Source organism: Nocardia albiluteola, from assembly GCF_018860155.1.
GTDB classification, from domain to species: Bacteria; Actinomycetota; Actinomycetes; order Mycobacteriales; family Mycobacteriaceae; genus Nocardia; species Nocardia albiluteola.
This window is the reverse complement of sequence record NZ_JAHKNI010000011.1, coordinates 110656-166577: the sequence shown is the minus strand read 5'-3', so window position 1 is coordinate 166577 and position 55922 is coordinate 110656. Positions and strand designations below refer to the sequence as shown.

Sequence of the window (55922 nt, the reverse complement as noted above, 5' to 3'; positions counted from 1 at the left end):
CGGGGAATGCGATCTTCGAAAAGGTCTGTGACCTGGGAGTGCGCCATCAGGGACTCGAACCCCGAACCCGCTGATTAAGAGTCAGCTGCTCTGCCAATTGAGCTAATGGCGCTTGTGCAGTATTCCGTTCCGGGGCCCGTCGGCTCCGTTGCGGTGCGGGGAAAACCATAACAGGCGCGCGGTTGGAAAGTGAAATCGCCTGGTCAGGAGGGTGGGGTGGGGGGTTGGGGGGAGCGGGACCAGTCGGCTATGAGGGTGCGGAAATCGGCCAGGGCGCCTCGCCATTGGGTGTCGCCGCGCCAGATGGCGTGCCAGCGGCGGGTGAGGTCGATATCCGCGAGCGGGACTTCGACCAGTCGGCCATCGCGTAGTTCCTGGCTCACCACCAGTTCGCTCAGGACGGCGCCGAGTTCGCCTGCGGCGGCGGCGATCTTGACCGCGGCGTTGGTTTCCAGTTCCAGTGCGGGATCGGCCATCGGCGCGCCGACGGCGAGCTCGAGCGTCTCCCGGGTGCCGGAGCCCTGCTGGCGGGTGACCAGCGGCAGTTGCGCCAATTCGCCTGCGGGGAGCGGGATTCGGCGGCGTGCCAGGCGGTGTGCCGGGCCGACGACGAGTACCAGGCGGTCCTGGGCGACCGGCTGACTGGACAGGTCGGTCGGCAACTGGGGAGTCTCGACGAATCCGAGGTCGATCTCGCGGCCGCGGACCGCGTCGATGACCATGGCCGAGCTGCCCACCAGAAAGTGGACCGGCGTGCCCGGTGTGCGCTGCCGGAATTCGGCGAGCCAGCGCGGCACGAGGTATTCCGCGACGGTCTGACTGGCGCCGATACGGATCTTGCTCGTGGCCTGTTCGCTCAGCGTCGACGCCCCGGTCAGCAGCGCATCGGCGGCCTCGACCACCCGGCGGCTCCACTCGGTCACCATGCGCCCGTGCGCGGTGAGCACCGCGCCGTGGCTGCGCCGGTCGAGCAACTCCAGGCGCAGGCGCGATTCCAGTACCTTGATGCGCTTGCTGGCGGCGGGCTGGCTGATCCGCTCGGCCCGGGCGGCGGCGGAAATGCTGCCGAGGTCGGCTATGAGAACCAGCACGCGCAGCGCCTCGAGATCGAGATCCAGCCTGGGTAACGCAATCATCAACCACCTCCGGCCCTCGATGCTACCTATAACCGAGGGTTATGGATCCAGTGGAAATCGCTCTCTACCGGCGGTCGGCCGTGGATAACAGGCTGGATGGCATGAGTCGGATCGCGGATACCGTGCAGGTTACTTCGGAGGAGACGACCCGGCGGGGGCCCACGGCCCTGCTCGCGCGGCGGGTGCCGGGATTCGCGCTCGCGGTGCTGATCGCGGTCGTCGCGATGGTGATCGGCCGCCTGATTCCGGTCGTGGGAGCGCCGGTGACCGGCGTGGTGATCGGCGCGGCGGTGGCGGCGATCCGCGCGCCGGGCCGGATGCTGCGGCCGGGAATCGAGCTGGCGTCGAAAAAGGTGCTGCAACTCGCGGTGGTGACGCTGGGCACCCAGCTCTCGCTGGCGCAGGTAGTCCACACCGGTTTCGCCTCACTGCCCGTGATGGTCGGTACCCTGGCCGCCTGCCTGGTGGCCGCGTACTTCGTGGGACGCTGGCTCGGCGTGGTGGGTGATCTTCGCACGCTCATCGGCGTCGGCACCGGCATCTGCGGCGCCTCCGCGATTGCCGCGGTGACCCCGGTGATCGGTGCGGTCGGGGCCGACGTGGCCTATGCGGTGTCGACGATATTCCTGTTCAATATCGCTGCGGTACTGAGCTTTCCGGCGCTGGGGCACCTGCTCGGACTGGGGCAGCACGCCTTCGGGCTGCTCGCGGGCACGGCCGTCAACGACATGTCGTCGGTGGTCGCGGCCGCGAGCACCTACGGCGGGGTCGCGGCGAACTATGCGGTGGTGGTCAAGCTCACCCGGACGCTGTTCATCATTCCGATCTGCTTGGGGCTGGCCGCCTGGGTCGCGCGGCGGCGTTCGCGCTCGGGTGCGGACGCACCGGCGCGACGGACGCGGATCATTCGCCTGGTGCCCTGGTTTCTCGTGGCGTTCCTGGCGGCGGCGGCGCTGAACTCCGCCGGCCTGCTCGGCGCGGGGGTGCGGCACGGCATGGTCGAGGCATCGATGTGGTTGATCACGATCGCGCTGTCGGCGATCGGCCTGTCCACGGACGTGCGGGGGCTGCGCACTGCGGGCGCGCGGCCGCTGGTGCTCGGGGCGGTGCTGTGGGTCGTGGTCACGCTCACCAGCCTGGGCATGCAGTACCTGTTCATGGGCTCGATGCACAGTTGAAACCGGGCCGGTCGGTCGGCTTTTCGTCGTGTTTGCGGGTACTCGGAGGTTCCAGCTGGCACAATTAGCGCCGCGTAGTCTCAGCCGGATCCCTGCGGGTGTGGTGGTGAGAGCGCATCCGGGGCTGCCCCGGAGGCGCCCGAGTGCGGAACGGGGTTGCATATGCGCACAGTTCGGCAGTGGGGTGCGGCACTGGCCGTGCTGACCGCGGGGGCGTTGGTGGCGGGGTGCGGAGCGCCGGCGCAACCGGTCGGGGGGATGCCCGATTCGCCATCGATCTTCCAGATGCTCACCCCCGGGGTGGTCGCGCCGTTCGCCGACAGGGCGGTCGGAGTGCCGGTGGCCGATCCGCTGCAGGTGCGAGTCGAGAACGGCCGATTCACCGAGGTGTCCCTGATCAACCCTGACGGCATCCCGGTGTCCGGGCGCATCGCACCGGACGGCCGCTCCTGGCAGATCACCGAATCGCTGGGCTTCGGCCGCACCTACCACCTGCGGGCGGCCGCGCTGGGCATCGGCGGCCCGGCCTCGGCCGACATGACGTTCACCACCATGCAACCGGACAAGCGCACCCACCCGTGGCTGCTGCCGGGGGAGAACGAGGTGGTGGGTATCGGGCAGCCGGTGGCCGTGCAGTTCGACGAGAACATCCCGAACCGGCGCGCGGTCCAGAACGCGATCAAGGTGACCACGGTGCCGCCGGTGGAGGGCGCGTTCTACTGGGTGAATCCGCGTGAGGTGCGATGGCGCCCCGAGCATTTCTGGGCACCGGGCACCCGGGTCACCGTCGATGTGAACACCTACGGGCGCGACCTGGGCGGCGGACTGATCGGCGACAGCGAGATCCATTCCGGGTTCACCGTCGGTGACGTCCAGGTCTTCACCGCCGACGACAACACCAAGATGGTGACCGTCGAACAGAACGGCCAGGTGGTGCGCTCCATGGCGACGTCGATGGGCAAGAACTCCGCACCCACCGACAACGGCATCTACATCCTCAGCGACCGCTTCGACCATATGATCATGGACTCCTCGACCTACGGCGTCGCCGCCACCAGCCCCGGCGGATACCGCTCCCGGGTCGACTGGGCCACTCGCATGTCCTACAGCGGGATCTTCATGCACTCCGCGCCGTGGTCGGTCTGGGCGCAGGGCTCGGTCGACACCAGCCACGGGTGTTTGAACCTGAGTCCCGCGGATGCGCGATGGGTGTACGAGAACGCCAAGCGCGGGGATATCGCGATCGTGAAAAATACTGTGGGAGGGACGCTTTCGGGCGTCGACGGGCTGGGGGACTGGAATATGCCGTGGCCGCAATGGAAGGCGGGCAACGCGGACATCCATCGCTGAGCCGTATCCCCGCGGACCATCCTGGATCGTCGGCGACCGCGCTCGGCCGACCGCGAGGCACGGAACGAATCGTGAAGCGCAAGTATGGGGTTTGTCGAGCGTCTTGGTGTCGCATGATGGTTTCGTGAGATCACCAACGCAGCGATGGAACAGGTTCATCGAACACGTGCAATCGGCCTCCGCGGCGCTGCCGGCCGAGACGAGGAAGTCGATATTCGGCACCGCGGCAGGCCACGAGGGGACCGTTCCCGAAGACCTCGGCCCGTTCGTCGATACCGTGGCTCGCCATGCCTACCGAGTCACCGACGACCAGGTCGCGGGCTTGCGCGCGGCGGGGCGCTCGGACGACGAGATCTTCGAGGCGACGGTGGTCGCGGCGGCCGGCGCCGCCGACCGGCGGTTGCGGGCCGCGCTGCGCGCGATGCAGGGGCGCCGATGAGGATCGAAGCCCTCGAGCGGGGCCACGATCTGGCGGGTCGCTGGACGCTGCGCACCATGCGCGCCCTCGGCCGGATGGAGGTGCCCGATGTCATCAAGGTCATGTTCTACCGGCATCGATACTTCGGCACGCCGTTCAGCGACCTGCTGCAGGATCTCATGCGCGGGCCCTCGGAGTGGACGATCGGCGAGCGAGAGTTGTTCGCCACCTTCACCTCTGCCCGCAACCAGTGCGAATTCTGCCGGACCTGCCATCAGGTGGTCGCCGAGAGCTATCAGCCTCGAGAACTGGTGATCCGCGCGCTAGAGCGGCCCGCCGATTCGGGCCAGCGCCCCGAAGTCGTTGCGGTACTGGACTTCCTGGAGAAGCTGGCGGAATCACCGGATGATGTCGAGCCCGATGATGTCGATCGGGTCCGGCGGGCCGGAGTGACCGATACGGCGCTCGAGCAGGCCATTCGAATCAGCGCGGCCTTCCACGTCATCAACAGGATCATGGACACCGTGGGCGGCATTCCGCCGCGAGGTCGTCAATTGCCAATGACCCGCTGGGTCCTGCGTCGCCTGGGGTACACCACGTTTCCGACCGTGAAGTACCTGTCGTTCGCCCGGTGATGCTCAGCTCTCTCGGTCGCGCCGGGCACTAGCCGTGCGGATCGCCGACGGGCAACGGTCTGCCCAACCGGCGGTTGGTCATCGCCAACTGCCAGTCGGTGCTGGTCGCGAGATTGTGAAGCTGGTCCGGGGTGAGGCGGCCGCACGGGTGGTTCCAGTGCAGGGCGATGATGTCACCGGGGGTGGCGTCCGGTATCGCGTCGTAGTCGGCCGCCGGGAGATGGCGGATCTCGGGGGTGGACAGCGTCAGGCGGTGGCCGTCCCAGTGCAGTGGGCGGATGCGGACGGTGAGTTCGGGGCCGTCGCGGGCGACGACCAGTGCGGGAGAGATGCGGCAGCTGTCGAGCACGTGTATGGCGGTCTCGTCCGCGCCGCGGCCCAGGAGCCTGGTCCACGGGTACACCCCGAAGACGTGGAACCCGTGGTCGGGCGCTGCCTCCTCGGTCAGTTCCGCGGTCAGGTGCGTCCAATAGTGTCCTGCGACGGGGCCGATCACGGCCAGCAGCTCGCGCAGGAACGTCGCGCGATCCAGCGCCGCGCCGACTCCTCCTCCGTGCCAGTACGATTCGACGAGCCTGCCGTCCAGCGGATCGGAAATTCCACACAGCCTTCCCATCACCCGCAGGTAGGGCCACACTCCGGTGAATTGTCTTGCCGCGGCGCGGATCTCCTCGGGGGAGCCGGCGCGCAGGGCGAGCGTGCCGGGCGGGCCGCAGTAGCCGAGCGCGTTGGGGGCGTAGGCATATCGGGCGAACATCGAGATACCGGCCTCGTGTGTGCGAGCCGGGGACGATGCGGCGGGCGGTGCGATGGACGACCTCCTTATTTCTAATTCTGGTGGTGAGTCAGCAGATTCGCGGTAGCTGCTCGCCGATCGGCAGGTCCACCACGCGAGTGCCGCCCAGCGCGGTCCGGGCCACGACCATGCCCGGATGGTCGGCCACGCACGTGCCGATCCGTTCAGCGTGCGCGCCCAGCGGATGATCGCGCATGGCGGCGAGCACGCGGTCGGCGTCCCGGTCCGGGACGAAGGCGATCAGCTTGCCCTCGTTCGCGACGTAGAGCGGATCCAGGCCCAACAGCCCGCACGCGTCGCGGACGCCCGGCGGGATCGGAATCCTGGTCTCGTCCAGCCTCACCCCGGCGCCCGCCGCCCGGGCGATCTCATTGAGGCTCGCCGCGACGCCGCCGCGCGTGGGGTCGCGCAGCACATGGATATCCGCGCCGGTGGCCAGCATCGCGGCAACCAGCCCGTGCAGGGCCGCGGTGTCGCTGCACACCGTGGTCTCGAATTCGATGCCCTCGCGCCGGCTCAGCACCGCGACGCCGTGCAGTCCGATCTCGCCGCTGACCAGCACCGCGTCGCCGGGGCACGCGCGCTGGGGACGAATGTCCACGCTCTCGTCCAGCACCCCGATGCCCGCGGTGTTCACGTAGACGCCGTCACCGTGCCCGGCGTCGACGACCTTGGTATCGCCGGTGACCAGGGTGACACCCGCGGTCAGGGCGGCCGTGCCCATGGCGGTGGCGACGCGGGCGATCTCGGACAGCGGCGTGCCCTCCTCGAGGATGAACGCGGTCGAGAGCACCAGCGGACGGGCGCCGGACATCGCCAGATCGTTGACGGTGCCGTTGACCGCCAGATCGCCGATGGACCCGCCGGGGAAGTTCATCGGCTTGACGACGAACGAGTCCGTGCTGAACGCCAGCCGGGTGTCGCCGATCGCGACCACCGCCGAATCACCCAGTTCCGACTGGGCGGCCGGGCCGAACGCGGGCAGGAACAGGTGCTCGATGAGCTCGCCGGACATCGCTCCGCCGCCGCCGTGCCCCATGACGATGTTCGGCGAATCCCGCAGCGGCATGGGGCAGACCCAGTTCTCCATGTCGATGGCGGGAGTTTCGGTTTCAGGCATGAGCCACCTCCGCCGGGAGATCCAGGCGCCGGTACAGGTAGTAGGCGGCGCACGCGCCCTCGGAGGACACCATGGTGGCGCCCAGCGGATTTCGCGGCGTGCACTGCTTGCCGAAGGCGGCGCACTCGTTGGGCTTGATCAACCCCTGCAGCACCTCGCCCGACCGGCAGATCGCGGATTCGGAGGTATGCAGATCCTCGACCGCGAAACGGTCCTCGGCGTCGTATTCGCGATAGCGCGGCGAGAGCTTCCAGCCGCTGGCCGGGATGACGCCGATGCCGCGCCAGGCGCGGTCGGTCACCTCGAAGACGTCGGCCAGCATCGCCTTCGCCGCCGGATTGCCCTCGGGCGCAACGACACGCGGGTAGGCGTTGTCCATCTCGTGCTTGCCGGATTCGAGCTGGATCACCGTGCGGCGGATGCCCTCGAGGATGTCCAGTGGCTCGAATCCGGTGACCACCACCGGAACCCGGTACTTCTCGGCGAGCGGGGGATATTCCTGGGTGCCCATGACGGTGCACACGTGCCCCGCCGCGAGGAAGCCCTGCACCCGGCAGGTCGGCGACTCCATGATCGCCGCGATGGCGGGCGGCACGAGCACGTGCGAGACCAGCAGCGAGAAGTTGCGTATGCCAAGGCGTTTGGCCTGGTACACGGTCATGGCGTTGGCCGGTGCGGTGGTTTCGAAGCCGATGCCGAAGAACACCACCTCGCGGTCGGGTTCGGTGCGGGCGATCTCGAGCGCGTCCAGGGGCGAGTAGACCACCCGGACGTCCCCGCCCTCGCTCTTGATCCGGAACAGGTCCTTCGAGCTGCCGGGGACCCGGAGCATGTCGCCGAACGAGCAGAAGGTGACGTTCGGCCGCGCCGCGATCTCGAGGGCCTTGTCGATCATCTCGAGCGGCGTGACGCACACCGGGCAGCCGGGGCCGTGGATCATCTCGATCTGATCGGGAAGCAGCTGATCGATGCCGTGCCTGATGATCGAATGGGTCTGTCCACCACAGACTTCCATGATGGACCAGCGTTTGGTGGTGACCTTGCGGATCCGATCGAGCAGGCCCGCGGCCAGCTCCGGATTGCTGAATTCGTCGAGATACTTCACGATCGGACCTCCGGATTCTCGGGTGGTTGTGTGGCGCGGGGATCGTCCAGGCCCGCCTGTGCCGCGGCGCGCGCGAAGCCGTCGCCGAACTCCTCGTTCAGCACGCCCAGATGTTCGAACTCGGCGAGGGTGCGCAGGGCGGACTGCTCGTCGAGGCGCTGGAGCGCGAAGCCGACATGGACGATGACGTAATCGCCGGGCGCAATGTCGGGGATGTACTGCACGCACACGTCCTTGTGCACACCGCCGAAGTCGACGACGGACATCATCGTGCCGTCGCGCTCGTGCAGGCTGAGTACCTTTCCCGGGACCGCTAGACACATGTCGTACTCCTTCCGCTCAGCTCGCCCCGGCGGCGAGCAGCTGACCGAACGCGAGGCCGCCGTCGTTGGGCGGCAGTCGGTGATGGCTCAGGACGGTGAAGCCGTTGTCGTGCAACAACCTCCGCGTGGCGCTCAGCAGCAGCGCATTCTGGAACACGCCACCGGCCAGGGCCACGGTCGTGTCCGGCGGCGCGGCGCGCACCGCGATGTCGAGCACGAGGTGCGCCACCGCGTCGTGGAATCGGGCCCCGATCGCGGCGGGCGAAATCCCCTGCCGCGCATCGGCGATGACCGCCGCAAGCACCGGCGCCGGATCAATCTCCGCGTTCTCGAGATCCTCCGGCAGCCCGAATCGATAACGGGCGCCATCGGATTCAGCCGCCCGGGACAGGCCCTCCAGCTCGATCGCGGCCTGCGCCTCATAATCGACGGTGTGCCGCACCCCGGCCAGGGAGGCGACCGTGTCGAACAACCGGCCCATGCTCGAGGTGGGAACACAGCCGAATCCGGTCTCTAGTTGTCGTGCCAGTACCGTGCGTTCCGCCGGCGAGCAGGCCCGCACCGCGGCGATATCGTCGGACCATTCGATTCCGGCGGCCCACAGGTGCGCCAGCGCCATCCGGTACGGCCGGCGCACGGCGGCGTCGCCACCGGCCAGCGGTACGTATCGCAGATGCGCCAGGCGGCGGAACCCCTTGTACCCCGCGAGCAGCACCTCACCGCCCCAGATCGCGCCGTCGGGGCCGAAACCCGTGCCGTCGAAGGCGAATCCGAGCACCGAGACGTCAAGGTCGAGGCCGTGCTCGCCCATCACCGCGCAGATGTGGGCGTGGTGGTGCTGCACCAGGTGTACCGGGAGCGCACCGGCATGGCGGCGGGCCCACTCGGTCGAGCGGTAGCGCGGATGCGCGTCCGCGGCGAACTGCACGGGATGCACCGCGGTGAGTTCCTCGAGGTGGTGTTCGGTCTCGGTGAAGGCGCGCAGGGTGGCCAGGTCGTCCATGTCGCCGACGTGCTGGCTCAGCCAGGCGTAGCGGCCCTGCGCCACCGCGCAGGTGTTCTTGAGGTCCGCTCCGACGGCAAGGGTCGCCGGAATCGCCATGGGCAGTGTGAGAGGTAGGGGGGCGTAGCCGCGCGAGCGGCGGACCGGCAGCTCGAGCCCGTCCACCACGCGTATCACCGAATCGTCGCAGGGCACCAGGATGCGGCGGTCGTGGGACAGGATGGCGTCGGCCAGCCCGCTCAGCCGGTCCCGGGCGTCGGCATCGTCGTAGCAGATCGGTTCGCCACCAAGGTTTCCCGAGGTCATCACCAGTGTCTGTGGACCGGGCGAATCGCCCGGCAGGCCGAACAGCAGCAGATGGATCGGCGTATAGGCCAGCAGCACACCGAGATCGGGATTGCGCGGCGCGACGGCCTCGGCAGGGTAGGCGGTGTCGCGCCGGGGGAGCAGGACGATCGGGCGGGCGGATCCGGTCAGCAGCGCGGCTGCAGTATCGTCCACCTCGACGATCTCCCGCGCGGCATCGAGGCCCGGCACCATTACGGCGAAGGGCTTGTCGCCGCGGCGCTTTCGCCGGCGCAGCTCGGTGACGGCGGCGGAATTTCCGGCATCACAGGCCAGGTGATAGCCACCGATACCCTTGACCGCGAGAATTCCACCGCGGCGCAGCAGGTCCCGTGCGGCCGCAATCGGGTCGACGGCGAGCACGGCATCCGGCTTGCGTGGACCGGCCGAGCTCGAGTCGGATATGCCTGCCCTGGAATCATCTGAAGCCGTGCCGTCCGTAGTGGGCTCGCGCTGTTCGGCAGCACCTATCTCCGAATAGCTCAGTGTGGGACCGCAATCGGGGCAGGCGATCGGCTGGGCGTGAAAGCGCCGGTCGCTCGGATCGGCGTATTCGCGGGCGCAGGCCGCGCACATGGGGAACTCCGCCATCGAGGTGCCGGACCGGTCGTAGGGCAGCGTGGCGATGATGGTGAACCGGGGGCCGCAGTTGGTGCAGTTGACGAAGGGATGCCGATAGCGGCGGTTCGCCGGATCGCGCAGCTCGGCCTCGCAGTCGGCGCACAGGGCCACGTCGGGGGAGGCCAGGGTACGCCCGCCGCCGCGGGTGGTCTCGGCGATGTGGAATCCGGTGCCGCCGCGGACCGGGATCTCGGCCTGCTCGACCGATTCGATGACCGCGAGCGGAGGCGGCCGGTTTCGCAGCCGCCGCGCGAATTCGTCGAGATCCGCTGGCGCACCCTCGATCTCGATGAATACCCCGGAGCTGTCGTTGGATACCCGGCCGGACAGGGCGAGCTCAGCGGCGGTGGTGTAGACGAAGGGCCGCATGCCCACGCCCTGGACCACGCCGCGGACGGTCAGGCGGCGGCGGATCCGGCCGGTGCTCACGGCTCCTCCCCGGAGCCGAGCAGCCGCAGTCCGGCCATCGCGGCGGCCGCGCCGTCCGCGTCGGTCTTCTCCACCGCCAGGCCCATGTGGATGATCACCCAGTCGCCGGGCCGTGCCGGATTCTCCTCCAGCAGACCGATATTCACCCGCCTCCGCTCACCGGAGACGTCGACCAGAGCGACCTGGTCGTGGTAGCCGTCGAGGATCTCCACGACCCGGCCCGGAATTCCGAGGCACATCGCTCACACCTCCTGTCGATCCAGCAGATCGGCCAGCACCGTTTCGATCGCGGCCACGGCGGGCGCGACCGCCGCCGCGACGGGGCCGCTGAGCCCGATGCCCTCGGCCACCGTTTCGACCTGGCAGCCCACGATCACGGTCGGCGGGACGACCCCGCCCAGCGTGCGCACGGCGGCGAAGACGGCCTCGGGATCCATCGCGTGCGCGTCGAGACCGCCTGCGCGGCCGCCGCTGTCGGAGTTCGAACCGCTGTCCGTGCGGCTCGCCCCGGGTTCGGCGCGCAGGATCTCGATGGTTCCCGGCGTGCCCCGGCGGGGCAGCGCGTCCACCAGTACCAGCGCATCCCAGCCGTCGAGCAGGTCGTAGGCCAGGTGCATGCCGCGGATCCCGTAGTCGCGCACGCACACATCCGGTCCGGGGTCCGCGCGCAACCGCCGGACCACCTCGGATCCGAATCCGTCGTCGCCGAGAAAGATGTTGCCGATCCCGGCGACCAGCACGCGGCCGCTCATCCGCGTCACATGTGCCGAATCTTCAGGTAGCGCCGGAGATCCGGGATCGAGCGGATGCCGGCGGCTGCCACCGTCAGCACGATCACTGCGACGACGACGGTCGCGATAATTCCTACGGTTTCCATGGCGGAGTGTTCCTTTCGTGGGTTCTCAGTACTGCGGGTGCGGGGCGTCCAGCGGCTCGATCTCGTCGGGGGCGAAATACAGGTAGCGGCCGTACCATTCGTGCAGATCCGCGGCGGGATCGTCCTCGACGACCACGCCGATGTGCACCTCTCCGTCGACGTCCTCGTGCACGGTGACCACCCGCGCGGTCCGTCCGGCGTAGAACAGGTCGTGCGCGTCGGCGCGCCGGGCCGGGTGCAGGCGTACCCGGCTGTCCTTGTGCACCAGCACACCGGCGATCGGCACGGCATCGGAGTCGGGTGCAACGGCGTTGTCGGCGAGCGGATCCCACCAATCGATGCCGTCGGGGACGGAGGGCAGCACCCGGGGACCACCCGCGGCGGGATCGCGCAGCACGCCATGCAGCTGCCGCATCTGCTCAGCAGTCATGGCCTCGCAACGGTCGATGATCTGCGCCGCACGCGGGTCGGTCGCCCGGGCCTGACGCTTCTCCTCGTCAGTCAGCGTCATCACGCGCAGGGTGAGGATCTCGTCGATCTCGGTCGAGTCGAACAGGGGAATCTCGCTCTGCTCGGCGATCTCCGGGTGGTCGTAGAGAATGATCGGCGAAATCAGCAGCAGCGCATGGGATCCAGCCGGGCCCGCGAGCACCGGGAAGCACCGATGCTGCGCGCAGGCCGCCGCTGCCGCGGCGGCGGCAGGTGGGGGGTCCAGCAGGGATACGAAAGCGCCGTCGGTGATCTCGGCGATCAGGTGCGCACCGATGAAGGAGTGCGCGATGGCATCGTCCCGGTCCGCGGCGGCCGGCCCGGTGTTCCGGGCGACGACGGTGCAACGCCGCATGCCGTCCACATCGTCGACGGTGAGCTCGAGCCGCCCTGCAAGTGACCTCCGCTCCCGCACTATTCGGCCGACGGGGTCGCCTGCCGGGATCTCCTCGGTCTCGCGGCCGCCGTCGACTTGCAAGTCGAAGGCGTTGTTGCACACTGCGATCGGACCGAGGACGATCTCCTGCTCGATCGCCTCGTCCCAGCTGAGCCACGATTGCCCGCCCACCGACATCTCGGTGACGGCCTGCCCGGCCGGGTCGATGATCGTGCGCCGCTGCAGCTGCAGGAATCGCACGGCCAGTGTGAGAGTGGCCGCGGGCTCCGCCTCGACGAGGAACTGTGCCGAGAGCCCGGAACCCTCGCCCAGGCCCGCCTCCTCGGCCCCGGGCGGGCCGAGCACCCCGAACTGCCAGCGGGACTGATTCTTTCGCGCGCTCGCCCGATACGGGTAGAGCAGATATCCCTCGTACAGGACGGCATCGGCCACCGCGCGAGCCCCGGCCCACGCGCCCTGCCCGTATCCGGCCGCGCTCACGGTCGTTCCTCCTGGTGAGCGGCCAGCAATGCGGCCACGGTCTCGTCGTAGCCGAGCAGGCCGTGCTGGGCCTTGAAGGCGGTGAGCTGCTCGAGCGTTTCGCGCGAGAGCCGCAGCCATCCGGTATTCGGGAAGTGCGCGGCCATCAGGTCCTGCCACACCGCGACGGGCATGTCGAACGGGTCGTTGCGATCCCAGGGCACCTGCTGGACGGTGAATCCGCCGGCGCCCCTGCTGAATACCGTCCCGCTGAACAGGAATACGAGCGGCGCGGTGCCGGTCCGCAGCGCATGCATGTACTTGGAACCGGCCACCTCGAGGTCGTAGGTGCACGGCATCGGCAGGTCGATCTCGGCGCCGCCGTCGAAGCCGGGAACCATGGTGGCGCAGTGCATCCAAAGGAACGTGCGCTGGGTATCGTGCCAGCGCTCGCGCGGGCCGAACAGGTCCAGCAGGCCCGCGCCCTCCTCGTCGGAATAGGCCCTGCGGCGCGGTTCGATCCGGACCTGGGCACGTAATGCGATGGCGTGCACCGGCTCGTCGGTGACCGCGGCGATGCCCACTCGCGCGGAGAGCATCGGCGTCACCGCGTAAGGCTCGGGCCGGATCTCCAGCACCGCGAAGGTGACCGCGTCACTCATAGTCGCCCCTGCCCGGCCGGGCACGGGCCGCGGTGGCCGCGAAGAACTCGTCGAGGTAACGCCGGGCGTCCTGGCCGCCGTCGAATCCGCGCCACAGCAGCCGCATTCGCCCGACGAACTCGTAGCAGGCATCAATGGGCAGCAGCAGGCAGGCCCCCGCCGTGTCGCGGTCGGGGCGGCGGATCAGCAGCGCCTCCACATCGGGGGCGAGCGTGCCGAGCTCGGGATGCCGGTCCACGATCGCGCGCCAACGCTCCATCGGCAGTTCGGATTCGGTGGCTCCGGCGGGCCCGGGATAGAACGCGACGGTGCGATCGAGCGTGGAATTGCGGAAGAAGAAGGCCAGGCCCACCGGGATTTCCAGCTCGTCCCATTCGGACGCGTCGATCACGACGCCGGGAAAGGCGAGATACCGGTCGGGCACCGCGCGATAGCGCAGCGCCGCGGCCTGATCGGTGAACAGTAGATAGCAGGCCCGGCACACGCAGAGCAGCTGCCTGCCTTCGGTATTCACCACGTGCTGGTGCTCTCCGGGAATCGCCTCCGCGCACATCTCGCACCGTTCGCCCGCGGGCGTCGGAGCGGGCTGCGTGTCCGCCAGCCGCCGCAGGATCCGGAACGAGGAATTCATCCCGCCACCCCCGCGGGAACGGCCACCGACAGTTCGCCGTCGCGGACGAGAACGGGCAGCGGATCGAGGTGCCCGCTCCCATCGACCCTCGCCCCGGCGTGCACGGCGTCGTAGTGTGCCTGGCAGACCGGACAGCGCAGCACCGCGTCACCGACCGGGAATCCCATGCGGCGGTGCAGGACCGCGCCCGCGAGCGAGTTGTCGCACGCCGGGCAGTGGTCGCGGTAGACGTAGAGCTCGGTGCCGATGCGGCAGGCCAGCACGGCCTGCCCGGCGATGGAGAATCCGCCGACCTCGCCGGGGGACAGCCCTGCCAGTTCGGGGACCGCGATCCAGCTGCCGGTCCGCGGCGCGGCATCGCGCACGCGGGTGAACAGCGAATCGGCCGAGAACACGCTTGGGTCCGAATCCGGTTCGGCGGCAACCACTTCGATCGCCTCGATCTCGGGCGCCGCGGCGCGCACGGCCTCCTCGACGGCGAGCTCGAGCGTCACCGACGACGACGGGCAGGTACGGCAGCTCCCGGCCAGCGCCAGCCGCACCACCCCGTCCTCGACGCCGAGCAGGGTCACGTCGCCGCCGTGTGAGCCCAGGTACGGCCGCACGCTGTCGAGCGCGGCCCCCACCCGGGTGCGAACTCCCTGCGGGTGCAGGCCGTGCACGAGCAGCAGGCTCGCCACCAGATCGTCCGCGGCCAGCAGCTCGGCCGTGGGCTCGTCGAGCGCCGCGACGATCCGCGCCAGCCCCGCGCCGTACAGCTCGACCACCTCGTGGAGCAGCTGTTCGGCGCGGTCGCGGGCGGCGGTGCCGCCCGCGGCGCAGGCGTCCAGGAGCGTCTCGATCCGATCGCCGGCCTCGCGCCAGCGGTCGGGCGCTGCGGCGTCGTTCCGGTCGGCCGGGTGATCGTTCACCATGTACCTCTCCCGTCGCCGGGCCGACCCGGGACTACTCCGCGGTCAGCGTCTGGGTGGGGGAGTGCAGGGTTTCCAACGTCTTCCCGTTGCCCAGATACATGTGCACCCCGCACGGCAGGCACGGATCGAAGCTGCGCACCGTGCGCATGACGTCGATGCCCTTGAAGTGCTCGCGATCGTTCTCCTCGAAGATCGGCTGGCCCTGCACCGCGTCCTCGTAGGGCCCCGGAGTGCCGAAGCTGTCCCGCGGGCTGGCGTTCCAGGGCGTCGGCGGATACGGATGGTAATTGGCGATCTTGCCGTTCCGGATCACCATGTGGTGCGAGAGCACACCGCGCACGGCCTCGGTGAAGCCGCAGCCGATGCTCTCGTCGGGCACCTCGAAGCTCTCCCAGGTCTTGGTCCGCCCGGCGCGGATCTCCTCGAGCGCCTTCTCGGCGAAGTGCAGCGCGCATGCTGCGGCGTACGCCTGGAAGTAGGTGCGCGCCCGGTCGCGCTCGATCGTGTTGCTGCCGTGCGCGGGGATCTTCCACTCCAGCTCGACCGGGCCCTTCAGCGCGGTCTTGGGCAGGTTGATCTGCACGCTGTGCCCGGTGGACTTCACGTAGCCGATGTCGACCAACTCGGCCAGCGCCGTCGACCACAGCCGGGCCAGCGGCCCGCCGCCGGTGTCGAGCGCGAGGTGATTCTTGCCGTCGAACCAGCGCGGCGACATCACCCAGCTGTACTTGTCGTCCAGGTCGCGCTTCTGCGGCTTGGGGTTGGTGTGCTGGTTCCAGGGGTGCCGCCGGTCCACCGGATTGCCGAGCGGATCGGTCGTCACGAACATCTCCTGGTCGGACCAGTCCTCGTAATACGAACTGCCCAAAAGGATTCGGAGGCCGAGGTTGATATCCACCAGGGAGGTGGTGACCAGTTTGCCGTCGACCACCACGCCGGGGGTGACGAACATCTTGCGGCCCCAGTTCTCCATGTCCTTGTAGGCGAAGTTGCACACCTCGGGATCCTGGAACGAACCCCAGCAGCCGAGCAGGGTGCGGCGCAGGCCGACCTGTTCGTAGCCGGGCAGGGCCTCGTAGAAGAAGTCGAACAGGTCGTCGTGCATCGGCACGACCTTCTTCATGAATTCGACGTAGCGCATCAGCCGGGACATGTAGTCGGTCATCAGCTGGATCGTCGCCACCGTGCCCACACCGCCGGGATACAGCGTCGAGGGGTGCACATGCCTGCCCTCCATCAGGCAGAACATCTCCCGGGTGTACCGGCTGACCTGCAGGGCCTCGCGGTAGAACTCACCGGTGAACGGGTTCAGCGCGCGCATGATGTCCGCGACGGTGCGGTACCCGTGCGCGTCCGCGTGCGGCGCCTGCGCCGTCTCGGCGCGGGCCAGGACGCCCGGATTGGTCTCGGCGACCATCTTCTCGCAGAAGTCCACGCCGACCAGATTCTCCTGGAAGATGTTGTGGTCGAACATGTATTCCGCGGCCTCGCCGAGGTTGACGATCCATTCGCCCAGATGCGGCGGCTTCACCCCGTAGGCCATGTTCTGGCAGTAGCACGAGCAGGTGCAGTGATTGTCGCCGCAGATGCCGCAGATTCGGCTGGTGATGAAGTGCGCGTCGCGAGGATCCTTGCCGCGCATGAAGATCGAGTAGCCGCGGAAGATCGAGGAGGTGCTGTGACACTCGACCACCTCGCGATTGTCGAAGTCGATCTTCGTGTATATGCCCAGGCTGCCGACGATGCGTGTGATCGGATCCCACGCCATCTCCACGAGGGCATCCGGGTCGATCTTGCGGTGCGACGGTTCCGGGATGATCTGAGTCATCGCAGTCCTCCTACCATGTGCGCGTCGCGCCGGTCTCCAGCGCGGTGCCCCGATGCCGCCAGTGCGGCTCCTTGTCGACCGTGCGGGTCGTGACGTGGCGCAGACTGCGGATCACCGATCCGTACAGCCCCGATGCGGTGGACGAGAACTTGCCGCCTGGCGGCTCGTCCATGAACGGCATGAACTTGTCCGGGAAGCCGGGCATGGTGCAGCCGATGCAGATGCCGCCCACGTTCGGGCAGCCGCCGACTCCGTTTATCCAACCACGCTTGGGCACATTGCATTTCACCACCGGACCCCAGCAGCCCAGCTTCACGATGCACTTGGGCGAGCCGTATTCGGTGGCGAAATCCCCCTGCTCGTAGTATCCGGCGCGGTCGCAGCCCTCGTGCACAGTCGCACCGAAAAGCCAAGTGGGGCGCAGTGCTTCGTCGAGCGGGATCATCGGGGCCTGGCCGGTGGCCATGTAGAGCAGATAGGTCAGCGTCTCGGACAGGTTGTCGGGCTGGATGGGGCAGCCGGGCACGCAGACGATCGGGATGCCCGCCTTGCTCTTCCACTTCCAGCCCAGATAGTCGGGCACCCCCATCGCACCGGTCGGGTTTCCGGCCATGGCGTGGATGCCGCCGTAGGTGGCGCAGGTGCCGACGGCGACGACCGCCGTCGCCTTGGGCGTCAGCCGATCGAGCCATTCGCTGGTGGTCATGGGCTGGCCGGTGGCGGGGTTGTTGCCGAAGCCGCACCAGTACCCCTCGGTGTGCAGCTGCTCGTTCGGGATCGAGCCCTCCACGACGAGCACGAACGGCTCCAATTCGCCGCGGTCGGCCTTGAAGAACCACTCGAGGAAGTCGTCGGCGCCGCCGGTGGGGCCGCATTCGAAATCGATCAGCGGCCAGTGGACCGCAATCTTGGGGAGACCAGGCAGCGATCCCAGCGCGATTTCCTCGATGCTGGGTTGAGTGGCGGCAGTCAACGCCACGGAATCGCCATCACAACTGAGCCCGGCGTTTATCCACAGAACATGGATCAAGGCCTGTTCGGCTTCGACTGCTTCGCGAGTTGGCATGGAGTGCCACCATTCTTGAAGCGGATGGTCACACGGAAACGGGCTCTTACCAGATATCGGCGAACCGAATCCGTGCGGTGACCCTGATCACGTCAGTCTAGGCGGGTGCGTTGGCATCCTCAAGGGTGCTCGACGGAATTGATCTTTGCTCGGAAAGCCATCGGTACCAGCGGAAAAGCCCGTCGCCGGTGGTCGCGGACACGGGCAGGATCGTGATTGCCGGGTTGACGGCCCTCGCGTGCCGCCGGCAGGTCTCGACATCGAAATCGACATAGGGCAGCAGGTCGATTTTGTTGATCAGCGCCAAGCCCGCGGCGGCGAACATATGCGGATATTTCAGCGGTTTGTCGTCGCCCTCGGTCACCGAGATGACCACGACCTTGGTCCGCTCGCCCAGGTCGAACAGGGCCGGGCAGACCAGATTCCCGATATTTTCGATGAACAGCAGCGTGCCCGCGGCCGGATCGAGCGCGTCGAGGGCGCCCCGCATCATCTCCGCATCCAGATGGCAACCGGCGCCGGTGTTGACCTGGACCACGCGGCAGCCGGTCGCCCGGATCCGTTCGGCATCGAGCAGCGTCTCCTGATCGCCCTCGATCACGGCCATCGGCACGTCGCCGAGTTCGCGGATGGTTCGCTCGAGCAGAGTGGTCTTGCCCGCGCCCGGGGAGCTGGTCAGATTGAGCGCGAGGATGTTGCGTTCGGCCAGGCGGGCCCGGATGCGGGCGGCCAGCCGGTCGTTCTTGGCCAGGACCTTCTGGTCCAGCGTCAACGTCCGGGTGGCCGGCGGATGCTCATGGTCGTGCGCGCCGTGCTCGTGCGGGTGATCGTGATCGTGTGGGTGGCCATCGTCGTGATGCGGGTGTTCGTGGGGAATCGTGATCACCGCGGAGTCCTGGCCGCAGCCACAGGTTGCACACATGTCTCACTCACCTCCATCGTCCGGATACGGAGTTCCCGTCCGGAACGCACCTCGACATCGGCGCTTCCGCACGGGCACAGCAGGATGAGGTCGGCGAGGCCGAATTCGGCGCCACAGCTGCGGCACCGGGCCGCGCCGGGGACGATTCTTATCTCGAGGCACGCGCCCTCCGCGACGGTTCCCTCGGCGACCAGTTCGAAACAGAATTGCATCGCCTCGGGAACGACGGCGCACAGCGCGCCGACCTCGACAGTGACGCTGTGCACCCGGGCGCCCGCCGCGTGCTCGCACACGGTGTCCACGACGCTTTGGGTGATGGCCAATTCATGCATGGCGGCTCGGTTCGACGACCTGGATGTCTCAGATTACTCCCTGGGACGTTCGGACCGGGACGCACGATTCGGCGGATTACCCCGGCGGTGCGGATGCGGCCCGGTGGCGTCGGCGGTGGGCCGCCTGTTTGGCGCGGTTGCCGCACAGGGACATGCTGCACCAGCGGCGACCGCGGCCGCGGGTGCGGTCGGCGAACAGGAGGGTGCAGGTGGGGCCCTCGCAGGACTTGATGTGGGTGAAGTCCTGGTCGCAGATCAGCTCGGCCATGGCCTGGGCGATGGGGAGTAGCAGGGTGTCGGGGGAATTCCAGCGGCGGCGGTCGGTCAGGGTGAGGGGGCCCTCGGTGCCGGCGGGAGGCCCGGCGATCGCACTGTAGCGGCGGTCGAGCTCCAGGAGCTCGTTGAGCGGATCCAGTTGGGGGAGAACGGATTCGGTCAGCGGATGGCCGCGATGCTCGGTGACGAAGCCGCGAAACCACTCGCGCAGGGTGCGGGCCTGGGCGGCCAGGCGTTCGAGCTCGCCGGGCAGGGCGCGCTCGCGCAGGTCGGCCAGGACCTGTTCGGGGACCATGTCCGCCTGCCGGAGCCAGTCGAGCAGACTCTCGCCGTCCTCCAGCCAGTCCACGACCGCATCCGTCGGTGTGGCCACCGAGTTCAGGAAATCCAGCCCGGCCGAATCGGCCAGGAACAGCGCGGGCGTCGACTGCGTCATCGGCTCCTCCTCCACCTCGAAGAGTAACCTCCTTGAATGCGGTTGACAAGTTACTGATGCCACGCATAACCTTCTAGGGAACACTAAGACGGTTACTTATTCGGAGCGACAGTAAAGGATGGCCATCATGACCGCAATTCGCTACCGCAAGGTCGACGTCGACGGCTTCGGCATCTTCTACCGTGAGGCGGGCGCCCCGGGGAGCCCCAAACTCCTTTTGCTGCATGGCTTCCCGACCTCGAGCCACATGTTCCGGGATCTGATTCCCCTGCTGGCCAACGACTTTCACATCATCGCCCCCGACCTGCCCGGGTTCGGCCGCTCGGACATGCCGGACCACAAGGAGTTCGACTACACCTTCGACAGCATCGCCGCAGTGATCGACCGCTTCACCGACGTGGTCGGCTTCGACCGGTACGCGGTCTACATCTTCGACTACGGCGCCCCGACCGGCCTTCGGCTCGCGGTCGCCCACCCCGACCGCATAACCGCCATCGTCTCCCAGAACGGCAATGCCTACGTCGAAGGTCTCAGCGAGGGCTGGAACCCGGTCCGGGCCTACTGGGCGGATCCCTCGGCCGCCAACCGCGATGCCCTGCGCACGATGCTGACCCCCGAGACCACGCGCTTTCAGTACACCCACGGCGTGCCCGACGAGTCCCTGGTCTCCCCGGACGGCATCGCGCTGGACGACCACTACCTGGCCCGCGCCGGCGCCGACCAGGTGCAGTTGGACCTGATGCTGGACTACCGCAACAACGTGGCCCGGTACCCGCAATTTCAGGAGTACTTCCGCACTCACACTCCGCCGCTCCTGGCGGTGTGGGGGGCCAATGATCCGTTCTTCCTGCCCGCCGGCGCCGAGGCCTTCCGCCGCGACCTCCCCGACGCGCGGATCGAGTTCCTCGACACCGGCCACTTCGCCCTGGAAACCCACGCCGCCGAGATCGCCGAGGCCATCCGGGGATTCCTCGCCGACTGAGAGGCCGAGGCGTCCCGAGTCGATCTCGTGACCGGGTCGTCCCGCTGTCCGAGCACATCTGGACGGCGGGGACCGATCTCATGCGATGGCAGAGGCGCGGACCACGGCCAGTGCCCTGAGCTTGGTCATGGCGCGGTGCTGGGCGACCCGGATCGACCCCGCGGTGCCGCCCACCGCCGCGGCGGTCTCGGCGGCCGAGAGTCCCACCGCGACACGCAGAATCAGGATTTCGCGTTGCTTCGGCGGCAGGGCGCCGAGCAGATCGCTCATCCGACGGGCGGCCTCGGATTGCAGTGCCCGCTGTTCGGGACCGGTGTCATCGCAGGGCAGGTCGGGAACCGCCTCGACCGGGATGATGCGGTTACGGGCGGCGCTGCGGTAGGCGTCGGCGACCTTGTGTGCGGCGATGCCGTAGACGAAGGCCATGAAAGGTCGTCCCTCATCGCGGTATCGGGGCAGTGCGCGCAGGACCGCGATGCAGACCTCCTGTGCGACATCGTCCGCGGAGACCGTGCTCCCGGAAATGTGGTTCACCCGGGCCCGGCAATAGTGCACGATCTGCGGGCGTATCTCCGCCAAGACGCGTGCGATCGCGGTCCGCTCGCCACGAACCGCCCCAGCGAGGTCGTTCTCCAGCAATGCCATCGCCTCTTCCGAACCATGCGGCGGGGCCGCAGTCGGGTGTGCCGAGTTCCATTCCACTCGGCGACGCTGTGAGAAGGCTGTAAGGGCGCTGTGGAGATGATTCGGGCGCCGGTGAAATCGGGGACGGGCACGCAGACAGGGCGGCGAGGTCCCTATTTCATGGTGTGTCGAGTATGGATCGCGTTGACAGCGTGTGGTTTTCGATATCGTGGATGGCCCGGTCGAGGGTGTCGACGGCGGCCTGCAGCCGGGCGGAGGCGGCGCCCTCGCCGACGAGCCGCCGCAGACCGGTCAGGTGTAGCGCCGTCAGTAGATGGTCCACGACGGAGCCCGCGAGCTCGGTGCCCATGCCGATCGTTTCCGGCGAGACGGCGGTGGACGGGAGGGCGTGATGGTTTCGCGGCGGTGTTTCCGCGGGCGGGCCGAGGCTGCGGGAGATCGCGTCACCCGCATAGTCGGCGAACAGCTGCAGGATCTGCAGGTCCGCGGGCGTGGGGCGATGCGGGCGCGGGAAGTGGGTCGACACGATGCCGACGACCCTGCCGGTGAAGTCGATCAGCGGGGTGGACTGCACGGATCGGAATCCCGCGGCGGCCGCGATGCCCCGGTGCGACGCGAACCCGGGATCGGTGTCGACGTCGTGCAGGATCGTCTGATCGCCGTGCGAGGCCCGGCCGCAGGCGGAACTGTCGTCGTCGACGACGGAGAAGTGCTCGAGGAATTCGGCGTCGAACCCGGACTGGTCGGTGATCAACAACGCACCGGAGGCCGGGTCGACCAGCTGTACGTTCCCGAGTTCGGCGCGAGTCAGCGAGAGCGCCGTCTCCAGGACCGTCTGCACCAGCGCTTCCACCGGGGGGTCGTCCTCCAGCGTGGCGGTGGCCGCACGCACCCGGCCTAGCGCACCAGGCTGCTCGAGCAGGAACCGCACCCCATCGGCGAAGTGATCGGCGCGCCGCGTCAGGGTGGCGGCTGCCGGGGCCGGCGGGTACGGGCCGGTGCGCCATGCGGCGCGAATCCGGTCCAATGGTGTTTCGCAAGCGCTGGTCATTGGATATCGCGTCCTCGATTGTGCGGCGCCTTGGACGAACAGGCGCCGGGAGCCCCGAGCCATACCGATTCTATCCCCGCCGGATGCGGGAATCTGCGGCGGAATCGTGGATTCCGGTGGTAACGATGGAAAGGCGACATTTCAGAGGAGGATCAATGCTGGGCCGGATCGTCGACGGACTCCTTCGCATGCCACCGGCCACGGTGCCCGAGCCGGTAGTGCGCCGGGACATTTCTATACCGATGCCGGACGGCGTCACGCTGCTGGCCGACTGGTATCGCCCGCCCGGATCGCATCCGATGCCGGTGGTGCTGATTCGGACGCCGTACGGCCGCCGCGGATTGCTGAGCGAGCTGTTCGGCCCGGTGTTCGCCCGGCGCGGACTGCAGGTGGTCTATCAGAGCACACGCGGGACCTTCGGCTCCGGCGGCGAGTTCCGCCCGTTTCTGCACGAGAAGGACGACGGCCTGGCTACCGCGGCGTGGTTGCGCGCGCAACCCTGGTGCGACGGCCGGGTGGCGATGGCGGGGGCCAGCTATCTCGGGCATACCCAGTGGGCGATCGCACCCTATGCCGATCCGCCGCTGGAGGCGATGTGCCTGGGCGTTACCTCCTCGGACTTCACCGACGTGTTCTATCCCGGCGGTGTGCTGGCCCTGGACGACATGGTCGGATGGTCGGCGCAGATCGGCCGTCAGGAGGATCGGTTCGCTACGGTTCGAGCGCCGCTGCGACGCCGCCGCGTCCGTGCGGCCACCGCGACGCTGCCGGTCGGGCGGGCGGACGTCGCGGCGATCGGACGGCGGGTGCAATTCCTGGCCGACGTTGCCGGAAATGTGGAGACCCCGGAGTTCTGGTCCGGGACGGTGCACCGCCCCGAGGACGTGAGCACACCGGTCAGCATGGTCGCGGGCTGGTACGACCTGTTTCTGCCGGGGCAGCTACGCGATTTCCGGCGGTTGCGCGCGGCCGGGAATCCGGCGCGGATCCTGATCGGGCCGTGGAGCCACGGCGACCCCGCCAGTTTCCGGCCGATGATCGCCGACCAGGCCGATTTCCTGGCCGCTCATCTGCTCGGCGACCGCGCCGCGCTGCGCCGGGCGCCGGTGCGTGTGCACCTGCAACGGGCCGGGCACTGGCTGGACTTCGAGGAGTGGCCGCCCAAGTCGGTCGAGCGGCGGATCCATCTGCCCAGCCTCGGTGACGCGCCTGGCGACGCGGGCCCGGACGAATTCACCTACGACCCGTCCGATCCGACCCCCTCGGTCGGCGGCCCGCTGCTGTTCGGCAAGGCCAAGCAGCAGGACAACCGGGCGGTCGAGGCCCGCCCGGACGTGCTCGTCTACACCGGCGAACCGCTGGCCGCAGACTTGGACGTGGTCGGCGAACCGACCGCGACAGTGCACGTCCGCACCGAACGCGCCGGGGCCGATCTGTTCGTCCGGCTGTGCGATGTCGATGCGAAGGGGGTGTCCCGGAATGTCACCGAGGGCATCCTGCGACTGCGGGAGCGGGCCGACGGGCCGATCGAGGTGCCGTTGTTCCCGACGGCGTACCGGTTCGGCCGCGGGCATCGGCTCCGGGTGCAGGTCGCCGGCGGTGCATTTCCCCGATTCGGCCGCAATCACGGCACCGCCGAGCCCGTCGCCGACGCGGTGGCCGGTGTGCGGTGCGGCTTCCAGGTGTTCCACGATCGCGAGCGCCCGTCGTCGCTGATGCTGCCGATCCTCGCCGAATGACCGTGGCACCCGATCCGGCGTCCGGCGGGCGGAATCCCGGCGCTGGTTGTCGGTGTTGATTCGTAGAGTGGAAGCACCGAAGCGCCGAGCACATACAGACGGGGGACTCATGGCCGACCAACTGACGATCATGGCCGTACACGCCCATCCGGACGACGAGGTCATCAGCACCGGTGGGATCCTCGCGCAATATGCCGCCGAGGGTATCCGAACGGTCCTGGTGACCTGCACCAACGGCGAGCAGGGCGATGCGCCGGGCGGGATCAAGCCCGGGGAGCCCGGCCACGATCCGAATGCGGTACGGGCCCAGCGACTCTCCGAACTCCAGGAGTCGGCGGCGTTGCTGGGCATCGAGCACGTCGAGCTGCTCGGATATCGGGACTCAGGAATGGACGGGTGGGAAGGCAACCGGGATCCGGAAGCCTTCTGGAACATCCCGGTCGAGCAGTCGGCCGCCCGCCTCGCGGATCTCATGCGGCAGTACCGGCCCCAGGTGGTCGTCACCTATGACGAGAACGGCAACTACGGCCACCCCGACCACATCCAGGCCAACCGCGTCGCACTCGCCGCGGCGGCGGCCACGGATATCCCGGACAAGTTCTACTACACCGCGATTCCGCGCGAACGCTCCCGCGAGATGTTCGCGACGCTGCGCGCACAGGGCATGATCGACCAGGACCCGCCGGACGACTTCGGCACACCCGAGGAGCAGATCACCACGGTCGTCGACGTGGCCGCCTATACCCAGCGCAAGGTCAAGGCGCTCGAGGCGCACGCCAGCCAGGGCGACAGCGTGCCGTTTCTGCGAATGCCCGCCGAACTGCAGCAGCTGATGTTCGCCACCGAAAGCTTTGTCCGGCATACCAATCGCGTCGCGGCCGCACCGGCTCGGGAAACCGACCTCTTCGCCGGGCTCCGCTGAGCGGTCGCGGTTACACCTCCAGGTCCTGCCGTAGCGGGTGGGCGTGCTCGTCGAGTTCGATGCGCCGGGTGCCCGCGGATCCGTCGGCCACGATGGTCAGCAGCGGCCGGCGGCCGGGGCGTTGGATCCGGACGATGACGGATCCGTCTCGAGCGCGCTGGATTTCGGCGACGGCCTGCTCGCGGGCGCGGTCGCCGACGGCGGCGTCGAGATCGTCCAGGCCGTGCTCGTCGTAGAGGACGACCTCGACGCCGCGGCGGCGGGCGGCGCGGGCGGCGATGACGACCGGTGGATGCGCGAGCTGGGGCGCGCGCAGTGCGTCGCGTAGTTCGGCCTCCTGCAGCGCGCATACGTCCCGGACGCCGTCCACGGGTTCGAAACTGGCGAGCAGTTCGAGCAGCGGCCGGGTGAGCCTGCCGAGTCGATGCAGCTGCCGGTCCCGCTCGGCGACGGCGGCCGCGTCGGCGGCCTGGGCGGCGATCCGGTGCAGGGTTTCCTCACGCAGGTCCAGCGTCGTGCTGGCGACCGGGCCGATGATGCGGGCGAAGAACGTCGCGGCCAGCAGCGGTGCGAGATAGAGGAAGGGGACCGCGAACCCGTGCGAGGCGTCGGTAGGCAGGCCCATCCGGACAGCGAATTCGGCGAGCAGGACCACCATCGTCAGCCAGGCGAGTACGACGCGACCACGCATACACATGAATACGCATACCGCCGTGGCGCAACCCAGGGACCATTCCTGCACCGTCGTGTTGTCCGACATCGACGCCACGGCGCAGACGATCGCGTACTGCGCGGGACCACCGGCCGTCAGGATGGCCAGCGACGCCCCGAGGGGCGGCGGGTCGCCCGGCACGGCGAGCAGCGCGCCACCCGCGGCCGCGGTGAGGACGAGGCAGGCGAGCATCGGCCACGGCTGGGAGAACAGTACCGGGGTGGCGGCGAGGGATGCGGCGTAGGCGGCGAGGAAGAACGCGACCGTCACCCAGGCGGCGCGGGTGCGCATGCCCAGCAGGGTGCGCATGCTCAGCGGGGTGGGGGAGTTCGCGACGGTTCGGCATGTGTCCGGGGTGATGTGACGCTCGGCCATCGGGCCCGCCCAGCTCAGCCGGACCGTGGTGCCCGCACCTGGCCGGGAGACGATCGAGGAGGTGCCGCCGCCCAGCTGCCGCATCCTGGCGTGGATGCTCAGTGCGATGCCGAGCCGGTCCGGGCGCTCCACGGCGGTGTCGAAACCGACACCGTCGTCGATGACCGCGACCCGGAAACCGCCGCCGTCGACCCGGATATCGACGCGGCGGTGGGCGTCCGATCCCGCGTGCCGCATGCTGTTGCGGACGGCCTCGCCCGCCGCCGCGGCGGTGACGCTCACCGCCGCGGCCGGGAAGCCCCACCGTTCGGCGCCGCGATCCACGACGACCGCGATCGGCAGGTCCGGCTCGATATGCGCGACAGCGGCACGCAGGCTGTAGACGACGGCCGGTGCGTCCAGCACGCGGCCGAACGGATGCTCGAGATCGTCGAGGTAGTTGAGGGTCTGCATGGCCTGGCGCCGCACCGCGTCCCGGTCGGCGCCGCGCGCCGCGGCCAGCAGCGTCGACATCACCCAGTCGTGGGTCAGCGCGGCGAATCGATCTCGTTCGGCGGCGCGGCTGCGCAGGGCAGCCGACGATGCGGAGCTCTCGAACGCGTCGTTCTGCACCGTGTCGAGCGATCGCCCGGTGCGGATGAACACCAGGACCGCCGCCACGAACAGCGCGCTGTAACTGAACGCGTACAGCAGATCGGGGACGAAGGGCACGTTGACCTCCGGCGCCCGCGCCGTGTAATTGACCACCGTGGCCGCCACCGCGGTGACGGCGAGAGCCAGCAGGCTCGCCCGCGCCCGCCAGACCACCGCGGCCGCCAGCCCGGCCAGGGCCGGTACATCGCCGAGCCACTGATCCTGATGCAGCGGAACCCCGTGCCACGCGGCCAGCCACGCGATGAGCGTCACCGGGTAGCCCACCACCGCGAGCACGGCGGCCCGGCGCATCCATCGGGGATCCCGATGAAAGCTCAACACGCCCAGCGCAAGCCCCGGCCCGAACGCCACGGCGATCGCGAACGGCGTCCACCACGACTCGACCCCTCGCGACTGGTTCTCCAGGTCCGGCGCGACGAGCACCAGATCCGCGACATACCCCACGGCGACGAGCCGGCCGGACAGGCGCACAAAGCGGTCGGCGATCGCGTCGCGAGCACCCAACATCGCAGTCACCCGCTCACCTCATCCGTCCACGGCCATGTCCCCGTACCCTACCCACTGGTAGGGCAGGTATTCCGCGTCCGGGTTTCCGACGATCCGGATGCTGCGGGAGCGGCCGCTCTCGGCACGTGTCCGGATGATTCGCGCTCTCGGCCCACCTGGGTTCCGGATCGACAGGGGTGGCACCACATCGTGGTCGCGAACGCCGTGAGGAACGACGCAGCCGCGAGCGCGCCCGCGGTGGCCGTGCCGAGCACACGGCGAGGCGCCCACATGGTGGAGACCGATTTCATGTGCTGGGCCAGTTGGAGCCCGCGCTGATCAGCGCGGGCCACTTCAGCAATGCATCCAAGTGTGAGCGTATCATCGTTGATAGTATCAATCTTGGAAGTATTCTTCGTAGAGGGTGGCGCTCTTGGATGGCTTCATCGGCAGGCAGCGTGAGCTCGGGTTGCTCGATCGGTCGGTTCAGCGGGTTGTCGCCGGTGGGCGCGCGGGCCGCCCCGGCCGGGCGATACTCATGCGCGGGCGTCGGCGAGTCGGCAAATCACGCCTCGCGGAGGAGTTCGTCGAGCGGTCGGGCTTGCCGTTCCTTTACTTCACCGCGTCCGCGCAACGGTCGGCCGAGCTGGATCTCCGTCTGTTCGTCGAATCGGGCGAGTTGTCGTCACTGCCGGATGCGGCCCGGTTTGCCGGGCAGCATCCCAGAGACTGGGATGCTGCGCTGACCCTGCTCGCCTCGGTGCTGCCCGATGATCAGCCGAGTGTCGTCGTCATCGACGAAATGCCATATCTCATCGGCAACGACCCGGGCTTCGAGGGCAGCCTGCAAAAGGTGTTCGATCGAGAACTGTCGCGCAAGCCGATGTTGCTACTGTGCATCGGATCCGATCTGGCGATGATGGAAGCCCTCAACGAGTACGGTCGGCCGTTCCATCAGCGGGCGAGTGAAATGGTCGTCCCGTCGCTGAATCCTGCCGATGTAGCGGAGATGCTGAGACTTCCGGCCACGGAGGCATTCGACGCCTTCCTGGTATCCGGCGGCCTGCCACTGATTCTGGACGAGTGGCCGCAGGGTGCGACACCGGCGGAATACCTGGCCGATGTGGTCGATGACCCGACATCGGCCCTGCTGGTCAGCGGCGAGCGCGCACTGGCCGCGGAGTTCCCCGAGGATGCGCAAGCCCGGCGGGTACTGAGTGCGATCGGTGCCGGGGAACGCACGCATACCCTGATCGGCCGGGCTGCGGATCTTCCCACGGCAAGCCTGAGCCGGGCGCTGCGATTGCTGACCGACAAGCGCATCGTCGAGGCGCTGACGCCGCTGTCGACCCAGCCCTCCCGCGAGACCCGCTACATCGTCGCCGACCCCCACTTGCGATTCTGGCTGGCCTTCCTCGGCCCATACCTGTCCGAAATCGAGCGGGGCCGTGGCGATCTCACGCTTGCACGGGTCGAGCGCCGCTGGACATCGTGGCGCGGTCGGGCAATCGAATCCATTGTGCGCGAATCACTTCGGCGCCTACCGGAGCAGCTTCCCGAATCCACCAATGCCATTGGGGGATACTGGACACGCACCAACGATCCGGAAATCGACATCGTCTGCGCGGACAGGGAACCCATCGCCAAGACGATCACTGCGGTGGGCTCGATCAAGTGGCTCGACGACAGGCAGTTCGACAGCCACGACTTGACCCGCCTGTACCTGCATCGCTCGAAACTGCCAGGCGCGGACGAGAGCACGCGGATGCTGGTTGTATCCCGGTCAGGTATCAGCGTTCCGGGCGTTACGGGATTTACGCCGGACGACCTCATCGCCGCATGGCGATGAGCGCCGGATTGTCCGGGCGCGCAGTGCGCGCCACGATGTGATGGCAGTGCGGGGACGACTACCGAACGATGGGTTCGGTCGCGGGCGGACCAGGTGGTGGCGGAGTTAGTGCGGCGGCCGGATCCGACGGGCTCGGGCTTTTCGGGTTGCGGGGCGGCGGGACAAGCTGTTGCAGCGGCAGGGGCCCGGATCGGGGGCCGTCTGTCGCTGGGGACAGCCGGCAGTGTTGCGCGTCGCTGCAGGTGGCGGGCATCTCCGTGTCGGCTCGGGCGATGGGGACCGAACATGCGGATATTGCCAGCGCGAGCGTTATCGAGTGCAGGTATTTGGCGCGCATCGGTGTCACAACCATATCGGGTTGCCGTATACGGCGACGGAATTGTCGGCGTCGGCGGTCGAGGTGGACACGATGGCGTAGGAGCGCAGGCTCACCGGGCCCATGCAGGCATCGATTTTGATCTGTATCCGGTCGAGCGTGACAGACGCATGCGCGCCGGTGAGTTTCTTGGTCGCCAGCGGCACGGTGGTGATCGTGCCCGGTTTCGGGGCGAATGACACGTTCGGAATTGCCAGGGCGCTCGCGCCCGCGTTCACCCCGCCGACCGAGATCCCCACGTTGGGGCCGATGGCCGCGGACAGCCCGACGGTCAGCCCATTGGACACATCGACCTGGCAGCCGATCTCGTATCCCACGGCCATGCTCCCCGAGTCGACCGGTACCCGGCCCTTTCCGGAGATGTCGGCGATTGCCTCCAGCCGGACGAATCCCTCACGGGTGAAGGGTGATCCGGCCAGATTCGGAACGCGATCCAGATTCTCCGCGGCCTTGGTGACTCGCACTTGCCAACCGTCGTCGGTGACGACGGCGCGCGACGAGTCCGCTACCGGATCCGCGGACGCGGTCCCGAACGCGCCGGCAACGAGAGCTGCCGCCGCTATACAGGGCATCGCGAGGGTAGAGCTTTTCATTCGAAGGGGTCCTTGTCTCGAGTCTTCTTCGGCCTTGCGTAATCCCGACCGATCCGGGCCCGGAAAGGTGACAGGCCGATTCGGCGGTGGGTGCGTTGTCACACTTTCGGTCCGGCCGCGGTCGAGGAGTTGACGCCGGATCACGGCATCCCGACCGAAAGGAAAGTCCCATGACCACTCTCACCGAACGCGCCGCCGGCCTGCCCCGCACCTCCGCTTCCGGGCGGGTGCGCACGATCGCCTACTGGGCGTGCACCGTGAGCCTGGCGTTCATGATGATCAGCGGCGCCTACGGCGAATACACCCATCAGTACGGAACTCTGGAAACCCACACGATCCTCGGCTACCCCACATACTTCATCTCGCTCATCGCGACTTGGAAGGTGCTCGGCAGCGCCGCGATCCTCGTGCCGGGGTTCGCGCGGTTGAAGGAATGGGCTTATGCCGGAATGTTTTTCAACATGAGCGGTGCGTTCATCTCGCACCTGGTCGAACACGACTACGGATCCGCCGGCATGCACCTGACGGTCACCGCGGGCATTTGTGCGCTGGTCGTCGCATCCTGGGCACTGCGCCCCGCCGACCGCTCGTTCGTCCGGGCCGGCTGATCGTCGGGCCGAACCGGCCTGCCCGGACTAGGGCCTTAAGGCACGCGCTCAACCAGCTGCTCGCGAGTAGTGTCCTGAGCGGGGTGCCTATTTCAAAGGAGCCCCGGTAATGACAAAGTTCGTTCAGACGATCGAGTTCACGACCACGCACCTCGACGAGTTCAACGAGAAGCTCGACGCCTGGCTCGCTGCGACGGCGGGCAAACGCACGGCTCTGCGCGGCCTGGAGGCCAAGGATCGCGACCGCGAGAACACGTACATGGAGGTGGTTGAATTCCCCTCGTACACCGAGGCGATGCAGAATTCCGGCCTTCCCGAAACCACCCGCTTTGCCCAGGAACTAGCCGTGCTGTGTGACGGCCCGGCTACCTTCCGCAATCTCGATCTGCTCCGCGAGGACGACATGTCCGACGGGCAGCGCCGGAGTCTGATCGTGCGGAGTCTCGACAATCCCGACGAGTCCCGCCCATTCGAGGCGGGAATGGGCCGTTTGGATCTCGTCGAGACACCGCAAGGTCCGGTCGGCCGTGCCGTGTTCGAACCCGGCTGGCGCTGGTCCGAGCATGTCAAACCGATCGCGGGCACCGACAGCTGCCAGGCCATGCACGCCGGGTACTGCATCTCGGGCCGCATGCGACTCCGCATGGACGACGGCACCGAACGCGATATCGGCCCGGGCGACTTCCTGTTCTGCCCGCCCGGCCACGACGCCTGGACCCTCGGTGACGAGGCGTGCGTGACGCTCGACTGGTCGGGTGCCGCGCGATACGCGCAACGGGATTGAATCCTCAGCACGGGCGATCGTCCTGGCATCGGAGCCTGAACGATCGGCCGTGCTCCATCCGGAGGCATCAGATCTGGCGATAGATGTCATCCAGCCCGATGAGCAGCACATCGCCGGACTCCGCGGCCGCCTGCCGAAGCTCGTCGGTGAAACCCGCGCCCGAGTAGCAAGCGAGACCCGTCGAGGTGGTGTCGTAATGGCCAGCCTCCACCACCAGTTTCCTGATATTCCGGAGTCGTTCGAGGTGACCGATGCCCATCACCTCTTGCAACTTGCATTCGCCCAATGACAGCAGCGGGGGCTTGCCGGTGTCGGCGGCTCCGACCACGACCACGTCGACCTCACGACCGATCTTGTTGGCGGAATCATTTATCACACCGCCACCCACCTTCACCGGCAGCTCGGCGAAGGTTTCCGAATCTGCGTGCAGCAGTGCCCATTCGCGGCAAATCTGTTCGAATCGCGGGCCGAGCGCATTGGCCGAGAACTGACGTTGGCGGGTGGGCCACACACGCCCTGCGGAGCCGGGAGCCTCCAATCGGCTCCACACCGGCCGCATCACGCTGTAGTAGAAGGTGATCAACGGTTCGGCGATCCGGTAGTACGTGCGGTTGCCGCGGAACATATCGTCTTCGTGGGCCAGGAATCCCGCATCCTCCAACACATTCAGCGGGTGCGAGATGTCCGCGGCTGGGCGTCCGATATAGCTGGCGATTCCGCCCCTGGTTGTATTGCCCTGGGCCACAGCGGCCAGCACGGCATGGTAAAGCCCGAGATCGCGGATGTCCGTTTCATCGGCCAAGAGGTACCGGGCTTCCCGGAACAGTGGGCTCTCGGGGTTCAACACCGTTCGGATCACCCAGTCATCGAAGTCGGCCATGTCTTTCGGAGCATCGTCCCGGACGAACTCACGACGATAGGCGGGCGTGCCGCCGACGACTGCATTCAGTCGAAACGCAAGTTGTGGGTCTTCGACGCGCCAAAACTTGGCGGCTTGAATGTGATCCAGCGGTCGAACCACCAATTCCAGCCCGGCTCGCCCGCGCAATGGTGCGGCGCCCGCGAGCAGCTTGCCCATGAACGACATCGCCGAGCCGCACAGCAACAACCGGGTTCGCGAGCTGGTCCGTTCTCGACGTAGCGGTGCCAGTGCCTGCTGGATGATCGATGGCAGCGCAGGATTGGCCTTGGCCAGGTACGGGAACTCGTCGATCACCACTGGGAGCGGCTGTTCACGACCAAGAAGCAACAGTGCATCGACGACCTGAAACCAGTCGGTCGGCTGCACCGGGAGGGGCGCGTTCAGATATTGAGTCAGTGCCGACCCGATCAGGCGTAAGGACTCGGCATCGGTGCTCTCGGTCGCACCGAAATAGAAGCCGCCAGTTGCCTGGCACGCGGCCCGTAGCAGGTAGGTTTTCCCTTGCCGCCGCCGCCCCGAGACCACTCCAAGGGTTGCATCAGGTTGCGTGTCGGTGACGAATCGACCGAGGGCGCCCCACTCGAAGTCTCGGTCGAACATATCCGCTGGCTTGTCCACGCACCCTTCCTACCTGCTAGTTCTTTTACGAACTGTACTTCGTGGAAGTATAGTTCGTAAAGACTGCCGCCGAGTCGCGGATGAGCCGTCCCGGGGTCCCCAGGTGGGTCCGGTTCGGTGGACGGACCGTGCAATGTCGTCCGTGGCGCGGAAAAAACGTCAAATAAGCAGAGGCCCAGGCGAGAGATTCGTCTCTGGCCTGGGCCTCGCAGGGTCCCCGATGTCTCGGTATAAGAACCGCGAAATTCTGGTCGGTGGGCAGCAGATCGTGATCCGGTCGGTCGGGACCGTTGCGCGCTGAGCGCGGTGGTCCGATGAGTGAGCCGCACGGATGAGAATGGTCCGCCGCGGCCCCCGGACCACGGGGTGTCGGTCAGATGGTGGCCGTGTCGATGACGAAGCGGTAGCGAACGTCCGAGTTTTCGACGCGTTCGTATGCCTCGTTGATCCGGCTCGCCTCGATCAGTTCGATCTCCGCGCCCAGGCCGTGCTCGGCGCAGAAGTCGAGCATCTCCTGGGTCTCGGCGATGCCGCCGATCGCGGAGCCGGCGAGGATCTTGGAGCCCCCGAGCAGCGAGAACAGGTTCAGTGAGATGGGCTCCTCGGGGGCGCCCACATTCACCAGCGCGCCGCCGGTCTTCAACAGGCTCAGGTATGCGCCGAAGTTCAGCGGCGCGGACACCGTGGAGAGGATGACGTCGAAGGAACCGGCCAGCTCCTTGAACGTTTCCGGATCGCTGGTGGCGTAGTAGTGGTCGGCGCCCAGCTTCAGGCCGTCGTCCTTCTTACGCAGTGACTGAGACAGGACGGTGACCTCCGCGCCGAGAGCGTGGGCGATCTTGACGGCCATGTGGCCCAGGCCACCCAGGCCGATCACGGCGACCTGTTTGCCGGGGCCGGCGCCCCAGTGCTTGAGCGGGGAATACGTGGTGATGCCTGCGCACAGGAGCGGTGCGGCCACGTCGAGGGGCAGGCCCTCGGGGATGCGGACGGTGAAGGCGTCGGCAACGACGATCTTCTGCGAGTAGCCGCCGTAGGTGGGCTCGCCGTCCTTGCCGACGCCGTTGTACGTCGCTACGTTTCCCCGCACGCAGTGCTGCTCCTGGCCGTTGCGGCACGCCTCGCACACGCGGCAGGAGTCGACCATGCAGCCGACGCCGACGCGGTCGCCGACCTTGAACTTGGTCACGGCCGAACCGACAGCCTCGACGATGCCGGCGATTTCGTGCCCCGGGACCATCGGGAAGATGGCCTCGCCCCAGCCCGCACGGGCCTGGTGGATGTCGGAGTGGCAGATCCCCGCGAACTTGATGTCGATCAGGACGTCGTGCTCGCCGACCGTGCGGCGCTCGATAGTGGTGCGCTCCAGTGGAGCCTTGGCGCTGGGCGCGGCATATGCGGCAACAGTGGTGGTCATGGTGTCCAGCGTCCGCGACGAACCGGCACTCGCCCAGCCCACCGCTTTACGTACGTCCAGTGGTCCTACTACCGACAGGATCAGGCTCGTGGTCGTACGACCGGGAATACTGGAGAACATGAGCGACAACCCCGTCCCGGACGACGCTCGGGCCGGCCGTTCCGACGGCCTGGACCAGCGTGCCGAGCTCAGCGAGTTCCTGCGTACGCGCCGGGCCCGGCTGGACCCGGCCGATGTGGGGATTCCCTGGCATGGGCGGCACCGGCGGGTGCCGGGTCTGCGGCGCGAGGAACTGGCGCAGCTGGCGGGGGTCTCGGTGGCTTACTACACACGGCTGGAGCAGGGCAACGGGCGCAATGTGTCGGCGGAGGTGCTCGACTCGATCGCGCGCGCTCTGCGGCTGACCGACGCCGAGCACGCGCACCTCACTCATCTCGCCAAGCCGAAACAGCTGCGGCGCAAGTATCGGACGCCCAAGCGGCAGCAGGTGCGGGTTACGCTGCAGCAACTGCTGGAGTCGATGGACGGGATGCCCGCGTATGTGGCCGGGGCGCGGTCGGAGATTCTCGCGTGGAACCGCATGGCGGCGGCGCTCTTCGGTGACTGGGGGCAGTTGCCACCCGCTGAACGCAACTGGGCGCGGCTGACATTTCTTTCTCCCGACTATCAGCGGCTGTTCCTCGACTGGGATTCCAAGGCGTCCGACATGGTCAGCTACCTGCGGATGTATGCGGGCCAGCACCCGGACGATCCGGATCTGTCGGCGCTGGTGGGGGAGTTGTCGGTCAAGAGCGAGGAATTCCGGCGGCTGTGGGCCACGCACGACGTGAAGGAGAAGGGGCACGGCCTCAAGCGGATGCGGCACCCTCTGGTCGGCGAGCTGACGCTGGCGTACGAGACGCTGTACCTGCCGGACGACACGGAGCAGTATCTGTGCCTCTACCACGCCGAACCGGGCTCGCCGTCGGCCGAGGCCCTGTGTCTCCTGGCCAGCTGGGGCACGGACGCCGCTCAGGCCCCCACCGAATCAACCCGTCCTTCGTGAGGCTTTTCATCTGGCCGCGATACGCACTCGCCGATGGGATGAGGAGTGGGATATCCCCGTTCTGGACTATGGGCATGCGGTGACGGCGGATGAGATCGATAGCACTGTGCGCGAAGCGATCACCAACACCGAAGCTGATGCTGGATGATCGTGATCGGCGACACTTCGGGTCTGGTCGCCGCTTTCAACTCCGCGGATCCCGAACATGTCGGCGCGCGTGCGGCGCTGCAGCAGGCCGCGCTGACCATCGTCTCACCGCTGGTTGCCCGATGATCTCTAGCTCTAGAAGATCGCGATCGCGGTGATCGTGTGGACGATGCACGCGAACAGCGGCCCGGCGACCATGGCGGGTTCTCGACGCTGGGCTCCGATCGCGGCGTCCGCGGCTTGTGCGATCGCGGCGACGACCAGAACGAGGGCGCCTACCGTGCTGTGTGGGAAGAAGGGCACCGCCCCGGCGAGGATTCCCAGCGGTACCGCTCTGGCCGCATACACCCGCGCGTAGAGGTGCTCTCCCGCAGTGGGATTCGCTTCCCGGCTCATGGCCGACGGGCGCACCGCCGACGCAACGGCGAATCCGACACCGATCAGCGAGAACACGCCGTTCAACACGGTCAGAACGATCATCCCGGCGCTCACGCGCCCTCCCGGGTGCCCTCGGCTTCTCGGTAGGCGCCCGCCGCGATGTTCTCCTCGAGGTGTTCGACACTGCTGGTGCCCGCGATCACGACGGTGACAGGGGAGCGATCGAGCAGCCACGCGAGCCGGGTTTGATCGGCTGTCAGGCCTTTTGCGGTCGGAGGGGTGTCGGTCGCGCCGTAGCCGCGTGGACCCCACGCCAGGTAGGGAATACCGTGCTCTGTGCAGAACTCCAGCGTCGGTGTGTCTTTCTGGTTGCCGTAGCTGAACATGTTCGACACGCTGGCGATGGGTCCGCGGGCGTGTGCGCGGCGGAGTTGGTCGAGCGTGACGTTGGATAGTCCGACGTGCTCGATCCGGCCTTCGGCTCGCATCGCGAGCATGGTGTCGAAGGCGCTGTCGAAGCTCACGCCGTCGTAGGTGTCGTCCTCGTTCATCCATCGCAGGTGCGTGAGCGGGATGGTGTCCACGCCGAGCACCGTCCGGTCGCGGTCGTTGCCCGCCCGCAACTGCTCGGCGCTGTAGTCCGGCTGGGGTGGCTCGCCGTTGTAGGTCGCGCGCGCGCCGGCCTTGGTCGCCAGCACGAGGTCGGCCGGGTAGGGCCGCAATGCTTCGGCGATGAACCGGTTGACGACGTCGTTGCCGTAGTACCAGGCGGTGTCGACCACGCGGACACCGAGTTCGATCGACCTGCGCAGCACCGCCGAGACAGCTTCGGTATCGGTCGGCGTACGCAGCTGCATGGCTCCGAATCCCATGCGGGGCACCGTCTTTCCCGCGAGGGAGATCATCCCTGCGGCTGTCGCATCAATTGCCATCATGCTCTCGATTCGCTCAGATCTGGTCGGCCGCGTTGTCGAGGTCCGCTGCTTCGGGGCACGAACACGAAGTCAGTATTCAATACTGTTAGACTGTATCAAATTTGGGATGAGATTCAATACAGTTGAGCTGTATCGGAGTTTGGGGTGTAGATGACAAGCGAGCAACCACGCCGGGCCTACAACTCCGAGCGCCGCCGCGAAGCGGCGCTCCGCAACCGTGCTGCTGTCCTGCTCGCATGCCGAGAGCTGCTGTTTCGCGACGGTTACCACGCCACGACCATCCGGGGTGTGGCCGAGTGCGCGGGCGTCTCGACCGAAACGGTGTACAAGACCTTCGGTAGCAAGACGAGCATGGTCAAGGCCCTGTGGGACATGACACTGGCCGGAGACGACGAACCGGTGCCGATGGCCGACCGCCCCCAGACACAGCAGATCCGGCACACCGCGGAACCACGCGAAAAGCTCCGGCTCTACGCCGCCTACGTTCGTGGGATCCACGAACGGGTCGCGCAGCTGTGGACCGTGTTGACTCAGGCCGGGCCGGAGATCGGCGAGGTGCTGGAGATCGGGGAGCAGGAACGGCTCACCGCGGTCACCGCGTTCGTCGCGCACCTCGAGGAAGCCGGCGTGCTGGTTCAGGACACGGATCCGAGACTCATGGCAGACGCGCTCTGGGCACTGGCCGGGCCGCAGCTCTATACCCAGCTCACCGTAGAACGGGGCTGGCTACCCGGCATCTACGAGGATTGGCTCGCCGCCACTCTCATCGCCACCCTCCTGTCCCCTGCGCCCTACGGGCAACATTGAGGGGAACGACGTCCGCAACACGAACGCTGTGGAAGGCGTAGCGGTGCGGGTTCGCCGGGCCAGTCGGGCGCGATCGGGGCGTATCCGGCGGCGCGGAAGCGTTCGACCCAGGGTTCCCGGCTGGTGGCGTAGACGAAGCTGCACACGAGGCCGCTCGGCGCAGTGAGGCGAAGGGGGTCTGTGGATCTGGATTTGCGCCTGCTGCGCTACTTCGTGACTGTCGCTGATGAGCGGCGGTCGGCTGCTGGAGCGCGACAGCCGCCATGCGCGGGCCGAAAGTCGCCGCGCTATTCGGATTTCCAGGTGACCAGATCGAAGTCGTTGCCCTCGGGGTCGGCGAAGGTGGTGTACTGGGCCTTTGGCAGCTTGGTCTCGTTGAGCGCCTTGGCGCCCAGCCCGGTCAGCCGCTCGATTTCCTGGGCGTACTGCTCTGTGATCAGGATCGGGCGGAGCGTGTTGTTCACGGCCTCGAGCTCGGGGACCGGGTGGAAGATCAGTCGGGGCCGCTCGCTGGGGCAGTGGCGTCGACAGCCATGTCGCCGGTGACCGCACCCGGGCTGACCGGGCGACCCAGGACCTTTCCCCAAAAGTCCGCGAGGGAAACGGGGTCGACGCAATCGAAGTTCAACGCCGCGAATTCCAGACTGACCGCGGGGGCAGATGCGTTCATGGACTGTTCCTTTCGATGGAGGCCGCCGTCGCGGCCGGCTGGTTACACCGTCGTCGGTCCCCGTGCCGGAGGGTCAACAGCGGCGCTGGAGCTTGACCCTCCCCTTGGGGGAGGGCACATACTGGGCCGATGCCTGCCGCGCTGACCATCGGCGACTTCTCCCGCGCCACCCACCTGAGCGTCAAGACACTGCGCCACTACCACGGTGTCGGGCTGCTGTCACCCGCCGAGGTGGACGCGGATACCGGATATCGCTGGTACACAACCGAACAGATCCCCACGGCCCAGGTCATCCGCCGTTTCCGGAACTTGAACATGCCGCTGGACCACATTCGAGCCGTGCTCACGGCTCCCGACCTGCGGACCCGAAACGAACTCATCGCCGCGCACCTCGCCAGCCTCGAACAGAACCTGGCTCGTACGCAGTCCGCGGTGGCGTCGTTACGCGATCTGCTCGCGGGCCCGTCCGACTCCGCGCCCGTGCGCCACCGCCGCGTGGGTGCGAGGATGACCGCGGCTGTCACCGCGGTCGTCACGATGGCCGACCTGCCGCCCTGGTACCTGGGTGCGCTGGGCGAACTGCACGCCACCCTCGGAGCCAAGGGTCTAGCTGCCACCGGCCCGGCGGGCGGGATCTTCGCCGGTGAGCTGTTCACCGAAGAGTACGGGCAGGCAACGGTTTTCGTCCCGACTGAGACCGAGGTTCCGCGGCTCGGGCGGATCGAGTCGCTCGTCGTTCCGGCCGCCGAACTCGCGGTGATCGAGCATCCCGGCTCCCTGGCCGATGTCGACCGCGCCTACGGCAGGCTGGCCGCCTACGTGGCCGACCACGAACTGCACCTGGACGGACCGATCCGCGAGTACTACCTCGTCGACCGCCAGGTGACCGCAGACGAGAAGCAGTGGCGGACCGAAGTCTGCTGGCCGATCTTCAGCACCGGCGCGACCTCCTGAACGGGCAGGGCCCCGGCTATTGCGTAATGGGAAAACTTCCCTCCCAAGGAGTCACCGGTCCCTCGAACTCGGTGGTGTGATCAAGGTGAGGCGGCCGGAGAAGGTGTCATAGCTGTAGCCCGAGACTCGGATGCGACCCGAAGCCGTTGGGGAGCGTGCTCGCCGTGTCATCCGAGCGCACGTCGAGCTCCACCGTGCGCAGATCGAGCCCTTCGCTGTCGGCGAGGGCGCGCAGTTCCCGGCCGTGCTCGTCCCCGGGATCGAGCATGCTCGCGTAGCCGGTGTGCCCGGCCTGGGCCAGCCGGCGCGCGGTCAGGTTGCCGATCCCGGTCGCGGCGCCGGTGACGAGGACGGTCGAGGTCATCGCAACGACCTTGCCCGGTGGGCGATCTCCGCCGGGTCCGGTGGCGCGGCCGGATAGATGTCGACATCGAAGAATCGAGCGAATGGCAGTGTTGCCAGCGTCTCCATGGCTCGCCGCTCATCGGTGGCGATGAGCTCGAGGAAGGTTGCCCGCCGGGCGGGGGAGACGTAGTGGGCGCCAATCCTTCCCTCCGAGCGCAGCACCTCCAGTTGTTTCTGCTCGTCTTCTCTCAGCGCGGCGAATTCGGCGAAGTCCGTGTCATTCCGAAGGGTTCCTACCGCCATGAACGTTTGTGTCGCAGCGGGATGTGGGGTGGTGGGCATGGTCTGTCCTTTCGTGATGGTGATGTCGCGGTCGATGTGGTGGGCGGCCCAGTCCTCGATGGCGGAGAGGTAGCCGATCGGTCCGCCGCCGTACTGTGCGCCCGCGAGCGACGGCTTTGCGGCGTCGCGTTTGCCTTCGTTGTTGTAATAGCTTGGGGTGCACTCCATTTCGTAGGTCGAACGATCGATACGCATTCGGGTCATCTCCTCGGCCCACCGCTGCTCGGCCTCGACCGTGACCTCCGCGAACGCAACGTCGGCGCGCAGGAAGCGCGCAACCAGTGCGGCGACGTGGTCGGCCTGGCGGGAGGCGACGTGCGGGAGGTTGGTGGAGATGGCGGCTTGCTCGACGCCACCGATGAGGAAGAGGTTGGGAAAGCGGCTGGTCATCATGCCGTGCAGACTGCGCATGCCGTGCTGCCAATGTTCGGCCAGCGAGATACCGCCCCGCCCGGTCAGCCGATAACCGCCCGCCTTGTAGGTGTGGGCGATCGCGTCGAATCCGGTGCTGTAGATGATCAGATCGACGTCGTACTCCACCCCGTCGACGACCACCGCGTGCTCGGTGAGGTGGTCCACCCCGCGCCCGTCGGTATCGACCAGCGTGACGTTGTCGTTGTTGAACGCCGGGAAATAGTCGTCGCTGAACAGCGGTCGCTTACAGAAGTAGTCGTACCAGGGCTTCAGTGATTCGGCCGTACTCGCGTCCGCGACGATGTCGGTCACCCGCCGGCGGATTTCCTCCATCTTCTCGAAGTCGACTGCCTGCACTCGGGCGAAGTCGGGGACTTCGCCCGGGCCGTTCATGGCCGCGGAGACGCGTCGACCCATGCGGGTGGCTTCGTCGTCGATGAGATCCACGACCGGCCTGCCCGACATCGTCTCGACGAAGTTGTCCATGCGTTTGCGTTGCCAGCCGGGCTCGAGGCCGCGGAACCAGTCCGGGTCGGTCGGCCGGTTGTTGCGGGCGTTCACGATTGCCGGTGTGCGCTGGAACAGATAGACGTGCTGCGCGCTCGCGGCCAGGTGCGGAAGGATCTGAATGCTGCTCGCGCCGGTGCCGATCAATGCGACCCGCTTGTCCGACAGTTTGTCGAGGTTCCCGTGCCAATCGCCACCGGTAGTGCCGTAGTCCCAGCGGCTCGAGTGGAACGACTGCCCCTGGAATTTCTCGATTCCCTTGATACCCGGCAACTTTGCCCGGCTCAACGGGCCCGTCCCGATCGTGATGAACCGGGCGTGGATCGTATCGTGGCGGTCGGTGCTCGCCACCCAGCGCGAAAGTTCTTCGCTCCACGCGACATCGGTGACGGTCGTGCCGAGCAGCGCACGCGAATAGAGATCGTAGTGACGCCCGATCGCGCGGGCGTGCTCGAGCATTTCCGGGCCGCCCGCGTACTTCTCGGTCGGCACGGTGCCGACCTCTTCCAGCAGCGGCATGTAGATGTATGACTCGATATCGCAGCGCACGCCCGGATACCGATTCCAGTACCAGACGCCGCCGAAGTCACCGGCCTGATCCACGATCAGGAAATCGGTGGCTCCCGACTTGTGCAGGTGCACCGCCATCTGCAGGCCCGACCAGCCCCCACCCAGGACGAGTGTGTCCACGTCGGCCACCTGGGGCGCACGGGACCGTCCGCCGGGGCTGGATTCCAGATACGGATCGGCCGCGAAATCCGCGTAGTCCCCGCTGACATCCAGATACTGTGCGTCGCCGTCGGGCCGGAGCCGTTTGTCCCGCTCGGCCCGATATTTCTGCCGCAGCTCCACGGGATCGAACCTGCTCGGCGCGCCCGTGTCCATGCTCGTCGTATCGCTCATATCTACTCTCGGTCCAGCTGATGTCACGTCGTGACATCAGAGTAGACCTGATGTCACGACGTGACAAGGGCAAGGTAGGAGCCATGCGAGGGGCTGGGTACGATACGGCCATGCCTCGTTGGGAACTCGGCAGCGAAGATCGGCTCAAGCGGGCCGCCCTGGAACTCTTCGACGAGAAAGGGTTCGAGGACACGAGCGTCGTTCAGATCGCGAAGCGGGCCGGTGTCACGACCCGCACCTTCTTCCGGTACTTCTCCGACAAGCGTGATGTGCTGTTCGCCGAATCGGACCAGTTACGTGCGGCGTTGGTCGAAGTGATTCGCCAGGCGCCCGATGTCGGCAATCCGCTCCATGTAGTCATCGGCACCCTGGTGGAATTCGACTGGGAATCTTTGGGACGAGACGTCCAGCGCCGACGGCAGGCAGTGATCTCGGCGAATCCGGAACTGCTGGAACGCGATCTGATCAAACACGACGACATCGCGCGCGCGTTCACCGACGCACTGCGGCAACGGGGGATCGAAACCGATATCGCGAGACTGGCCGCCCGCGTTGGCATTCCGGTGTTCTTCGCGGCCTACGAACAATGGCTCGAGGCCGGAAACGACGTCGAGCTGGGCTCGATCACCGAGAAGTTGATGTCGGATCTGGAGTCGCTCGTTCCCAACCATGGGCGACCAATTCGGTAGTCCCGCGCAGTGCTTGGAAATCGTTGTAGTACAACGGCTTCTGCCCGGTCACACTAGGCTGTCTCGTTCTTGTCGACCTGGTCGAGGTAGAAGCGCACCGAGGCGATGCGATCATCGCGACGGCGGCCGGGATCGAAACGTTCACAGCCCCTCCTCTGAGGGGAGGGTTGGGGCGAGGGGCGGGTGTTGACCCTCCCGTCAGGGCACCGGCGACGGTGGATTCAGTCGGCCGCGACGGCCGTATCCACCGGAAGGAACCATCGTGAACGCAACCAGTCTCACCGTGATGGCTTTGACCATCGATTGCGCGGATCCCGCTGCCCTGGCGGAGTTTTGGGGGAAGGTCCTCGACCGCCCCGTCAGCCCGGGAGCGACCCTCGAGAACGCGCAGCTCACCGCCACCGACCCGGAGCGCGGGCCCCGGCTGTTCTTCCAGCGGGTCCCCGAGCCCAAGACGGTCAAGAACAGGCTCCATCTCGACATGGTCACCGAACACTACGAGACCGAGATCGAGCGGCTGACCGGCCTGGGCGCCAAATCGCTCGACAAGGTCGAGGTTCCCGGGGCCCGCTGGACCACCTTCGCCGACCCGGAGGGCAACGAGTTCGACCTGCTGACCTTTCAGGGCAGCGAGTAGTCGCTTGCCCGGCGCTCGACCCGACCATCGCAGTCGCGACGGCGGCAATCACCAATCATATTGAACACAAAAGGATTTGATCATGACTATCGATATCGAGCAGATGGACGCGATCGTCGTGCAGGCCTACGGGTCGCCGGCGCAGGCGCTGAGCTACCGTTCCGAACCGGTGCCGCAGCCGGGCCCGGGTGAGGTGCTCGTCGAGGTACGCGCCGCCGCGGTGAACCCCTTCGACGTCGTCATCGCCTCGGGCAAGCTCGGCACGCCGGTGCCGGTGATTCCCGGCGGAGATTTCGCCGGTGTCATCGTCTCCGACGGCGACCGCGTCGGTGAGGAGGTGTGGGGCAGTGGGTGGTCAACGGGCGTCGAGCTGGGGTTGACACGCCCGGGCACGCACGCCCGCTACGTCGCCCTTCCCGAGAAGGTGCTCTCCCGCAAGCCCGCCCGCCTGACAATGAGCCAGTCCGCTGCCGTCGGCCGCTCTCACCTCGCGGCCTGGCACACGGTGATCAACACCATGCAACTCCTGCCGGGCGAGACCATCCTGATCACCGGCGGCGCGGGCATGATCGGCCAAGCCGCCACCGAGATCGCCCGGTGGCGCGGCGCGACGCCGATCGTCGCCGCCCGGCGCAAACCCGATGGCGTCGAGCACTTCATCGACACCACCTCGACCGACATCTCCGAGGCGGTACTCGAGCTGACCGACGGCCGTGGCGCAGACTTGGTACTGGACGTCGTCGGCGGCGAGTTGTTCGAACCCGCCCTGCACAGCCTGCGGTTCGGCGGTCGGATGGCCGCAACCTTCAACAACCTTTCGCGTGTCGAGTTCAACCCGGGAGAGGAGATCGTCAACAAACAGCTGCACCTGTCGGGGATCGCCAGCCTGTTCTGGGACCCGGCGGACATCGCGGCCATCTTCGACCAGCTCGCCGCGCTGTTCGACCACGGCCTACTCAGCCCGCCGCCCGTGAAGACATGGCCCTTGGCGCAAGCCGTCGAGGCCTACGAGACCGTCGCGGACGGGTCGGCCGGAATCAAGCAGGTTCTGCTGCCCGGCGGCGACGCCGCATAACGAACGCAACGGGAAGCACCCTTCGGGTGGGCACCTATACCGGTGCCCACCTCTTGGCCATTCAGCCAACCATGGTCAACAGGCAGAACGCTTTTGGGTGGGCGCACCCATGGACCGCCTGCGACATGGAAGACCCCGAGCGGACTGATGCTGCCAGAATCGGTGCGGCCTAGTGCGGCCGGACGTTCCGGGCTGCGCGGGGCACTGAGTTCGCGCACATTCAACCTGAGGTCCTACCGAAAGCGGGTAGCCACGGCGACCGTGGAGGAGAAGGGTATCGACGCGGCCGGGCTTTAGCTGAACCACGTGCTGGGTTCGCGAGTGACCGCCGACCATTACGTCGAGAAGCCGCGGGACGTGCTGGACAACCGGGAGGTGCTCAATGTCTACGTCGCATGATGACTTGGAAGAACTGCGCTCAGAATTTGGTAAGAACTTGGAAAAAGCTCGAGTAGCAGTTCGGCCCAGGCAAGAGGCGATGCTCTGGCCTGGGCCGATGAGGGTGGCTGACGGGACTCGAACCCGCGACACCCAGGATCACAACCTGGTGCTCTACCAGCTGAACTACAGCCACCATTTGCCGGAATAACCGGCGCGGTAGATATTAGCGTGTCGGGCGGCCGGGGACCTAATCGGTGCCCTGGGCTGGGGTTTTACCGTCGTCGGCGGGGCCGAGCTGGGCGGCCACGGCCGCGATTTCCGCGGTGGACGGGCCGGGAGCGGGGACGAACGCGGTGCGGCGGTAGTACTCCAGTTCGCGGATGGATTCCTTGATATCGGCCAGGGCGCGGTGGGTCAGGCCCTTCTCGGGCTGGCCGAAGTAGATGCGGGGGTACCAGCGGCGGCACAGTTCCTTGATCGAGCTGACGTCGATCATGCGGTAGTGCAGGTGGGCGTCCAGGGCGGGCATGTCGCGGGCGAGGAAGCCGCGGTCGGTGGCGATGGAGTTGCCGGCCAGCGGGACCGTGCCCGCGGTGGGCGCGTACTTGGTGATGTAGTCCATGACCTGTTGTTCCGCTTCGGCCATGGTGACTGTGGAGCGGCGCACCTCCTCGGTCAGACCCGAGCGTGCGTGCATCTCCCGCACGACCGGTGGCATCGCGGCCAGCGCGTCGTCGTCGGCGTGGATGACGATGTCCACGCCCTCACCGAGGATGTTGAGATCGCTGTCGGTGACGAGGGCGGCCACCTCGATCAGCCTGTCGCTGTCCAGCCGCAGGCCGGTCATCTCGCAATCCATCCACACCACAAGTTTGTCGGACACCTGGGTCACAGTAGTGCGCTGAGCAATTGTTTTGTCCGCTGCCCGCTGGATTCGCCGCGCTCGGCGCGATCGCTGTCGGGTGCGACCTCCGATAGGCGGCGGTGTTCTTGCCACTAGTGATGGTCGCGACACAATTGCTGCTGAGTGGCATCGGCCCGCTGTCAGGTCGTCGGCGATATGGTTTCCACAGATCGAGCGCGTGAATTCAGGTAAATGCAACGTTGGCGGCCAGTTAGCAGAGCGGCAGACGGAGGAGCGGCGATGACGACACCGGCGGAGAAGGCGGCGGCCGCGCGCGAGGCGGCCCAGGAGGCGGCGCGCGTCGCGGCGGAGGCGGCGGCCGTGGCCGAAGCCGCCGAGCGGGAGGCGGCACAGGCGCAGGTGGCACCGGATTCATCTGCGGAGTCGGCTTCGGGCAGCTCTGCCGCGGGCGCGACCGCCGCGAATGCCGATGCGGGCGGCACCGTTTCGGAGTCAGCGACCGAAAGTGCCTCGGCTGGTATCGGTTCCGATGCCGCCCGGGAGATTGCCGCCGGATACGCCTTCGAGGGCGCGGCCCTGGAACTCGGCGCGGTGCTGATCGACGGCACGGTGGACTCCGCTGCGCGCGTGCGGATTCCGATGAAGACGATGAACCGGCACGGGCTCATCGCGGGCGCCACGGGTACCGGTAAGACCAAGACCCTGCAGGGAATCGCCGAACAACTCTCGGCCGCAGGGGTTCCGGTGGTGCTGGCCGATGTGAAGGGCGATCTGTCCGGGCTGGCGCAGCCGGGCGTAGCCAGCGACAAGATCGTCGCGCGGGCCACGGAAACCGGTGACGCCGACTGGCAGCCGAGCGGGTTCCCGACGGAATTCGTCTCCCTCGGCACCGAGGGCATCGGCGTGCCGATCCGGGCCACCATCACCTCGTTCGGGCCGGTGCTGCTCAGTAAGGTGCTGGGACTCAACGAGACTCAGGAGTCCACGCTCGGACTGATCTTCCACTGGGCCGACAAGCAGGGGCTGGCGCTGCTGGATCTGAAGGATCTGCGCGCGGTGATCCAGCATCTGACGAGCCCTGAGGGCAAGGTGGATCTGCAGGGCATCGGCGGTGTTTCGGCGGCGACGGCCGGGGTGATCCTGCGGGCGCTGGTCAACCTCGAGGCCGAGGGTGGCGACACCTTCTTCGGTGAGCCGGAACTGGATCCGGCCGATCTGCTGCGCACGGCGGGTGGTCAGGGCGTGATCACGCTGTTCGAGCTGGGCGCGCAGGCGGCCCGCCCGGTCCTGTTCTCCACCTTCCTGATGTGGGTGCTGGCCGACCTGTTCCAGACGCTGCCCGAGATCGGGGACATGGACAAACCCAAGCTGGTGTTCATCTTCGACGAGGCGCACCTGCTGTTCAACGGCGCGTCCAAGGCGTTCCTGGAGCAGGTCGAGCAGACGGTGAAGCTGATCCGCTCCAAGGGGGTCGGCGTGTTCTTCTGCACCCAACTGCCCACCGACATCCCGAATCCCGTTCTCTCGCAGTTGGGTGCGCGCATCCAGCATGCGCTGCGCGCCTTCACCCCCGACGATCAGAAGGCGTTGTCCAAGACGGTGCGCACCTATCCCAAGACCGCGACCTACGACCTGGAGAAGGCGTTGATCTCGCTCGGGATCGGCGAGGCGGTCGTGACGGTGCTGTCCGAGCAGGGCGCGCCCACCCCGGTCGCCTGGGCGCGACTGCGCCCGCCGCGCTCGCTGATGGACACCATCGGCGACGACGCGATCCGATCCCGCGCCCAGTCCAGCACGCTGTTCGCCACGTACGGCCGGACCATCGATCGCGAGTCGGCCTACGAGATCCTGACCGCGAAAGTGGAAGCGGCGCAACCGGAGTCGGATTCGCCCCCGACCGTCCGCCCCGCGCCCGCCGAGAAGTCCGCCGCCGAGCGCATCATGGACAACCCGGCGGTCAAGAACTTCATCCGTTCCGCCGCGACAGTCGCGGGCAGGGAGATCAGCCGCAGCCTTTTCGGTACCCGAAAGCGCTGAGTCGCAACAGTTTTCTCGTCAGCCGTGGGCATGGAGCCCGGTCGGCATGTCCCGCAGCGCCGGGATCGGTTGAAGCCGTGCGCTTTTCGACCTCGCTGGGACGGTAGTTGCCTGCGGCCGAAAGGTGCACGTGCAGCGTGAGATCCGTCAGGAAGCGAGTCGCGGGAACAGAATCTCCGCGTTGCCGCGGTTGACGGCGTGCAACTGTCCCTCGGGCCACTCGTGGGTATCGAGGTAGTTGTCGAAATACCCGACGGCCGGGCTGGGCGCGAAGGGCCAGTCGCTGCCGTAGAGGATGTGGCTCGGATCGGCGAACGCCTGTAATGCGGGCAGCGCGGTGGGGCTGCCCGACAGCGCCGTGTCGAAGTAGAAGCGGCGCAACTCGGTCAGTATGCCCTCGGGCGAGCCGCCGGAGCCCACTACGCCCGCGGTGACGGCGACCCGGTGCGCGAGGTAGGGGAGGGCCCCGCCGGCGTGCGACAGAATGACCTTCATATTCGGATACCGCGTCAGCACCCCGGCCATGGCCATGTCCACGGCCGTGCGGGTGGTGTCGAACGGGAAGTCGACGATGGGGCCGGGTGTGCCCGGCAGCATCGGCAACGCCATCTCATTGGGGTGGACGAAGACGACCGCGCCGCGCGCGTCGAGCTCGGCCCATAGCGGCTCGAAGGCCGGATCGCCGAGGTATCGGCCGCGGGCGTTGGCCATCAGCACCACGCCGTCGGCGCGCAGGGTGTCCAGCGCATAGACGGCCTCGGCGGCGGCGCCGTCGACATCCGGCAGCGGCAGGCTGGCGAACAGGCCGAAGCGGGCCGGCCGGTCCTTGACCACCTCGGCGGTGAATTCGTTGTTGGCGCGGGACAATTCGCGTGATTTCGCATCGTCGCCGAAGTGCGTGCCGGGCGCGCTGACGGACAGGATGCCGGTGGCGATGCCCAGCTTGTCCATCGCCTCCACCGCGCTGTCGGCCGACCAGGACGGCAGCGGCCAGCCCGCGGCCGTGAGGTTCTGGTCGGTGAGGGACTTGCCGTAGCTCGGCGGCAATACGTGCTGGTGAACGTCGATGCGTGCGGAATCGATCATTGGTTGACTCCTTCGAGCGGATCGTCGCGCAAGTATTTAGCTTGCTAACTATTGTGATGCTAGGCTAGCACTCGTGGTCACCGCGGACAAGGACGGCATCGAGGAGCTGGCGCGCGCTGTCGACGCGCTGTTCCTGGCCATGCGTCAGGTGCGCTCGGCCGCCGCCCCCCAGGATCGACTATCGGTCTCGCAGCAGGCGATGCTCGAACCGCTGCTGGACGAATCCGGCCAGGCGGTCGAGGCGCAGCCGGTCGGGGCGCTGGCCGCGGCCGCCGGCGTGAGCATGCCGACCGCGACGCGCATGCTCAAACAGCTCGAGGGCCGGGGCGTGATCACCCGTACTCGCGCGGCGCAGGATGAGCGGCGCGTCCTGATCGAACTGACTCCGCTCGGTCATGAGCAGATGGCCGAGCTACGCACCCAGCGCCGCGACGCGCAGCGGTATGGCCTGGCCGAATTCGACGACGAGGAGCGCGCGGAATTCGCCGCGTATCTTCGCCGCCTCACCCGCGTCATCAAAAGCCGCGGGTTGCACTGATTCCCGGGTGCTCGGCAGACGCCGAATCCCGCCGGTGGAACCGCATCCGTTCCTGGGCCTTGGAACGGATACGGATCGACCGGCGGGATCGGACCTGGAAAATGAGGGAGCGATCAGCCCAGGTCGCGGACCAGCATGTCGGCCGGGGTCTCCCGCCGGACCAGTTCGCTGCAACGCCCGTCGCGGACAGAGATGATCGGCGGGCGCCCGACACCGTTGTACGACGAGGCCAGGCTGTGGTGATACGCGCCGGTGCACGGGATAGCCAGCACCTCGCCCGGGCGTAGGTCGGCGGGCAGGCTGACGTCGGCGGCGAGGATATCGCCCGCCTCGCAGTACCGTCCGGCTACCGTCGCGGTCATGTGCGGTCCGGTGGGGTGCCGGTTGGCCACGACCGCCTCGTAGCGGGCGCCGTAGAGCGCCACGCGCGGATTGTCGTTCATGCCGCCGTCGGCGATGACGAACGTCCGCCCGCCCTCGATGTGTTTGACCGTCATCACGCGGTACAGCGTGACGCCCGCACGGGCGACGATGGCCCGGCCCGGCTCGAGCGAGATTCGCGGGCGCGCAAAGTGATTCAGTGCGCACGCGGCGTCGAGGGCGTCTTCGACGATGTCGGCGAGCTCGGCCAGGTTCATTTCCGAATCGCCGCAGCGGTAGGCCACCGCGTGCCCGCCGCCGAGGTCGAGTTGGGGCAGGGTGATGCCGTATTCCCGTTCCACGCGGGCCATTTCGGCGATCAGGCGGCGTACCGCCTCGCCGTAGTAATCGGGGTCGTGGATCTGTGAGCCGAGATGGCAGTGGAAGCCCACCAATTCGAGCATCGGCTGGCGGATCACGCGATCGATCGCCTCGATCGCGGCCGCGCTCCCGAGCGGGAACCCGAACTTCTGGTCGATCACGCCGGTCCGCACCGCGGGGTGGCCGTGCACGTCGATGTCGGGGGACAGCCGCAGCAGCACCTGCTGGCGCCGGGGCGCCACGGCCGCGAGCAGCGTGACCTCGGTGAGCGAGTCGATCACGATCCGGCCCACGCCCGCGTTGACCGCGGCCTCCAGCTCCGAGAACGGTTTTCCGCTGCCGTGCAGCACGATTCGCGCCGGATCCACGCCCGCGGCCAGCGCCACGGCGAGCTCGCCGGCCGAGCACACGTCCACCGACAGGCCCTCCTGGCTGACCCAGGATGCCACCGACTTGGTCAGCAGAGCCTTTGCCGCATAGATGATTTCGGCATCCCGAAAGTACTTGCGGTACAACTGGCAGCGGCGGCGCACCTCGGTCTCGTCCAGCACGTAGGTCGGGGTGCCGTATTGATCGGCGATGTCGGCCAGGGCCACCCCACCCACGGTGATCCGGCTGAGGTCGTCGTAGTGCGTCTCGCACGGCCAGACGGTCGCGTCCAGGCGCGGGGACATCATTCCCGACCGCAGCGACGGGAAGATCTCGAGCAGCGTCACGACTTCTCCTGTAGGTTCCCCGCTTTCTCCTGAGACTGCGGGGGTCATTTACAGGACTACGCCGATCTCACTTCACCCGATCCGGTCGTAACGCGCCCTTGACCCGGGACCGCCCGATCTTGACGCGGTGCTGACGCCGGTGTGATCAGCCTCCCATTTTCTTGTAGAAGGCGCCCACGATGGGTGCGGTCAGCGCCCGCGGCGAGTACTGGCCCGCGACGCTCATACCCTTGCTGATCAGGCCCGGAACCACCCGCATCTTGTTGCGGACGAGAGCGTCGATCGACAGTTTCGCGGTGTACGCGGCCGTGACCCAGATGAAGTCGGGCACCTTGGCGCCGACCTCCTCCTGGTCCGGGTTGTCGGTCCGGACCGGGCCGGGCGCCAGCAGCGTCACGTGCACGCCGCTGCCGGTCAGCTCGCCGCGCAGCGATTCGGAGAAGCTGTTGGTGAAAGCCTTGGTGGCCGCGTATGTGGCGTTGTTCGGGATGGGCATGTTGCCCGCCGCCGACCCGGTGATCAGGATGCCGCCGCCACCGCGCGAGATCATGCCGGGCAGCACCGCCAGGGTCAGATCGTGCACGGCGACCGCGTTGAGCTCCATCACCGACCGTTCGAAGTCCAGGTCGAGCTCGGCGACCGGCCCGAACGTGGCGACCCCGGCGTTGTTGCACAGGATCGCGATGTCGCGGGAGGAGAGCTCGGCCGCCAGCGGGGCCCGCTGCTCGCGATCGGACAGATCCACCGCCCGCACCTCGGCGGTGACGCCGTACCGCTCGGTCAGCCGCTGCGCCAGCTCGCCGAGCAGGTCCCCGCGGCGCGCGACCAGGATCACCGAGTAGCCGCGCCGGGCCAGTTCCTCGGCCAGCGCGGTCCCGATACCCGAGGAGGCCCCGGTGACGACGGCGCGATTATCTGAGGTAGGGGCAGGAATGCTCACGACCGAGCCTCGCTGGCGCTCGGCTCGGTCGTGCGCATGGCACGCTGGCTCATCGGTTCGCTCCGCTCACGTATCGATCCTCGCTGGCGCTCGGCTCGGTCGTGCGCATGGCACGCTGGCTCATCGGTTCGCTCCGCTTCGCTCCGCTCACGTACCGGGAGCCTACCGGGTGTTCCCGGACCTGCCGTCCCTCACGCCCGCGCGAATCGGGCATCGGGACCGTGGCGGTGCGGGTGGTGCTGGCACCACCCGCGCTCGTGCGCCGGCCGTACCCCGGATTCGGGTGCTGCTCCCCTGGGGGCGGTGGCGTGTGGCTCATAGGCTCGAAAACGGTCCGGTGATCATTCTGGTCACAGGCGGGTTGGAGAGGGAAATGACTTGGGTGAGAGTGGGTTTCGGCGTGCTCTGGGTGCGGCGGCGGTACTGGGGGTGGCGATGTGGGCAGTGGCCGCATGCGGCGGCGACCGGGCCGTGAGGCCGACTGCCGATCCGGGGGATGCGGGACGGGCACAGATAGTGCGGGCGCTGGATGCGGTGACCGCGCACGGGCTGCCGGGGGCGCAGGTGGTGATCACCGGGCCGGGAGTGGACTGGACAGCCGGCTCGGGTGTGGGCGATCTCGGCAGTCGCGCGCCGTTCCCCGTCCAATCGGAGGTCCGGATCGGCAGCAATACCAAGACCTTCGTCTCGACGGTGCTGCTGCAGTTGGCGGCCGAGCACAAGGTCGATCTCGACGCGCCGGTGGAACGCTATCTGCCGGGTGTGATCCGGGGGAACGGCAACGACGGCGCCCGCATTACGATACGAGAGTTGTTGCAGCACAGCAGCGGCCTGCCGGAGTATCTGACACCCGAGGATCCGTCGAACCCGCAGCCGCCGAATCCCGCTCAGGTGCAACTGAGTCCGGCGACCATGCGGCAGCACCACACCCCTCGGGAGATGCTTGCCAACGCCCTGACCATGCCGCCGCAGTTCGAGCCCGGCGCGAAATCGGTGTACACCAACACCAACTATCTGGTGGCGGGCATGGTGATCGAGCGGGTGACGGGGCAGTCGACCGCGGCCGAGATCGACCGGAGAATCATCGCGCCGCTGGGGCTGCACGGAACCTACTTCCCGGGCGACGGTGATACCGGAATCCGTGATCCGCATCCGCGCGGATATTTCACCGTCGACGGTAAGCCGGTCGACGTCACCGAGTTCGATACCTCGTGGGCGGGTGCGGCGGGCGCCATGATCTCCACCGGAGCCGATCTGAATCGATTCTTCACCGCCCTGCTCAACGGAAAGCTGCTGCCCGCGGCCCAATTGGCCCAGATGCAGCGAACCCGGCCGAACGATCGGCTGCCCGGAGGGTATGGGCTCGGGCTGGCTCGTCTGCCGGTGTCCTGCGGTGCGCAGGTATGGGGCCACGGCGGTGACGTTCCGGGCTTCGAGACCATGGACGGCGTCCGTGCCGACGGCCGAGCGGTGACCGTGACGGTCAATGGAACTCCCTCGGATGAGCAGGGCTACGACACGGTTACCAAGGCATTCGACACCGCGATATGCGCGGGGGCCTGACCGCTACTCCAGCGGGATCCCGACCAGTACTCCAGCGGGATCTCGCGCAATGCCCGGCGGGATCACGATGAGTAGCCAGCAAGCCGAGCGAAACGAGATTCGATGAGAAGACCAGGTAGGGGGACGTTCGTCTGCGCGCTGACGGCGGCCATGCTCGCCGGCGTCGGGGTAGCGGCCGCGGTCCCCGAACCGGCCGTCGCCCCCGCAGGGCTGGAGCGGTTCTATCAGCAACGGCCGCAGTGGAAGCCATGCGACGAACCCGATCTTGCCAAGGCGGCTGCGCAGTGCGCCGACATTACGGTCCCGCTGAATTACGCCGAGCCGCAGGGGCAGACGATCACGGTGGCGATCGATCGCCTGCCTGCGACCGATCCCGCGCACCGGCGCGGGATCATGCTGTCCAATCCGGGCGGTCCCGGCGGCCCGGGCCTGGGCTTCGGCCTGGAATACGGTGCGGCGCTGGCCCCGGACGTGCGCGCCCGATACGACCTGATCGATATGGATCCGCGCGGTATCGGCCGATCGACGCCGGTGGACTGCGGATGGCCGATCGGCTTCGGGCTGCAGTCCGCGGGGGAGAGCCGGTTGAGCTTCGGCGAATCCGTTGCCACACATGCGGACCTGGCGGCGCGATGCGTTGCCGCCGAGCACGGCAAACTGCCGTACATCACCACGCGCAATAGCGCCCGCGATATGGACGTGATCCGGGCCGCGCTGGGGGAGAACAGGATCAGCTACTACGGCGTCTCCTACGGCACCTATCTGGGGGCGGTGTATGCGCAGCTGTTCCCCGAGCGCGTCGATCGGCTCGTGCTGGACAGCGCGGTCGACCCGCAGCGGTACGGCATCGGCATGATCCAGGACATGACCGCGCCCAACGAGGCGGCATTCGAGGCATGGACCGTCTGGACCGCCGCGCGTGACGACCGATATCACCTGGGCGCCACGGCTTCCGCGGTACGCGCAACGGTGACCGGACTGATCGACCGGTCCGCCCGGGATCCCATCCGGATCGGTTCCTATCGGGTGGACGACCACTGGATGCCGGTGGTGCTGTTCGGAGGCCTGGACAATCCGCTCCACTACGACGTGCTGGCAGGGGAGATTCAGCAGCTCGCCGCCGCGGCGGCGGGACAACCCGTGCGGCCCGCCGGGGACCTCGACCAGGCCCTGTCGCACATGCTCACGGCCCCGGCGCCGGGCGGTTACGGCCAGGACTTCGTCCTGTGCGGCGACGTCGCCGCGCCCCGGAACCCGCTCTGGTACTGGCACAATATCGAGGCGAGCCGGGCCACCGCACCGGTCTTCGGCGCCTTCACCAACAACCTCACGACCTGCGCCTTCTGGCCCAGGCCGATCGAGCCGCCGACCGCGGTGCACAACGCGGTGCCCGCGCTGATCGTGCAGTCCACCGGCGACACCCGCACCGCGTACTCCGAAGGTGTTGCCCTGCACCGCGATATGACAGCCTCCCGCCTGATCACCCTGCAGGGCGTCGCCATCCACGGCATACTGGGCCGCTACCCGGATCGGTGCGTGGAGTCCGCCATCAACGCCTACTACCGCGACGGCGTCCTGCCCGCCGCCGACAGCACCTGCACCGGCTGATTCGGCTGCGACATGTGCGTACCTCCGCATCCGCTCCGGCCGTGCGCGGTCCAAGGGCGGCTTCGCCGACAGCGCCGATCAGGCCGCGGCGAACCGGATCTCGAGCCCGCCCGTCGCGACCGGGTCCGCCTCCCTCCACATCTGTTCGGTAAGGGCGAGGTCGGCGACACCGATCACCAGGGCCTGAACCTCGTCGACGGGACCCTCGACGATGCCGGGACGATTCGCGGGCCGAACCGACGATGTGGGCTACCGGGTGGCCGACGCCGCGGAGACCGTCGGAGAAGGCCTCATCGAACGAGCGGGTCACGGAAATACGAAGGCGAACAAGATAATCCGGCACACCGTCGCCCAGGTGGAGCATACGGCGATCCGCTGGAGCAAGGAATTGGGCGACAGGGCCATCCAACTCGGCGAGCAGCTCACCGAACGTCGCCGGTGAGCGGTATCGGCGGTCTGCCGCCCCGAGACACCGCCTAGCGGGGACGGGGTTCGTAGAAGGCTATGCCCCAGTTCAGGTGTCCGTGCCAGACGCTGGCGATCCGGCCGCCCTGCACCGCGGCCTTGGGCTCGCCGACCGGGCCGCCCGCGGCGTGCACTGCGGCGACCGTGGCGTCGAGATCGGTTGTGCCGAAGGCAATTCCGGGAAGGCTGGCGGGTTTGCCCGACCCGACCACCTCGAGTACCGCCGCGCCGGCGCGATAGAAGGCCATCTCCGGGCCTGCGGGGCCGCGGGGGTGGAAACGGCGCCGTGGTTCGGCGCCGAGGACGGAATTGAGTGCCGTAATCGCGTCGTCGAGATCGGGCACCCAGTACACGACGTGATCGATGAAGCTCACCGCGTTGGGGTGCGGGGCGTCGGCGTCACCGGCACCCTGGTCGGCGGCGTGGGGCAGCAGCTCGGGAATGTCCAGGGCGGCGGGATCGGCGGAAGTGCCGTCGAAGCCCCAGCTGGGTGCCGTATTCACCGTGCACTCGATCTCGCCGATCCGGAAGCGCCCGTCGGCGATCGCGAAACCCAGTGCCGCCCAGGATTTTTCCTCGCCCGGCAGGCCGAGGCGGGTCAGGGCGGCGCTCACGACTCCACCTCGCTGGCGCTCGGCTCCGTCGTGCCCGGG

At 67.7% G+C, this 55922-nt stretch carries 57 protein-coding genes and 2 tRNA genes; 22 read left to right on the top strand and 37 right to left on the bottom strand.

The window, feature by feature from the left end:
- Nucleotides 1-39 precede the first annotated feature (39 nt).
- Nucleotides 40-112, bottom strand: a tRNA-Lys gene (locus KO481_RS29285).
- A 91-nt stretch (nucleotides 113-203) separates the two neighbouring features.
- Nucleotides 204-1136 carry a LysR substrate-binding domain-containing protein gene (locus tag KO481_RS29280; RefSeq protein ID WP_215917475.1) on the bottom strand — a complete coding sequence of 311 codons (933 nt, stop codon included), beginning with the start codon at nucleotides 1134-1136 and terminating at the stop codon, nucleotides 204-206.
- A gap of 101 nt (nucleotides 1137-1237) precedes the next feature.
- Between KO481_RS29280 and KO481_RS29275 the strand changes: the two genes are divergently transcribed.
- The 4 genes from KO481_RS29275 to KO481_RS29260 all read left to right on the top strand — a co-directional run bounded on the left by KO481_RS29275 (nucleotide 1238) and on the right by KO481_RS29260 (nucleotide 4717).
- Nucleotides 1238-2314, top strand: coding sequence for a YeiH family protein (locus KO481_RS29275; RefSeq protein WP_215917476.1), 1077 nt, complete (start codon nucleotides 1238-1240; stop codon nucleotides 2312-2314).
- Nucleotides 2315-2476: 162 nt separating this feature from the next.
- Nucleotides 2477-3664: a L,D-transpeptidase gene (locus KO481_RS29270; RefSeq protein WP_215917477.1), complete on the top strand. Its 1188-nt coding sequence runs from the start codon at nucleotides 2477-2479 to the stop codon at nucleotides 3662-3664.
- 124 nt (nucleotides 3665-3788) lie between these two features.
- Nucleotides 3789-4103, top strand: a complete 315-nt coding sequence (locus KO481_RS29265) for a hypothetical protein (protein WP_215917478.1) — start codon at nucleotides 3789-3791, stop codon at nucleotides 4101-4103.
- Nucleotides 4100-4717 carry a carboxymuconolactone decarboxylase family protein gene (locus KO481_RS29260; RefSeq protein WP_215917479.1) on the top strand — a complete coding sequence of 206 codons (618 nt, stop codon included), beginning with the start codon at nucleotides 4100-4102 and terminating at the stop codon, nucleotides 4715-4717. Before KO481_RS29265 ends, KO481_RS29260 begins: the two co-directional genes overlap by 4 nt.
- A 28-nt stretch (nucleotides 4718-4745) precedes the next feature.
- On the opposite strand, the gene KO481_RS29255 is transcribed toward KO481_RS29260, so the two are convergent.
- The 17 genes from KO481_RS29255 to KO481_RS29180 all read right to left on the bottom strand — a co-directional run bounded on the left by KO481_RS29255 (nucleotide 4746) and on the right by KO481_RS29180 (nucleotide 19748).
- Nucleotides 4746-5528, bottom strand: a complete 783-nt coding sequence (locus tag KO481_RS29255) for a DUF6390 family protein (RefSeq protein ID WP_308166630.1) — start codon at nucleotides 5526-5528, stop codon at nucleotides 4746-4748.
- 34 nt (nucleotides 5529-5562) lie between these two features.
- Nucleotides 5563-6633, bottom strand: coding sequence for a hydrogenase expression/formation protein HypE (hypE, locus tag KO481_RS29250; protein WP_215917481.1), 1071 nt, complete (start codon nucleotides 6631-6633; stop codon nucleotides 5563-5565).
- Nucleotides 6626-7738, bottom strand: coding sequence for a hydrogenase formation protein HypD (hypD, locus tag KO481_RS29245; RefSeq protein WP_215917482.1), 1113 nt, complete (start codon nucleotides 7736-7738; stop codon nucleotides 6626-6628). Before hypD ends, hypE begins: the two co-directional genes overlap by 8 nt.
- On the bottom strand, nucleotides 7735-8061 hold the full coding sequence (locus KO481_RS29240) for a HypC/HybG/HupF family hydrogenase formation chaperone (RefSeq protein ID WP_215917483.1): 327 nt from the start codon (nucleotides 8059-8061) through the stop codon (nucleotides 7735-7737). Before KO481_RS29240 ends, hypD begins: the two co-directional genes overlap by 4 nt.
- Before the next feature lie 16 nt (nucleotides 8062-8077).
- Nucleotides 8078-10459 carry a carbamoyltransferase HypF gene (hypF, locus tag KO481_RS29235; RefSeq protein WP_308166589.1) on the bottom strand — a complete coding sequence of 794 codons (2382 nt, stop codon included), beginning with the start codon at nucleotides 10457-10459 and terminating at the stop codon, nucleotides 8078-8080.
- Nucleotides 10456-10698: a HypC/HybG/HupF family hydrogenase formation chaperone gene (locus KO481_RS29230; protein ID WP_215917484.1), complete on the bottom strand. Its 243-nt coding sequence runs from the start codon at nucleotides 10696-10698 to the stop codon at nucleotides 10456-10458. The genes hypF and KO481_RS29230 overlap by 4 nt, the downstream gene beginning before the upstream one ends.
- 3 nt (nucleotides 10699-10701) lie before the next feature.
- Nucleotides 10702-11211: a hydrogenase maturation protease gene (locus KO481_RS29225; protein ID WP_215917485.1), complete on the bottom strand. Its 510-nt coding sequence runs from the start codon at nucleotides 11209-11211 to the stop codon at nucleotides 10702-10704.
- Between the two features lie 5 nt (nucleotides 11212-11216).
- Nucleotides 11217-11336, bottom strand: a complete 120-nt coding sequence (locus KO481_RS44880) for a DUF6893 family small protein (protein WP_372452014.1) — start codon at nucleotides 11334-11336, stop codon at nucleotides 11217-11219.
- A gap of 25 nt (nucleotides 11337-11361) precedes the next feature.
- Nucleotides 11362-12702, bottom strand: a complete 1341-nt coding sequence (locus KO481_RS29220; RefSeq protein ID WP_215917486.1) for a hypothetical protein — start codon at nucleotides 12700-12702, stop codon at nucleotides 11362-11364.
- Complete coding sequence (locus KO481_RS29215) at nucleotides 12699-13343, bottom strand: DUF6084 family protein (protein WP_215917487.1); 645 nt, start codon at nucleotides 13341-13343, stop codon at nucleotides 12699-12701. Before KO481_RS29215 ends, KO481_RS29220 begins: the two co-directional genes overlap by 4 nt.
- Nucleotides 13336-13974 carry a DUF5947 family protein gene (locus KO481_RS29210; protein WP_215917488.1) on the bottom strand — a complete coding sequence of 213 codons (639 nt, stop codon included), beginning with the start codon at nucleotides 13972-13974 and terminating at the stop codon, nucleotides 13336-13338. Before KO481_RS29210 ends, KO481_RS29215 begins: the two co-directional genes overlap by 8 nt.
- Nucleotides 13971-14888, bottom strand: coding sequence for a NifU family protein (locus tag KO481_RS29205; RefSeq protein ID WP_215917489.1), 918 nt, complete (start codon nucleotides 14886-14888; stop codon nucleotides 13971-13973). Before KO481_RS29205 ends, KO481_RS29210 begins: the two co-directional genes overlap by 4 nt.
- A gap of 31 nt (nucleotides 14889-14919) precedes the next feature.
- Complete coding sequence (locus KO481_RS29200) at nucleotides 14920-16716, bottom strand: nickel-dependent hydrogenase large subunit (RefSeq protein WP_215917490.1); 1797 nt, start codon at nucleotides 16714-16716, stop codon at nucleotides 14920-14922.
- Between the two features lie 10 nt (nucleotides 16717-16726).
- Entirely contained in the window at nucleotides 16727-17782 is a 1056-nt protein-coding gene (locus tag KO481_RS29195; RefSeq protein WP_215917491.1) for an NADH-quinone oxidoreductase subunit B family protein, read from the bottom strand.
- 97 nt (nucleotides 17783-17879) lie between these two features.
- Entirely contained in the window at nucleotides 17880-18704 is an 825-nt protein-coding gene (gene hypB, locus KO481_RS29190; protein ID WP_215917492.1) for a hydrogenase nickel incorporation protein HypB, read from the bottom strand.
- On the bottom strand, nucleotides 18665-19036 hold the full coding sequence (gene hypA, locus KO481_RS29185; RefSeq protein WP_215917493.1) for a hydrogenase maturation nickel metallochaperone HypA: 372 nt from the start codon (nucleotides 19034-19036) through the stop codon (nucleotides 18665-18667). Before hypA ends, hypB begins: the two co-directional genes overlap by 40 nt.
- Nucleotides 19037-19112: 76 nt before the next feature.
- On the bottom strand, nucleotides 19113-19748 hold the full coding sequence (locus KO481_RS29180) for a CGNR zinc finger domain-containing protein (protein ID WP_215917494.1): 636 nt from the start codon (nucleotides 19746-19748) through the stop codon (nucleotides 19113-19115).
- Nucleotides 19749-19875: 127 nt separating this feature from the next.
- On the opposite strand from KO481_RS29180, the gene KO481_RS29175 reads away from it, so the two are divergent.
- Nucleotides 19876-20730 (top strand): alpha/beta fold hydrolase, encoded by an 855-nt coding sequence (locus KO481_RS29175; protein ID WP_215917495.1) that lies wholly within the window; start codon nucleotides 19876-19878, stop codon nucleotides 20728-20730.
- A 78-nt stretch (nucleotides 20731-20808) separates the two neighbouring features.
- Here the strand turns inward: KO481_RS29175 and shbA are convergent, their stop codons facing one another.
- A complete protein-coding gene (gene shbA, locus KO481_RS29170; RefSeq protein WP_215917496.1) occupies nucleotides 20809-21375 on the bottom strand; it encodes an RNA polymerase sigma factor ShbA in 567 nt (188 codons plus the stop codon).
- Between the two features lie 157 nt (nucleotides 21376-21532).
- Nucleotides 21533-22426: a GAF domain-containing protein gene (locus KO481_RS29165; RefSeq protein ID WP_215917497.1), complete on the bottom strand. Its 894-nt coding sequence runs from the start codon at nucleotides 22424-22426 to the stop codon at nucleotides 21533-21535.
- Between the two features lie 155 nt (nucleotides 22427-22581).
- On the opposite strand from KO481_RS29165, the gene KO481_RS29160 reads away from it, so the two are divergent.
- The gene (locus tag KO481_RS29160) at nucleotides 22582-24165 is read left to right on the top strand and encodes a CocE/NonD family hydrolase (RefSeq protein WP_215917498.1); all 1584 of its coding nucleotides are present in this window, start codon (nucleotides 22582-22584) and stop codon (nucleotides 24163-24165) included.
- A gap of 109 nt (nucleotides 24166-24274) precedes the next feature.
- Nucleotides 24275-25087, top strand: coding sequence for a PIG-L family deacetylase (locus tag KO481_RS29155; RefSeq protein WP_215917499.1), 813 nt, complete (start codon nucleotides 24275-24277; stop codon nucleotides 25085-25087).
- 10 nt (nucleotides 25088-25097) lie between these two features.
- Here the strand turns inward: KO481_RS29155 and KO481_RS29150 are convergent, their stop codons facing one another.
- On the bottom strand, nucleotides 25098-27335 hold the full coding sequence (locus tag KO481_RS29150; protein ID WP_245400943.1) for a sensor histidine kinase: 2238 nt from the start codon (nucleotides 27333-27335) through the stop codon (nucleotides 25098-25100).
- A 403-nt stretch (nucleotides 27336-27738) separates the two neighbouring features.
- On the opposite strand from KO481_RS29150, the gene KO481_RS29145 reads away from it, so the two are divergent.
- A complete protein-coding gene (locus KO481_RS29145) occupies nucleotides 27739-29163 on the top strand; it encodes an ATP-binding protein (protein WP_308166590.1) in 1425 nt (474 codons plus the stop codon).
- A gap of 342 nt (nucleotides 29164-29505) precedes the next feature.
- On the opposite strand, the gene KO481_RS29140 is transcribed toward KO481_RS29145, so the two are convergent.
- Nucleotides 29506-30132: an MspA family porin gene (locus KO481_RS29140; RefSeq protein ID WP_245400888.1), complete on the bottom strand. Its 627-nt coding sequence runs from the start codon at nucleotides 30130-30132 to the stop codon at nucleotides 29506-29508.
- Between the two features lie 170 nt (nucleotides 30133-30302).
- Here KO481_RS29140 and KO481_RS29135 point away from each other — a divergent pair, with 170 nt between their 5' ends.
- Nucleotides 30303-30740: a DoxX family protein gene (locus tag KO481_RS29135; RefSeq protein ID WP_215917501.1), complete on the top strand. Its 438-nt coding sequence runs from the start codon at nucleotides 30303-30305 to the stop codon at nucleotides 30738-30740.
- Nucleotides 30741-30849: 109 nt separating this feature from the next.
- The gene (locus KO481_RS43420) at nucleotides 30850-31524 is read left to right on the top strand and encodes a cupin domain-containing protein (RefSeq protein ID WP_245400889.1); all 675 of its coding nucleotides are present in this window, start codon (nucleotides 30850-30852) and stop codon (nucleotides 31522-31524) included.
- A gap of 67 nt (nucleotides 31525-31591) precedes the next feature.
- Here the strand turns inward: KO481_RS43420 and KO481_RS29125 are convergent, their stop codons facing one another.
- Both KO481_RS29125 and KO481_RS29120 read right to left on the bottom strand, forming a co-directional pair.
- Entirely contained in the window at nucleotides 31592-33064 is a 1473-nt protein-coding gene (locus KO481_RS29125) for an AAA family ATPase (RefSeq protein WP_215917502.1), read from the bottom strand.
- A gap of 373 nt (nucleotides 33065-33437) precedes the next feature.
- On the bottom strand, nucleotides 33438-34481 hold the full coding sequence (locus KO481_RS29120) for an NAD(P)-dependent alcohol dehydrogenase (RefSeq protein WP_215917503.1): 1044 nt from the start codon (nucleotides 34479-34481) through the stop codon (nucleotides 33438-33440).
- 118 nt (nucleotides 34482-34599) lie between these two features.
- Here KO481_RS29120 and KO481_RS29115 point away from each other — a divergent pair, with 118 nt between their 5' ends.
- Both KO481_RS29115 and KO481_RS44080 read left to right on the top strand, forming a co-directional pair.
- The gene (locus KO481_RS29115; protein ID WP_215917504.1) at nucleotides 34600-35526 is read left to right on the top strand and encodes a helix-turn-helix domain-containing protein; all 927 of its coding nucleotides are present in this window, start codon (nucleotides 34600-34602) and stop codon (nucleotides 35524-35526) included.
- Between the two features lie 150 nt (nucleotides 35527-35676).
- Nucleotides 35677-35799 (top strand): hypothetical protein, encoded by a 123-nt coding sequence (locus KO481_RS44080; protein ID WP_281066086.1) that lies wholly within the window; start codon nucleotides 35677-35679, stop codon nucleotides 35797-35799.
- Between the two features lie 9 nt (nucleotides 35800-35808).
- Here the strand turns inward: KO481_RS44080 and KO481_RS29105 are convergent, their stop codons facing one another.
- Together KO481_RS29105 and KO481_RS29100 are read right to left on the bottom strand one after the other, a co-directional pair.
- Nucleotides 35809-36165 (bottom strand): hypothetical protein, encoded by a 357-nt coding sequence (locus tag KO481_RS29105; protein WP_215917505.1) that lies wholly within the window; start codon nucleotides 36163-36165, stop codon nucleotides 35809-35811.
- Nucleotides 36162-36986: an aldo/keto reductase gene (locus tag KO481_RS29100; RefSeq protein ID WP_215917506.1), complete on the bottom strand. Its 825-nt coding sequence runs from the start codon at nucleotides 36984-36986 to the stop codon at nucleotides 36162-36164. Before KO481_RS29100 ends, KO481_RS29105 begins: the two co-directional genes overlap by 4 nt.
- A gap of 150 nt (nucleotides 36987-37136) precedes the next feature.
- Between KO481_RS29100 and KO481_RS29095 the strand changes: the two genes are divergently transcribed.
- Entirely contained in the window at nucleotides 37137-37793 is a 657-nt protein-coding gene (locus KO481_RS29095) for a TetR/AcrR family transcriptional regulator (protein WP_215917507.1), read from the top strand.
- Between the two features lie 287 nt (nucleotides 37794-38080).
- Here KO481_RS29095 and KO481_RS29090 read toward each other — a convergent pair whose 3' ends face one another.
- Together KO481_RS29090 and KO481_RS43415 are read right to left on the bottom strand one after the other, a co-directional pair.
- Complete coding sequence (locus KO481_RS29090) at nucleotides 38081-38287, bottom strand: VOC family protein (protein ID WP_372452147.1); 207 nt, start codon at nucleotides 38285-38287, stop codon at nucleotides 38081-38083.
- Nucleotides 38287-38463 (bottom strand): VOC family protein, encoded by a 177-nt coding sequence (locus KO481_RS43415; RefSeq protein WP_245401035.1) that lies wholly within the window; start codon nucleotides 38461-38463, stop codon nucleotides 38287-38289. The genes KO481_RS29090 and KO481_RS43415 overlap by 1 nt, the downstream gene beginning before the upstream one ends.
- A 129-nt stretch (nucleotides 38464-38592) precedes the next feature.
- Here KO481_RS43415 and KO481_RS29085 point away from each other — a divergent pair, with 129 nt between their 5' ends.
- Nucleotides 38593-39417: a MerR family transcriptional regulator gene (locus tag KO481_RS29085; protein WP_215917509.1), complete on the top strand. Its 825-nt coding sequence runs from the start codon at nucleotides 38593-38595 to the stop codon at nucleotides 39415-39417.
- Nucleotides 39418-39523: 106 nt separating this feature from the next.
- Here KO481_RS29085 and KO481_RS29080 read toward each other — a convergent pair whose 3' ends face one another.
- Both KO481_RS29080 and KO481_RS29075 read right to left on the bottom strand, forming a co-directional pair.
- Entirely contained in the window at nucleotides 39524-39781 is a 258-nt protein-coding gene (locus KO481_RS29080; protein ID WP_215917510.1) for an SDR family NAD(P)-dependent oxidoreductase, read from the bottom strand.
- Nucleotides 39778-41928: a flavin-containing monooxygenase gene (locus KO481_RS29075; RefSeq protein ID WP_215917511.1), complete on the bottom strand. Its 2151-nt coding sequence runs from the start codon at nucleotides 41926-41928 to the stop codon at nucleotides 39778-39780. Before KO481_RS29075 ends, KO481_RS29080 begins: the two co-directional genes overlap by 4 nt.
- A 110-nt stretch (nucleotides 41929-42038) precedes the next feature.
- On the opposite strand from KO481_RS29075, the gene KO481_RS29070 reads away from it, so the two are divergent.
- The 3 genes from KO481_RS29070 to KO481_RS29060 all read left to right on the top strand — a co-directional run bounded on the left by KO481_RS29070 (nucleotide 42039) and on the right by KO481_RS29060 (nucleotide 44329).
- Nucleotides 42039-42617 (top strand): TetR family transcriptional regulator, encoded by a 579-nt coding sequence (locus KO481_RS29070; protein WP_215917512.1) that lies wholly within the window; start codon nucleotides 42039-42041, stop codon nucleotides 42615-42617.
- 262 nt (nucleotides 42618-42879) lie between these two features.
- Complete coding sequence (locus tag KO481_RS29065) at nucleotides 42880-43254, top strand: VOC family protein (protein WP_215917513.1); 375 nt, start codon at nucleotides 42880-42882, stop codon at nucleotides 43252-43254.
- 82 nt (nucleotides 43255-43336) lie between these two features.
- Nucleotides 43337-44329, top strand: a complete 993-nt coding sequence (locus KO481_RS29060) for a quinone oxidoreductase family protein (RefSeq protein WP_215917514.1) — start codon at nucleotides 43337-43339, stop codon at nucleotides 44327-44329.
- Between the two features lie 501 nt (nucleotides 44330-44830).
- Here KO481_RS29060 and KO481_RS29055 read toward each other — a convergent pair.
- A tRNA-His gene (locus tag KO481_RS29055) sits at nucleotides 44831-44903 on the bottom strand.
- Between the two features lie 54 nt (nucleotides 44904-44957).
- A complete protein-coding gene (orn, locus tag KO481_RS29050; RefSeq protein WP_215917515.1) occupies nucleotides 44958-45593 on the bottom strand; it encodes an oligoribonuclease in 636 nt (211 codons plus the stop codon).
- 261 nt (nucleotides 45594-45854) lie between these two features.
- Between orn and KO481_RS29045 the strand changes: the two genes are divergently transcribed.
- The gene (locus tag KO481_RS29045; protein ID WP_215917516.1) at nucleotides 45855-47612 is read left to right on the top strand and encodes a helicase HerA-like domain-containing protein; all 1758 of its coding nucleotides are present in this window, start codon (nucleotides 45855-45857) and stop codon (nucleotides 47610-47612) included.
- A gap of 147 nt (nucleotides 47613-47759) precedes the next feature.
- Here KO481_RS29045 and KO481_RS29040 read toward each other — a convergent pair whose 3' ends face one another.
- Complete coding sequence (locus KO481_RS29040; RefSeq protein ID WP_215917517.1) at nucleotides 47760-48698, bottom strand: amidohydrolase family protein; 939 nt, start codon at nucleotides 48696-48698, stop codon at nucleotides 47760-47762.
- A 73-nt stretch (nucleotides 48699-48771) separates the two neighbouring features.
- On the opposite strand from KO481_RS29040, the gene KO481_RS43410 reads away from it, so the two are divergent.
- The gene (locus tag KO481_RS43410; protein ID WP_215917518.1) at nucleotides 48772-49236 is read left to right on the top strand and encodes a MarR family winged helix-turn-helix transcriptional regulator; all 465 of its coding nucleotides are present in this window, start codon (nucleotides 48772-48774) and stop codon (nucleotides 49234-49236) included.
- 113 nt (nucleotides 49237-49349) lie between these two features.
- Here the strand turns inward: KO481_RS43410 and lysA are convergent, their stop codons facing one another.
- Nucleotides 49350-50693, bottom strand: a complete 1344-nt coding sequence (gene lysA / locus KO481_RS29030; protein ID WP_215917519.1) for a diaminopimelate decarboxylase — start codon at nucleotides 50691-50693, stop codon at nucleotides 49350-49352.
- A gap of 145 nt (nucleotides 50694-50838) precedes the next feature.
- On the bottom strand, nucleotides 50839-51633 hold the full coding sequence (cmrA, locus tag KO481_RS29025; protein ID WP_215917520.1) for a mycolate reductase: 795 nt from the start codon (nucleotides 51631-51633) through the stop codon (nucleotides 50839-50841).
- 471 nt (nucleotides 51634-52104) lie between these two features.
- On the opposite strand from cmrA, the gene KO481_RS29020 reads away from it, so the two are divergent.
- From KO481_RS29020 to KO481_RS29010, 3 genes are all read left to right on the top strand, one after another.
- Complete coding sequence (locus tag KO481_RS29020) at nucleotides 52105-53196, top strand: serine hydrolase domain-containing protein (RefSeq protein ID WP_308166592.1); 1092 nt, start codon at nucleotides 52105-52107, stop codon at nucleotides 53194-53196.
- A gap of 102 nt (nucleotides 53197-53298) precedes the next feature.
- Complete coding sequence (locus KO481_RS29015; RefSeq protein WP_215917521.1) at nucleotides 53299-54804, top strand: alpha/beta hydrolase; 1506 nt, start codon at nucleotides 53299-53301, stop codon at nucleotides 54802-54804.
- Between the two features lie 211 nt (nucleotides 54805-55015).
- Nucleotides 55016-55246 (top strand): hypothetical protein, encoded by a 231-nt coding sequence (locus tag KO481_RS29010; RefSeq protein WP_215917522.1) that lies wholly within the window; start codon nucleotides 55016-55018, stop codon nucleotides 55244-55246.
- Nucleotides 55247-55280: 34 nt separating this feature from the next.
- Here KO481_RS29010 and KO481_RS29005 read toward each other — a convergent pair.
- Nucleotides 55281-55922: VOC family protein (locus KO481_RS29005; RefSeq protein ID WP_215921658.1), on the bottom strand; the 642-nt coding region annotated here is incomplete at its 5' end.

Coding starts and splice junctions, on each gene's coding strand:
- KO481_RS29270 (WP_215917477.1), top strand. CDS start 2,477: ATGCGCACAGTTCGGCAGTGGGGTGCGGCACTGGCCGTGCTGACCGCG.
- KO481_RS29100 (WP_215917506.1), bottom strand. CDS start 36,986: ATGATGGCAATTGATGCGACAGCCGCAGGGATGATCTCCCTCGCGGGA.
- KO481_RS29140 (WP_245400888.1), bottom strand. CDS start 30,132: ATGAAAAGCTCTACCCTCGCGATGCCCTGTATAGCGGCGGCAGCTCTC.
- KO481_RS29150 (WP_245400943.1), bottom strand. CDS start 27,335: ATGTTGGGTGCTCGCGACGCGATCGCCGACCGCTTTGTGCGCCTGTCC.
- KO481_RS29075 (WP_215917511.1), bottom strand. CDS start 41,928: ATGAGCGATACGACGAGCATGGACACGGGCGCGCCGAGCAGGTTCGAT.
- KO481_RS44880 (WP_372452014.1), bottom strand. CDS start 11,336: ATGGAAACCGTAGGAATTATCGCGACCGTCGTCGTCGCAGTGATCGTG.
- KO481_RS29240 (WP_215917483.1), bottom strand. CDS start 8,061: ATGTGTCTAGCGGTCCCGGGAAAGGTACTCAGCCTGCACGAGCGCGAC.
- KO481_RS29225 (WP_215917485.1), bottom strand. CDS start 11,211: ATGAGCGGCCGCGTGCTGGTCGCCGGGATCGGCAACATCTTTCTCGGC.
- KO481_RS29230 (WP_215917484.1), bottom strand. CDS start 10,698: ATGTGCCTCGGAATTCCGGGCCGGGTCGTGGAGATCCTCGACGGCTAC.
- KO481_RS29115 (WP_215917504.1), top strand. CDS start 34,600: ATGAGCGACAACCCCGTCCCGGACGACGCTCGGGCCGGCCGTTCCGAC.
- KO481_RS29210 (WP_215917488.1), bottom strand. CDS start 13,974: ATGAATTCCTCGTTCCGGATCCTGCGGCGGCTGGCGGACACGCAGCCC.
- KO481_RS29080 (WP_215917510.1), bottom strand. CDS start 39,781: ATGACCTCGACCGTCCTCGTCACCGGCGCCGCGACCGGGATCGGCAAC.
- KO481_RS29015 (WP_215917521.1), top strand. CDS start 53,299: ATGAGAAGACCAGGTAGGGGGACGTTCGTCTGCGCGCTGACGGCGGCC.
- KO481_RS29180 (WP_215917494.1), bottom strand. CDS start 19,748: ATGACGCAGTCGACGCCCGCGCTGTTCCTGGCCGATTCGGCCGGGCTG.
- hypA (WP_215917493.1), bottom strand. CDS start 19,036: ATGCATGAATTGGCCATCACCCAAAGCGTCGTGGACACCGTGTGCGAG.
- KO481_RS29085 (WP_215917509.1), top strand. CDS start 38,593: ATGCCTGCCGCGCTGACCATCGGCGACTTCTCCCGCGCCACCCACCTG.
- hypB (WP_215917492.1), bottom strand. CDS start 18,704: ATGTGTGCAACCTGTGGCTGCGGCCAGGACTCCGCGGTGATCACGATT.
- KO481_RS29045 (WP_215917516.1), top strand. CDS start 45,855: ATGACGACACCGGCGGAGAAGGCGGCGGCCGCGCGCGAGGCGGCCCAG.
- KO481_RS29135 (WP_215917501.1), top strand. CDS start 30,303: ATGACCACTCTCACCGAACGCGCCGCCGGCCTGCCCCGCACCTCCGCT.
- KO481_RS29165 (WP_215917497.1), bottom strand. CDS start 22,426: ATGACCAGCGCTTGCGAAACACCATTGGACCGGATTCGCGCCGCATGG.
- KO481_RS29155 (WP_215917499.1), top strand. CDS start 24,275: ATGGCCGACCAACTGACGATCATGGCCGTACACGCCCATCCGGACGAC.
- KO481_RS29195 (WP_215917491.1), bottom strand. CDS start 17,782: ATGCCAACTCGCGAAGCAGTCGAAGCCGAACAGGCCTTGATCCATGTT.
- hypE (WP_215917481.1), bottom strand. CDS start 6,633: ATGCCTGAAACCGAAACTCCCGCCATCGACATGGAGAACTGGGTCTGC.
- KO481_RS29200 (WP_215917490.1), bottom strand. CDS start 16,716: ATGACTCAGATCATCCCGGAACCGTCGCACCGCAAGATCGACCCGGAT.
- KO481_RS29160 (WP_215917498.1), top strand. CDS start 22,582: ATGCTGGGCCGGATCGTCGACGGACTCCTTCGCATGCCACCGGCCACG.
- KO481_RS29070 (WP_215917512.1), top strand. CDS start 42,039: ATGCCTCGTTGGGAACTCGGCAGCGAAGATCGGCTCAAGCGGGCCGCC.
- KO481_RS29280 (WP_215917475.1), bottom strand. CDS start 1,136: ATGATTGCGTTACCCAGGCTGGATCTCGATCTCGAGGCGCTGCGCGTG.
- KO481_RS29215 (WP_215917487.1), bottom strand. CDS start 13,343: ATGAGTGACGCGGTCACCTTCGCGGTGCTGGAGATCCGGCCCGAGCCT.
- KO481_RS29175 (WP_215917495.1), top strand. CDS start 19,876: ATGACCGCAATTCGCTACCGCAAGGTCGACGTCGACGGCTTCGGCATC.
- KO481_RS29205 (WP_215917489.1), bottom strand. CDS start 14,888: ATGGTGAACGATCACCCGGCCGACCGGAACGACGCCGCAGCGCCCGAC.
- KO481_RS29060 (WP_215917514.1), top strand. CDS start 43,337: ATGACTATCGATATCGAGCAGATGGACGCGATCGTCGTGCAGGCCTAC.
- KO481_RS43415 (WP_245401035.1), bottom strand. CDS start 38,463: ATGAACGCATCTGCCCCCGCGGTCAGTCTGGAATTCGCGGCGTTGAAC.
- KO481_RS29040 (WP_215917517.1), bottom strand. CDS start 48,698: ATGATCGATTCCGCACGCATCGACGTTCACCAGCACGTATTGCCGCCG.
- KO481_RS29120 (WP_215917503.1), bottom strand. CDS start 34,481: ATGACCACCACTGTTGCCGCATATGCCGCGCCCAGCGCCAAGGCTCCA.
- KO481_RS29095 (WP_215917507.1), top strand. CDS start 37,137: ATGACAAGCGAGCAACCACGCCGGGCCTACAACTCCGAGCGCCGCCGC.
- KO481_RS29260 (WP_215917479.1), top strand. CDS start 4,100: ATGAGGATCGAAGCCCTCGAGCGGGGCCACGATCTGGCGGGTCGCTGG.
- shbA (WP_215917496.1), bottom strand. CDS start 21,375: ATGGCATTGCTGGAGAACGACCTCGCTGGGGCGGTTCGTGGCGAGCGG.
- KO481_RS29010 (WP_215917522.1), top strand. CDS start 55,016: ATGCCGGGACGATTCGCGGGCCGAACCGACGATGTGGGCTACCGGGTG.
- KO481_RS29275 (WP_215917476.1), top strand. CDS start 1,238: ATGAGTCGGATCGCGGATACCGTGCAGGTTACTTCGGAGGAGACGACC.
- KO481_RS43420 (WP_245400889.1), top strand. CDS start 30,850: ATGACAAAGTTCGTTCAGACGATCGAGTTCACGACCACGCACCTCGAC.